The organism is Pseudomonas sp. RIT411 (genome assembly GCF_003057735.2).
In the GTDB taxonomy this organism is placed as follows: Bacteria; Pseudomonadota; Gammaproteobacteria; order Pseudomonadales; family Pseudomonadaceae; genus Chryseomonas; species Chryseomonas oryzihabitans.
Map to the genome: position 1 here is coordinate 395,867 of NZ_QBIZ02000003.1, position 56,167 is coordinate 452,033.

The window sequence follows — 56,167 nt, forward strand, 5'->3', positions numbered from 1 at the left end:
CCGCTCGCGCCGGCTGCTGGAAGGCGCCGGGCTGATCGCCTTGGCAGTGGGTTTCCTGACGCTCGCCGAAGGCGATGTCTGGCCGGGCTATCTGGCGCTGATCCCGGTGCTTGGCACTGCCGCCATCATCCTGGCCGCCCGCCAGGATTCGCTGGTCACCGGCAACGGTTTCTCCCAGTGGACCGGCACCCTCTCCTACTCGCTCTACCTCTGGCACTGGCCGGTGGTGGTGTTCATGAGCTATGCCGGCCTGCTCGACAAGACGCCGCACCTGCTGCTGGGCATCGCCGCCTCCTTCGCCCTGGGTTGGGCTTCCTACACCCTGGTGGAGACCCGTGCCTCGCGCCGCAAGGGCCAGAGCGGTGCAGCGCTGGCCACCGGCACCGGCCTGCTCGCCACCCTGTTCCTCAGTGCGGGCGCGGTGAACGCCACCGACGGTGCCATCACGCCGCTGCGCAGCATCAGCCAGTCGGACCGCGCGCAATTCGTGCAGGAATACCTGGATCGCCAGAAGAATCTCCACGACCTCTACTGGCTCAAGTGCGACGCCTATTCGGCCTTTACCCAACGCCACCAGGACGCCATCGACCCCAGCTGCACCCACGGCCAGGGCAAGGGTGGTCTCTTCGTCTGGGGCGATTCCCATGCCCAGGCCCTGTCCTTCGGCTTGCGCAGCCTGCTGCCGGCCGGCCTGCCCTACTACCAGGTGGCCTCGGCGAGCTGCAAGCCGCGCCTCACCGACGACATGGGTCGGCAAACCGAGACGCGAGTGACCTGCAACTACTCCAATCGCACCGCCCTGGAAGCCATTCAGCGCCTGCGTCCGGAGGTGGTGGTCATGGCGCAGAAGGCCGACCACGAAAAGACCGACTGGAACGCCATCACCGAGCGTCTGCACAGCTATGGCGTCAAGCGCATCGTGCTGCTCGGCCCCGTTCCCCAGTGGAGTCCGTCGCTGCCCAGCGTCATCGCCATCCGCCACTGGGGCAGCACCGATGACCACATCGCCGACTCCGCCCTGGATCGCCACGTCCTCGCCACCGACCAGGCCATGCGCCAGGCTAAACTCCCGGCAGGATTGGAGTACATCTCCCTGGTGCAACGACTCTGCGTCGAGGATGCCTGCCGGGTACGGGCTGCGGATGGCCGCACCCTGCTGCAGATCGACGATGGTCACCTGAGCGACAAGGGCTCGCTGTTCATCGTCGGCCATTACCTGCTGCCCAGTCTGCAACTGACGGCGGCCACTGCCCAGCGCTAGGGCGCCGACCGCACGCCAGCTTCCTGGCTCCATGAAAAAAGGCCGACCCCATCGGGGTCGGCCTTTTTTATTGCCGTGGCAGGATCAGGTCACCGGCGCCGGATTGAACAGCGCCAGGTCGTTGTGCAGGCGATGGCGCTCGGCCCAGGTCTGGCGGCGGCCGCTGGCCACGTCCAGGTAGCACTGGAAGATCTCCCAGCCCATCTCCTCCAGCGACAGCCGCCCGCTCACCACCCGACCGGCATCGATGTCGATCAGGTCCGGCCAGCGCTCGGCCAGCTGGGTGCGGGTCGAGACCTTGATCACCGGCACCATGGACAGTCCGTAGGGGGTGCCGCGACCGGTGGTGAAGATATGCAGGTTCATGCCCGCGGCCAGTTGCAGGGTGCCGCAGATGAAGTCGCTGGCCGGGGTGGCAGCGAAGTACAGGCCCTTGCCACGGATCTTCTCGCCGGGCGCGATGACCCCGGCGATGGGGCTGGTACCCGACTTGGCGATCGACCCCATGGCCTTTTCGACGATGTTGTTCAGCCCGCCCTTCTTGTTGCCAGGGGTGGTATTAGCGCTGCGATCGGCCATGCCCTGCTCCAGGTAGCGGTCGTACCAGTCCATCTCGCGGATCAGGGCGTCGGCCACCTCCGGGGTGGCGGCGCGCGGGGTCAGCAGGTGGATGCCGTCGCGCACCTCAGTGTTCTCGGAAAACATCACGGTGGCGCCGGCCCGCACCAGCAGATCGGCGGCCACGCCCAGGGCCGGATTGGCGGTGATGCCGGAGAAGGCGTCGCTGCCGCCGCACTGCATGCCCACCACCAGTTCGGACGCTGGTACCGTTTCACGGCGGCGCTGATCGAGCACCTCCAGACGCGCTTCGATCAGCCCCATGATCTGCTCGACCATGCCGGCGAAGCCATTGGCCGAGTCCTGCAGGCGGAACAGCCAGTCTTCTTCGTTCTGTCCGGCGGTGAGGTCGTCGCCCGGCATCAGCTGGCTGGCCTGCAGCTTCTCGCAACCCAGGCCGATGACCAGCGCCTGGCCACCGAAGTTGGGGTTGCGGCTGATGTTGTGCAGGGTACGGATGGGGATCACCGCATCCGGGGCGTTGATGGCCACCCCGCAGCCGTAGCTGTGGGACAGCGGCACCACGTCGTCGACATTGGGGTAGCGCGGCAGGATCTCCTTGCGTACCCGCTCCACGCAGTGGTCCAGCACCCCCACCACACACTGCACGGTGGTGGTCACCGCCAGGATGTTGCGGGTGCCGACGCTGCCGTCCGGATTGCGAAAGCCCTCGAAGGTGTAGCCTTCCAGGGCTTCGCCGACCTGACCGGGCGCGGTGGCCTTGGGCAGGTTGTCCAGCGCCGGCGGCTCCGGCATGCGCAGCAGGGCTTCGGTGATCCAGCTGCCGGCGGGAACGTCCTGCAGGGCGTAGCCGATGACCTCACCATAGCGCACCACCGCGGCACCTTCCCTGAGGTCCACCAGGGAGACCTTGTGACTCTGGGGAATGGCCTCGACCGTGGTCAGGCCATCGGCGAAGGCGGTGCCGGCGGCCACGCCGGGTTCGTTGACCACCACCCCGACGTTGTCCTGGGGGTGGAGCTTGATGTAGCGCGGCGAATCACGGTGATCGATCAGGTTCATGTTCTTATCCTCTGCCGGGGCTCAGGCCCGGGCCGGGTCAGGCTGGGTCGCGCCCAGGATCTCGCCATCGGCGGTACGCAGCTCGACGCGCTGGATGCGACCGACGATGAACAGGTAGCTGAACACCGCCACCAGGGCATTGGCCCCGACATAGACCAGCGCCCACTTGAAGGAGCCGGTGGCGGCGATGAGATAGCCGATGACGATGGGGGTGGTGATGGAGGCCAGGTTGCCGAAGGTGTTGAACAGGCCGCCGGAGAGCCCGGCGATCTGCTTGGGCGAGGTGTCCGCCACCACCGCCCAGCCCAGGGCGCCGATGCCCTTGCCGAAGAAGGCCAGGGTCATGAAGCCCACCACCATCCAGTCGGCGTCGACGTAATTGCAGAAGATCATGCTGGTGGAGAGCAGCAGGCCGCAGACGATGGGCAGCTTGCGGGCGAAGGTCAGGGAATGGCCGCGCCGCAGCAGGTAGTCGGAGATCACCCCGCCGAGCACCCCACCGATGAAGCCGCAGATGGCCGGCAGCGAGGCGATGAAACCGGCCTTGAGAATGGTCATGCCGCGCTCCTGCACCAGGTACACCGGGAACCAGGTCAGGAAGAAATAGGTGATGGCGTTGATGCAGTACTGGCCGAGGTAGACACCGAGCATCATGCGATTGGTCAGCAGCTGAGTGATGTAGTGCCACTTGGGACCGCCGCCCTGCTGGCGGGCGCCGTTGTCCATGTCCACCAGACCGCCGTTATCGCGGATGTGCGCCAGCTCAGCGGCGTTGATGCGCGGATGCTCCTTGGGGTTGTGGATGTACTTCAGCCAGACCCCGGAGAAGAGGATGCCCAGGGCCCCCATGATGACGAAGACGTGCTCCCAGCCGAAGTGGAAGACGATGCCGCCCATGATCGGCGCGAACAGCGCGGTGGCGAAATACTGCGCCGAGTTGAAGATCGCCGAGGCGGTGCCGCGTTCGGCGGTGGGGAACCAGGCGGCGACGATGCGCGCGTTGCCTGGGAAGGACGGTGCCTCGGCCAGGCCGACCAGGAATCTCAGCATGAACAGGGTGGTCACCGCCCAGGCCACCGGCAGGCCGCCGACCAGCCCCTGCAGCAGGGTGAACAGCGACCAGAAGAAGATGCTGCCGGCATAGACCTTCTTCGAACCGAAGCGATCCAGCAGCCAGCCGCCGGGAATCTGCCCGGCCACGTAGGCCCAGCCGAAGGCGGAGAAGATATAGCCGAGGGTGACGGCGCTGATGCCGAGGTCCTTCTGCAGGCTGGAGCCGGCGATGGCGATGGTGGCGCGGTCGGCGTAGTTGATGGTGGTCACCACGAACAGCATCAACAGGATCAGGTAGCGCACCCGGGTGGGTCTTGTGGCATCCATGGGGATCCCTCTTGCGTGATTGTTTTTATTGAAGGTGCGAGTCACCGGATGATTGCGCAATCATATCCTGATGCGACAATCTGACTCAGCCCTGGCGTTTGCCCAAGACTAAGCCATGATTGCGCAACCATACAAGTATGACGTCTAACAACTTAAGCGCCGATGGTCAGGTCGTGGCGCGGTCGATGATATGGAAACCGGTGTCGATGCGCACCGCCTCCCGGACACCATCGCCTTCGTCGAACCGTTGCAGCAACGCCTCTGCCGCCAGGGTGCCCATGCGATCGCCTTCGACGCTGACCGAGGACAGCGCCGGGTGCATCTGGGCGGCGCTGGAGAGATTGCCGAAGCCCAGCACCGCCAGGTCTTCGGGCAGGCGCAGACCGCGGCTGGCGGCTTCCGCCATGACGCCCTGGGCGACGGTGTCCGAGCTGCACACCACCACATCGAAGGCCTCGTCACGGGCCAGCAGCTGGCGCAGGCCCGCCCGTCCGGACTCCACCAGCGCCGGCGCCGGCAGGATCTCCAGCGGCGGTTCCGCCACGCCCAGCTCGGCCAGCCGCGCGACCAGGCTGCGACAGCGCCGCAGAGCGCGGGGGTCGTCCACCGAGACCACGGCGAAGCGCCGATAGCCACGGGCGTGCAGATGCTCGGCCTGGGCGCGCCCCACGGCTTCATGGGAAAAACCCACCTGCATGTCTAGCGGGTCTTCACCGAGGTCCCAGGACTCCACCACCGGGATGCCGGCCTGGGCCAGGCGCTGCCGACTGGCGGCGGTGTGCAGGGTACCGGTCAGCACGATGCCATCGGGCTTGCGCCCCAGCACCGCGGCCAGCAGCTGCTCCTCCTGTTCGGCGCTGTAGCCGGTCAGGCCCAGCAGGGTCTGGTAGCCGGCCTGGGACAGGCGCGCCATCAATGCCTGGACGGTCTCGGCGAAGATGGAGTGAACGATGGTCGGCACGAACAGCGCCACCAGGCGACTGCGATTGGAGGCCAGGCCGCCGGCCAGCAGATTGGGCACGTAGCCGGTGGCCTGCACCGCCGCCAGCACCTTCTCCCGCGCCGCCTCGCTGACGATCTCCGGTCGATTCAGCGCCCGCGAGACGGTGATCGGCGACACCCCGGCGACCCGGGCCACGTCGATGAGCGTGGGGGCAGCGGAATTGACCGCGGTAGAGAAGGCTTTGCTGGACTTCTTGGCCATGAATCGCTGGAGACGAGGAAGAGATCGGCCATGGTAACGGTTGGTGCGGGCGGCGTCCCCGGAGAACACCGGAGCGTGGAAAACGGCGCAGCGTTTTCCACCTGGGAATGGGCAGCGATGGATGAGAGAGCATCGAATCCCGTAGGAGCGGTCCATGGCCGCGATAAAGCCAGCGCCAGGTCTGATCGCGGCCATGGCGGTCCGCCGATGCGGCCGCTCCTACAGTTTAAGCAGCCATCGCACGGCCACGGCCGCGCTGCGCCCTACCCGCCCATCGCCGTCCGAATGTCCGCCGCCAGCTCCAGCACGCGCGCCTCTTCGGTATCCCAGGAGCACATGAAACGCGCCCCGCCGCTGCCGATGAAGGTGTAGAAGCGCCAGCCGCGGGCGCGCAGGTATTCCAGCGCCGGTTCGGAGAGCTGCAGGAACACCGAGTTGGCTTCCACCGGGAACATGAAGTCCACGCCGGGCACCCCGCGCACCCGCTCGGCGAGCAGCTGGGCCATGGCGTTGGCGTGGCGAGCGTGGCGCAGCCAGGTGTCGTTTTCCAGCACGCCAAGCCAGGGCGCGGAGAGGAATCTCATCTTGGACGCCAGCTGGCCGGCCTGCTTGCAGCGGTATTCGAAGTCCTCGGCCAGCTCGCGGTTGAAGAAGAGGATCGCCTCCCCCACCGCCATGCCGCTCTTGGTGCCACCAAAGCAGAGCACGTCGACGCCGGCCTTCCAGGTCACCTCGGCCGGGGTGCAGCCCAGGCCGGCCACGGCATTGGAAAAGCGCGAGCCGTCCATGTGCAGGTGCAGGCCGAGGTCGCGGCAGGTGGCGCTGATGGCCTGCAATTCGTTGAGGCCATAGAGGGTACCCACCTCGGTGGCCTGGGTGACGGTCACTGCCCGCGGCTTGGGAAAGTGGATGTCGGCGCGCTTGGTGGCGATCTGCTGGATGGCGCCCGGGGTCAGCTTGCCCTGGTGGGCCGGTGCCAGCAGCAGCTTGGAGCCGTTGGAAAAGAATTCCGGCGCGCCGCATTCGTCGGTCTCGACGTGGGCGGTGTCGGCGCAGATCACGCTGTGGTAGCTCTGGCACAGCGCCGCCAGGGCCAGGGAGTTGGCCGCGGTGCCGTTGAAGGCGAAGAACACCTCGCAGTCGGTCTCGAACAGCTGGCGAAAGCGATCGGCGGCGCGCGCCGTCCAGGTGTCGTTGCCGTAGGCGGTCTCGTGGCCGACGTTGGCCGCGGCCATGGCGGCCCAGGCTTCCGGGCAGATACCGGAATAGTTGTCACTGGCGAATTGCTGGGCGTTGCTGCTCATCGGGCAGTCCTCGCGACGGGTTCGGTGCGGGCCAGCAGCCAGTCGCGCGCGGCGCCCTCGACCAGCGGCAGTACGCGGCGGCGGACCTCGGCGTGATAGCCATCCAGCCAGTCCAGCTCATCGCTGCGCAGCAGGGCCAGATCCAGGCAGCGGGTGTCCAGCGGACAGAGGGTCAGGGTCTCGAAGGCCAGGAAATCACCGAATTCGGTGGTTTCCGCGCGGGTGCACAGGAGCAGGTTCTCCAGCCGCACGCCCCACTGGCCGGGGCGATAGATACCCGGTTCGTTGGAGGTGATCATGCCCTCGCGCAGGACATGGTGCGGGGTGACCGTGGCATAGAAGGAAATCGACTGCGGCCCCTCGTGCACATTGAGGAAGTAGCCCACGCCATGGCCGGTGCCGTGGCCGTAGTCGATGCCGGCGGCCCAGATCGGCTCGCGCGCCAGGGCGTCGAGCATGGGCGCGGCGACGCCGGCCGGAAAGCGTGCCCGCGACAGCGCCAGCATGCCCTTGAGCACCAGGGTGAAATCGCGCTTCTGGGCGGCGCTGGGGGTGCCGATGGGCACCACCCGGGTGATGTCGGTGGTGCCGCCCAGGTACTGGCCGCCACTGTCGATCAGCAGCAGGCCGTCGCCCTGGAGTTCGGCATGGGCTTCTTCGGTCGCCCGGTAGTGCGGCAGGGCGCCACCGGCGTTGAAGCCGGCGATGGTGGCGAAGCTCAGAGAGACGAAGTTGGGGCGCGCCGCGCGGGCCTCGCTCAGCCAGTCGTCCACGGTCAGCTCGGTGAGGCGCTCGCCACGGGCCAGGGCTGCCTCGAAACGGGCGAAGAAGACGCACAGCGCGGCGCCGTCCTCTTCCATGGCCATGCGCACCTGGGCCACCTCCTCGGCGGTCTTGCAGGCCTTGAGCAGGGTCGAGGGATTGATCTGCTCGTGCCGCTCGACCCCTTGGGGCGCGGCCTCGGCCAGCCCGAGGGTGACCCGCGCCGGGTCCACCAGCAGGCGACTGCCGGCCGGCAGCCGGGCCAGCTCGGCGGCCGCCTGGTGGTAGTCGGCCAGGGTCACGCCGTCCTCCACCAGGGCCGTGCGGATCTCGGCCGGCACCTTGGCCGGGTCGATGAACAGCTGGCAGCTGTCGCTACCCAGCAGCACATGGGCGAGGAACACCGGGTTGTAGGGCACGTCGGCGCCGCGCAGGTTGAGCAGCCAGGCGATGTCGTCCAGCGAGGAGATGAAATGCCAGTCGGCCTTGGCGTCCTTCAGCTTCTCGCGCACCTGGGCGAGCTTGGCGCTGCGCGGATGGGGGGCCTGGGGGGCGGCATGGGCATAGACCGGTGCCGCCGGCAGCGCGGGGCGCTCGCGCCAGATCGCCGCCAGCGGGTCGAGATCGGTCCGCAGCCGGATACCCTTGGGCTCCAGCGCGCGGCGCAGGGCCGCCGCTGCGCCGAGCGACAGCACCTGGCCGTCCACCAGTACCGTGCCGCCCGCGGGCACCTGGTCGGCCAGCCACTGCAGGTGGGCCTGGGGCTGGCTGGCGACCTGCTTCATCAGGTCGATGCCGCTGCCCGCCAGCTCCTGGGTGGCCTGCTCCCAGTAGCGGCTGTCGGTCCAGACGCCGGCGGCCTCGCGGGTCACCAGCAGCAACCCGGCGGAGCCGGTGAAACCGGACAGCCAGGCACGGCCCTGCCAGTGTTCCGGCAGGTATTCGGACAGATGGGGATCGGCGCTGGGGATCAGGCAGGCATCGGCGCCCTGCTCGGCCAGGAAGGCGCGCAGGGCGGCAAGTCGTTGAGCGGAAGTGGCGGTCATGAGCACCTCGACAAGGTCAGGGGCTCAGTGTGCCGCAGATATAAAAAAGCCGCACCCAAAGGGTGCGGCGGAGAAAGACCAAAGGAGCAAGGAGGGGTGGTCTTTCGAAAGCGGAGCGGCTCAGCGACGCGCGTCGGCGGCGGGAGCGGCCTGATCGCCGTAGTGCTGCATGGCGGCATGATTCTGATCGACCAGCTTGTATCTCAGGCTGGGATTGTCGTCGGCAGCGGCGAACTGGGTGGCGGTCAAGGCGGCAAGGGTCAGCAACAGGGCAGACAGAGAACGTTTCATGGCGAACTCCTCAAAGGTCGTGTTCATCGGGGTACAGGACCATTCTAGGGAAAGAACGCCGCCTAATAAATAGCTTGCTAATTAAATGACTGTTGCAAGGATTGCAACAAGCCCTGGCCTAGTCCTTGGCCCAGTAGCGCTGGTCCTCAAGCACCCGATTCTCCAGCTGCAGCCGTTCGGGCAATTCTTCCTTGAGGAAGTCTATCCAGGTCTTGATCTTGGCGTCGAGAAAGCGCCGCGAGGGATAGAGCGCATGGATATTGCGTTCGCGCAGGCGGAAGTTGGGCAGCAGGCGCACCAGGCTGCCATCGCGCAGGTAGTTGACCGCGATGTAGCTGGGCAGCAGGCAGATGCCCATGCCCTGGCGGGCCACGCTGGCCAGAGCCTCGGCGACATTGACCTGGAAGACGTAGCGCGGCGCCACCTGCTGCTCGCCGTCTTCACCGGCGAAGACCCAGCGTTCGGAGAAATTCGGATCCAGCAGGCGCAGGCAGTCGTGCGCGGCGAGATCGGCCGGCACCTTGGGCGCCGGGCGCTGCGCCAGATAGCTGGGCGCCGCGCAGACCACGCTGTAGACGCCACCGAGACGCTGGGCGACGAAATCCGAGTCGGCCAGTTCGGTGTCCAGGGTAATGGCGATGTCGTGCCCATCCTCCAGCAGCGCCGGGTGGTTCTGCGAGAGATTCATGACGATCTCGACATGGGGATAGCGCGCGCAGAAGCGCGACACCAGCGGCGCCAGCAACTGGGTGCCCAGACCAGTCATGGAATGCAGGCGCAGATGGCCATGGGGCTTGAGATGGGCGCCGCTGGCCTCGGCTTCGGCCTCGCCAACGTCCTGCAGGATGCGCCGGCAGCGTTCGAGATAGCGCTCGCCCGCCTCGGTCAGCGCCAGCCGCCGGGTGGTGCGGTGCAGCAGGCGGGTCTGCAGATGGCTTTCCAGTTCCGCCAGCAGGCGCGACACCTGGGCGGTGGACAGGTCGAGGGTGTGGGCAGCAGCCGTGAGACTGCCCAGATCCACCACCCGGACGAAGATGCGCATGCCTTGGAAAATATCCATTATTGCCTTTTTCGCAATGGAGTTTCGTCAAGTCGTCACTTTATTGAAAAAGTCGGACGCCCGATAGTGGTGCAGTGAGCTGCTGTGGATTCGACTTGCTGACCGCGCGAATCCTTCCCTCCGGCAGTGGCTCCTTGGATAGCTCCTTGCGGCCTTCCGGCAGACGTCTCCCCTGGAGACCTCAGCCGGAGGGCCGTTTTTTTTGCCTGGCGTTCCGACCAGGCCCCGGCCATCAGTCCCGCCGCTCCGGCTCGCGAATGCGATAGCTGGCGATGTACAGCGCCGGCAGGAACAGCAGCGTCAGCAGCGTCGCCGCGACGATGCCGCCGATCATGGCGTAGGCCATGGGGCCCCAGAACACCTCGCGGGCGATGGGAATCATGCCCAGGCTGGCCGCGGCGGCGGTCAGCAGGATCGGCCGGCGGCGGTGTTGGGTGGCTTCCACCACGGCGTCCCAGGGCGAGCGACCGGCCTGCTCGAAGGCATCGATCTGGGTCACCAGGATCACCGAGTTGCGGATGATGATGCCGATCAGCGCCAGCACCCCGAGGATGGCGACGAAACCCAGCGGCTGGCCGAAGGGGATCAGCCCCAGCACCACCCCGATCAGGCCCAGGGGCGCCACGCTCGCCACCAGGAACAGCTTGCGGATGCTGTGCAGCTGGATCATCAGGAAGGTGGCCATGAGAAACAGCATCAGCGGCACCACCTCGGCGATCGGGCCCTGGGCCTTGCTGCTCTCCTCCACCGTGCCGCCCACCGCCACCTGGTAGCGCGGCGGCAGCTTGGCGATGAAGGCATCCACGTCCGGCTGCAGCTGCTTGACCAGATCCGGCGCCTGGATCTCGCTGAGGATCGAGGCCTTGAGGGTGATGGTGGGCAGGCGATCGCGACGCCACACCAGCGGCTGCTCCAGGGCGTAGTCGATACGGGCGAAGGCCTTGAGCGGCACCGCGACGCCCTGGGGCGTCATGATCTGCAGATTCTCCAGGGTCTCCACCGAGCGCCGTTCGGCCTCGCTGGCGCGGGCCACCACGTTGACCAGGTAGATGTCGTCGCGCACCTGGGTCACCGGGGTACCGGTCACCACGCCATTGAGGATCTGCGCCACGTCCTGGGACGAGAAGCCCAGCTGCCGCGCCTTGTCCTGGTTGACCTCGACCTTGAGCATCCGCGCCGGCTCGTTCCAGTCGTAGAGGAAGTCACCCAGTTGCGGACTCTTGCCCAGCACGCTGGCCAGCGCCAGCGCCTGGCGGCGTACCTCGGCGACGTCCGGACCGCTGATGCGGTACTGGATCGGCCGGCCCACCGGCGGCCCCATCTCGAGCGGCTGGACGTAGCCGGACAGCCCGACGAAGTCCTGGCGCAGCCGCTGCTTGAGCTTGGGCAGGAGGCGATTGCGCGCTTCCAGGTCCTTGGCCACCAGGATTACCTGGCCATAGAAGGGATTCTCCAGCTGCTGGTCCAGCGGCAGGTAGAAGCGCACCGCGCCCTGGCCGACATAGGAACTCCAGTGGGCCACGTCAGGATCGTCGGCCAGGGTCTTCTCGAATCTGTCCATCTGCGCCCGGGTGGCGTCGAGCGAGGCGTTCTGCGGCAGGTTGAAGTCGATCAGCAGTTCGGGTCGATCCGAGGACGGGAAGAACTGGTTCTGCACGAACTTCATCGAGAACAGCGCCGCGGCGAACAGCAGCACCGTGAGGAGGATGGTCAGCCAGCGGTGGCGCATGGCGCCCAGCAGGAGGCCGTCGGACCAGCGCGCCAGGCGGCCGGGCTGGTCATGATCCTTGGGCTTCACCTTCTTCGGCAGGATGTGCACGCCGATCACCGGCGAAAAGAACACCGCGACGATCCAGGACAGCAGCAGGGCCACGGCGATCACCGCGAACAGGGTGAAGGTGTACTGGCCGGCGCTGCTGGAGTTGAGGCCGATGGGCACGAAGCCGGCCACCGTCACCAGGGTGCCGGTGAGCATGGGAAAGGCGGTCGACTCGTAGGCATAGGTCGCCGAGCGGTGCAGCGACTCGCCCTCCTCGCGCTTGGTCACCATCATCTCCACGGTGATCATGGCGTCGTCCACCAGCAGGCCGAGGGCGATAATCAGGGCGCCCAGGGAGATCCGCTGCATGGTGATGCCGCTGTATTCCATGAAGACGAACACCAGCGCCAGGGTCAGGGGAATCGACAGCGCCACCACCAGGCCGGCGCGCACGCCGAGGCTGATGAAGCTCACCACCAGCACGATGATGACTGCCTCGAACAGCGCCCGGGTAAAGCCGCCGACAGCCTTTTCCACCACCTGCGCCTGGTTGGAGACCACGTGCACGCCGATGCCCACCGGCAGGGCGCCGGTCAGCTCCTGCATCTTCTCGGTGAGGGCCGCGCCAAAGGTCTGGATGTTGCCGCCGCTGCTCATGGCGATGGCCAGGCCGATCGCCGGCTGGCCGTTGTAGCGGAACAGCGAACTGGGTGGATCGGCGTAGCCGCTGCGGATGTCGGCCAGGTCGGTGAGGCGGTAGAAGCGATCGTCGATGCGCAGATTGACCGCGGCCAGATCGGCGGTGGAGCGGAATTCGCCACTGGTGCGCACGCTGATGCGCTCGGCGCCGGATTCGATGGTGCCCGAGGGGGTCACCGCATTCTGCTGTTGCAGGCTCTGCATCACCTGGCGCTGGTCCAGCCCCAGGGCGGCCAGCTTGCGGGTGGAGAAGTCCAGGTAGATGACCTCGTTCTCCGCGCCGATCAGCTGCACCTTGCCGATGCCCGGCACGCTGCGGATCTCGCGGCGCACCTGCTCCACCTGGTCGCGCAGCTGGCGCATGCTGAAGCCGTCGCCGGTGAAGGCATAGATGCTGCCGAAGACGTCGCCGAATTCGTCGTTGAAGGCCGGGCCCTGGATGCCCTGGGGGAATTCGCCCTGGATGTCCGAGACCTTCTTGCGCACCTGGTACCAGATGTCGGGAATCGCCTTGGCCGGCGTGGTGTCGCGCAGGTAGACGAATACCGTGGACTGCCCCGGCCGGGTAAAGCTCTTGGTGTAGTCGAGGGAATCCAGCTCTTCGAGCTTCTTTTCCACCCGCTCGGTGACCTGGCGCAGGGTCTCCTCGGTGGTCGCCCCCGGCCAGCGGGTCTGGATGACCATGGTCTTGATGGCAAAGGACGGATCTTCCTCGCGCCCCAGCTTCATGTAGGAGAAGACGCCCATCAGCAGGGCGACGAACATCAGGTACCAGACGAAGGATTGGTGGCGCAGCGCCCAGTCCGACAGGTTGAAGCCTTTCATGGCCGAGCGCCCTCCTGATCCTTCACCCGCTGTCCCTCCTCGAGACTGTTGACCCCGGCTATCACCACCCGCTCTCCCGCCTTCAGGCCGTTGCCGATCCAGGCCAGGCCATCGGCCTCGCGCAGCACCTCAACCGGCCGCTGGCGCACCTGCACCTGCTCGCCCTGGCCTTCCACCACCCAGACCGAGCTCTGGCCATTCTGGCGCCGCAGCGCCTGCGCTGGCAGGGCCAGGCCGGCCGCCGGCGGCGACTCCAGCTCGCCCTGCACCAGGCTGCCGATGCGCAGCGCGGCCGGGGGCTCGTCCAGGGTCAGGCGTACCCGCCGGGTGCGCGTGGTGGCATCGGCCTGGGGCTCGATCTCGCGCACCCGGCCGGCGACCGCCACCTCGGGATCCAGGGCCATGCGCACGGTCAGGACGCGTCCCGGGGTCAGCTGGCCGATGGCCTGGGCCGGCAGGTCCAGCACCGCCTCGCGGACGTCCGGACGGGCGACCCGCACCACCGGCTGACCGGCGGACACCACCTGGCCGACCTCGGCCTGCCAGGCGGTGATCACCCCGTCGAAATCGCTGTAGAGCTCGGCATAGTCGCGCTGATCGCGGGCCTGGCGCTCGGCGCTCTGGGCCTGTTCGCGGGCGGCTTCCAGGGTGTGCAGGCGGGTCAGCGCCTGATCCAGCTGGGAGCGCGAGCCAACGCCCTGGTCGAACAGCTGCTGCTGGCGCCGGGCATCGTTGCGCGCATCGCGCCACTGGGCTTCGGCATCGGCGGTCTGGCCCTGCCGACTGCGCAGGGCATTGTCCTGATCGGTGGGGTCCAGCGCCGCCAGCAACTGGCCACGGCGCACCGGCTGACCCACGTCCAGCAGCCGCCGGGTCATGCGACCGCCGACGCGAAAGCCCAACACGCTCTCGTAGCGCGCCTGGATGCTGCCGGCAAAGACTTCGCGCCCGGGCGGCGGGGCACTCAAGGTCAGGGTCGCCACCGGCCGGATCGGCGGCGGCGGCGCCTCGTCATCCGAGCAGCCCGCCAGGACCAGCAGCAGACATAGCGGCAGCAGCGGCTTCATGGGCGCACCTCGTTGAAGGCCGAGCGCTCGGCGACTTCGACCCTCTGCCCGGGACTCAGCGCCTGGCCGCCGGCGACCACGATGCGGTCGCCAGCCGCGAGGCCCTCGTTGACGATGATGCTGTCGCGGGTGAAGCGCTCGATGCGCAGCGGCTGCAGGCTGACCCGCCCGTCTTCGCCGAGGCGCCAGGCGGCGGGCTGCTCGGTGGTGCCGTTCAGCGCCGTCCAGGGCAAGGCGAAGCCCTGCTCCGTCGCGCCCTCGAGCTGGGCATTGACCACCGCCCCCAGGGTCATGGCCGCCGGGGGTCTATCGAGTTGTACCTTGACGCGCACCGTGCCACTGCTCGCCACGGTCGGGGCGATCTCGCGCAGGGTACCCCGGGTCGTGACGGCCGGTTGCGCCTGCAGGGCGACGGGTAGGGTCTGGCCGACCTTGAGTTCGCGGGCCAGGGATTCGTAGAGATCGAAGACGGCGTCGAGGTCGCCACTCACCGCCAGGTCGAAGATCGCCGTGCCGGCCTGCACCACCTGCCCGGCTTCGGCGTGGCGGGCGGTTAGCACCCCGGCGGCGCTGGCGCGCAATTCGGTATAGCCCAGTTGCTTGCGCGCATCGTCGCGCTGGGCGACGGCGGTCTGCAGGGCGCTGCGGGCGCCGTCGAGGGTGGCCTGGGCCTGGTCGTACTGGCTGCGACTGGTGTAGCCCTTGGGCAGCAGGGCGGCCTGGCGCTCGAAATCGACCCGCGCCAGCCGGGTGCGGGCTTCCTGGGCTTCCACCTGGGCCTGGGCGGCGGCCAGGTTATTGCGCAGATCCTGGGGATCCAGCCGGGCCAGGACCTGACCCTCGCGCACGCGATCGCCGACATCCGCCAGCCGCTCGCTGATCTTGCCACTCACGCGAAAACCGAGCGGCGCCTGCACCCGCGCCTGGATATCCCCGGTGAAGGGGATGTGCTGACTGTCCTTTATCGGACTCAGCTGCACCACCACCACCCGCGCCAGTTCCTCGGTGGGCGGTTGCTCCTGGGAGCAGCCCGGTAACAGCGTTACCAGGGTCAGAGCAGCCGTTACCTGGCAGAGGCGAGCAAGGCGGAGAGCCCTCATGATTGTCCTTATCGGTGGAAGAGGCGCGATCTGCGAACTGACCACAGGCGGCGCAGGGGGTTCGTCTGACGAATTGTCAGGCGCCTGGCGATGCTTGGGAAGCGCTACGACGAGGGCGTTGGGCAAATGCCCGGCAACGGAGCGGCCATTCGCCCACAAATGTTCACAAATGCCCTGGAACCCGGCATTCCAGGCCGCAGTCAACTGAGACGTGCGCTGTGGACCTGCCCGTCCGCAGCTGATGCCCGCCACCGCTCCGGCGCGGGCCCCATCAGATTCACAGGTTTATTTCGACGAGGCCGAACTCATGAAAAAGCTGCTGATCACCTCTACCGCTGCTGTGATGCTGTCGATGGCCACGGGTGTCTTCGCGGCCGAAACCTCCAAGAGCGCCACGGCCGTCAACGGATCCGCCACCACCGAGGTGCCGGGCAAGACTACCGTGAAGGGCGGTGCCGATGGCGCTGCCGAAGTGCCCTTCAAGAGCGACAAGCCCAACAAGGTCGACGCTCGCAACCAGAACAACATGCAGTAATCACCGTACCTGGCGGTAACAGAAAGCCCCGGCATGCCGGGGCTTTTTGCTGTCTGCCGTTCAGGCTGCAGACAAGACAAACCCCGCCGAAGCGGGGTCTGTGGAAAGGATGCAGCAGCCGGGCTTAGCGCCAGAACGGCTTGTGCATTTCCTGGTAGCGCTGGGCCTCGGTGATACCGGCGTCAGCCAGCATACGGGCGTCCAGGCGGGCCAGTTCGTTGCGGCTGGCGATGCGACGCTGCCAGGTGGACAGGGTGGAGATAACGCGCAGGGCAGCGGGCACACGGTTGCTGGGCTTGGCGTTGTACAGCGAGGAACTGAAGGTGCGTTCCATGGTGGCTTTCCTTCCCGCTTGTGACGGGTACTGGTCATCGAATGGCGCCATTGTCTCGCCAGGCGAGTGCTACCACCAGTAACAGTCCAGGGAAAGGTTCGCGGATCACTCGGCACACAATTGCAACTGTACTGCTGCAATTTGGGTCATTCTGTAACGCATTGCACCATTGCAGTGCAAAATTTGGTTACCAGAGGGAACATCGCGGGAATTTGAGCTGTACAGTTGGCCGGAAGGCCAGGAAACAGGAGTGCTGTTCTACCTGTTACCGCGGCCGCTGTCCAGCCTGGAAGGAACTCCGTGCTCCAGAAAGGAGCGCTTCCGACGCCCGGTGGCGCCGGAAGCCTCTGGTCATCAGCGCGCGGCAGCGGCCAGGCTCGGGGTGGCGGGCTGACGCCGGCCTACCCAGGTGCCGATGGCCACGACCAGCAGCGCCAGCAGACCGGTCGCCAGGATCTCGAAGCGATGGGCTTCGCTGAACAGCATCACGGTCAGGGCGCCGACGATGAAGACGATCACCGCCCAGGTCAGCCAGGGGAACAGCCACATGCGGAACTCCAGGGTTTCGCCGCGGGCGATCAGCTTGCGTCTCAGGCGCAGCTGGGTCACGGCGATCACCAGATAGACCAGCAGAGCCACGGCGCCGGAGGTGGACAGCAGGAAGCTGAACACCGCCTCGGGCATGGTGTAGTTGGCGATGGTGGTCAGGAAGCCCACGGCGGTACTGGCCAGCACGGCCGCGCGCGGCACGCCGCTGCTGGAGGCACGACCCATCTTGGCCGGGGCATCGCCACGGCGGGCCAGCGAATAGAGCATGCGCGAAGCGGTGTAGAGCGCCGAGTTCAGGCAACTGGCCACGGCGACCAGCACCACGCAGTCGACGATCAGCTTGGCATTGGGGATCGACAGCACCTCGAGGGCGCGCTGGTAGGAACCCACGATCGGCAGCTGGGCATCGTTCCAGGGCACCATGGACACCACCAGGAAGATGGAGACCAGGTAGAACAGCGCGATCCGCCAGATCACCGAATTGGTGGCCTTGCTGATCTGCCGCGACGGGTCCTTGGACTCGGCGGCGGCGATGGTGACGATCTCGGTCCCCATGAAGCTGAACATGGTGGTCAGCAGGGCGCCGAGCACCGCGCCGAAGCCATTGGGCATGAAGCCGCCGGTATGGGCCATCAGATTGCTCAGGCCGCTGACCTCGCGACCCGGCAGGGCGCCGACCAGGGCGGCCGCGCCCAGGGCGATGAAGGCGACGATGGCGATGACCTTGAGCAGGGCGAACCAGAATTCGAACTCGCCGTATTTGGCGACGCTGAACAGGTTGGTCACGGTCAGGATGCCGGTGATGATCAGGGCGAATTGCCAGGTGGCGATCGCCGGGAACCAGGCATTGAGGATGGCGGCGGCGGCCACGGCCTCCAGCGGGATCACCAGCACCCAGAACCACCAGTACAGCCAGCCGATGGTGAAGCCGGCCCAGCGGCCGATCCCCTGCTGCGCATAGGACGAGAAGGAACCGGTATCGGGCGAGGCGACGGCCATTTCACCCAGCATGCGCATGACCAGCACCACCAGGGTACCGGCCAGGGCGTAGGCCAGCAGCACGGCCGGGCCGGCCGCGGCGATGGCATGACCGGAGCCGACGAACAGACCGGCACCGATCACCCCGGCGATGGACAACATGGTCACATGGCGCGGTTTGAGCGCCGGAGAGAGGTTGCATTCTACGTTGGACATAAGGTGTTACCTGACAACGGAAAGCCTCCCAAGTGCAACTTGCGCGCCACCCGAGCTGAAATCGGCACAAAATGAACGCAAAGGGTGCAACGCCTCGCGGAAAGCGGCGAAAAAGCGGCGTTCCGTCGAGCTATCGCGCTAACCATCTGATGTGAAAAGCGATTTCTTTCAGGTATGCGCGCCCCATCGGCTTGCTTCGTTAGGTATCACCTTGTGCAACTTGCACTCTTATGGTGCTTGTACAGGTGGAACCTTAGGTAACCCCGGGCCCGGAGCTGGCCGCCACGCCCTTCGCTACCTGACCGCAGAACCAGGACACGACGGAAGCGACCGCCTTGCCTGGCATCCGCTGTTGGCTCGCCTGGGTGGCAGGGACCGCCCAGGACCGCGGCTTGAGCGCTTTTCTATGCCAATGCAGCAGCAGTGGGAACTTGCCGAGCCGCCAGGGCTCTGCACACCTGCGACAAAATGTAACCGCGGCCGGCAGATGTTGGTAATATTCCAACATATTAGCTAGCTAACCATAAGCCCTGCGGTTCCACGTCGGGCACCTGATGAGACCCTGACCATGTCCGCAGACGATTCCGTCCCGGCCCGCCGCGACTTCCTGCGCAAGTCCCTGAGCCTGATTCCCGTGGTCGCCCTGGCGAGCGGTGCCCCCTCGGGCCTGGCCCTCGCCGCGCCCACCCCGGAAAGCAAGCCGGGCAGCAGTCCGCGCGCCGACCACTATCAACCGGTGTTCTTTACCGCCGAGGAATGGGCCTTCGTGCAGGCCGCGGTGGCCCGGCTGATTCCGGCGGACGACCTGGGCCCGGGCGCGCTGGAAGCCGGTGCGCCGGAATTCATCGACCGGCAGATGCAGACCCCCTACGCCCGTGGCGGCCTCTGGTACATGCAGGGCCCCTTCGCCGCCGATGCCGCACCGGAGATGGGTTACCAGAGTCGCCTGGTACCCCAGGACCTCTATCGCCTGGGCATCGCCGCGGTGGATCGCTGGACCCGCCAGCAGCACGACAAGGTCTTCGCCGAGCTGGCACCCGCCGCGCAGGACGCGGCCCTCAAGGCGCTGGAAAGCGGTGACGCCAGCCTGGACGGCGTACCGGCCAAGCTGTTCTTCGCCCAGCTGCTGCAAAACACCCGGGAAGGCTTCTATTGCGACCCGCTGCATGGCGGCAACAAGGAACTGGTCGGCTGGAAGCTGGTGAATTTCCCCGGCGCCCGCGCCGACTTCATGGACTGGGTGGAGCGCGACGAGCGCTATCCGCTGCCCCCGGTCTCCATTCGCGGGGAGCGCGGTTGATGGCCAAGGTATTGCCCAGCAAGCAGGTAGTGATCGTCGGCTTCGGCTGGACGGGGGCCATCATGGCCAAGGAACTGACCGAGGCCGGCCTGGACGTGGTGGCCCTGGAACGTGGCAGCTACCGCGACACCTATCCCGACGGCTCCTACCCGCAGGTGATCGACGAACTCACCTACAGCATCCGCAAGAAGCTGTTCGTCGATGTCTCCAAGGAAACCGTCACCATCCGCCACAGCGTCAACGACGTCGCCCTGCCCAACCGCCAGCTCGGTGTCTTCCTGCCTGGCGATGGCGTAGGCGGCGCCGGCCTGCACTGGTCGGGGGTGCACTTCCGCGTCGACCCGGTGGAGTTGCGCCTGCGCAGTCATTATGAAGAGCGCTACGGCAAGAAATTCATCCCCGACGGCATGACCATCCAGGATTTCGGCGTCAGCTACGCCGAGCTGGAGCCCTACTTCGATTTCGCGGAAAAGGTCTTTGGCACCTCGGGTACCGCCTGGAGTATCAAGGGCCAGGTGGTGGGCGACGGCAAGGGTGGCAATCCCTATGCGCCGGATCGCTCCAGCGATTTCCCGCTGCCGGCGCAAAAGAACACCGTCTCGGCGCAGCTGTTCGAGAAGGCCGCGCGGGAGGTGGGCTATCACCCCTACAACCTGCCCTCGGCCAACACCTCGGGGCCCTACACCAACCCCTACGGTTGCCAGATGGGCCCCTGCAACTTCTGCGGCTACTGCAGCGGCTACGTCTGCTACATGTATTCCAAGGCCTCGCCGAATCTCAACATCCTGCCGGCGCTCAAGCAGGAGCCGCGCTTCGAGTTGCGCAGCCAGGCCCATGTGCTCAGGGTCAATCTCGACAGCACCGGCAAGAAGGCCACCGGGGTGACCTACCTGGACGCCCAGGGCCAGGAGCTGGAGCAGCCGGCCGACATCGTCATCCTCGCCGCCTTCCAGTTCAACAACGTGCGCCTCATGCTGCTGTCGGGCATCGGCCAGCCCTATGACCCCAGGACCGGCGAAGGCGTGGTCGGGCGCAACTTCGCCTACCAGAACATGGCCACCATCAAGGCCTTCTTCCGCCAGGATCAGCACCACACCAACCCCTTCATCGGCGCCGGTGGCAATGGCGTGGCGGTGGACGACTTCAACGCCGACAACTTCGACCACGGCCCCCACGGCTTCGTCGGCGGCTCGCCCATGTGGGTCAACCAGGCCGGCACCCGGCCCATCGCCGGCGCGGCCAATCCGCCCGGCACGCCCCAGTGGGGCAGTGCCTGGAAAAAGGCCCAGGCCGGCTACTACAACCACCAGCTGTCGATGGACGCCCACGGGGCGCACCAGTCCTATCGCGACAACTACCTGGACCTGGACCCCACCTACCGCGACGCCTATGGGCAGCCGCTGCTGCGCATGACCTTCGACTGGAAGGACAACGACATCCGCATGACGCGCTTCATGGCCGCCAAGATGAAGAAGATCGCCGAGGCCATGAATCCCGAGCACATCAGCGTGTCGGTCAAGGATTTCGGCGGTCACTTCAACACCGCCAGCTACCAGACCACCCACCTGAACGGTGGCGCCATCATGGGCACCGACCCCAAGACCAGCGCGGTCAATCGCTACCTGCAGAGCTGGGACGTGCACAACGTCTTCGTACCGGGCGCCTCGGCCTTTCCCCAGGGCCTGGGCTACAACCCCACCGGCCTGGTGGCGGCCCTGACCTACTGGTCGGCGCGGGCCATCCGCGAGCAGTACCTGAAAAATCCCGGCCCGCTGGTGCAGGCATGAGAGGCGCGCCCATGATCCTTCGTACCCTCGCGACCCTGCTGCTGGGCAGCGGCCTGGCGCTGGCGGCCCAGGCCGCCGAAGACACCGACCCGGCGCTGGTCAAGCAAGGCGAATACCTGGCCCGCGCCGGCGACTGCGTGGCCTGCCACACGGCGCCGGGTGGCCAGCCCTTCGCCGGCGGCCTGCCCATGCAGACGCCCATCGGCACCCTCTATTCCACCAACATCACCCCGGATCGGCAGACCGGCATCGGCGACTACAGCTATGCCGACTTCGACGCCGCCATCCGCCAGGGTATCGCCAAGGAGGGCCATACCCTCTATCCGGCCATGCCCTACCCCTCCTATGCCCGGGTCAGCGAGGGCGACATGCGCGCCCTATATGCCTACTTCATGCACGGGGTCACGCCAGTCGCCCAGGCCAATCGCGACAGCGACATCCCCTGGCCGCTGTCCATGCGCTGGCCGCTGGCGATCTGGCGCCAGCTGTTCGCTCCCGAAGTGGTGCAATTCCAGCCCGCGCCGGACCAGGATCCGGTGGTGGCCCGCGGCGCCTATCTGGTGGAAGGCCTCGGCCACTGCGGCGCCTGCCACACCCCGCGTGCCTTCACCATGCAGGAGAAGGCGCTCTCCCCCGCCGACGGCAAGGACTTCCTGGCCGGCAGCGCGCCCCTGGAAGGCTGGATCGCCAAGAATCTGCGCGGTGATCACCGCGACGGCCTGGGCAGCTGGAGCGAGGAACAGCTGGTGCAATTCCTCAAGACCGGGCGCTCCGCCGACAGCGCGGTGTTCGGCGGCATGACCGAGGTGGTGCAGCACAGCCTGCAGTACCTGAGCGACGCCGATCTGCAGGCCATCGCCCGCTACCTCAAGACCCTGCCGGCCAAGGATCCGCACGACGCGCCCTTCCAGGCCGACGGACGGGCCGCCGCGGCGCTCTGGCGCGGCGACGACAGCGCCCGTGGCGCCCAGGTCTATGTGGACAACTGCGCTGCCTGTCACCGCACCGACGGCCAGGGCTACGACCGGGTGTTCCCGGCGCTGGCTGGCAATCCGGTGCTGCGCACCGCCGACGCCAGTTCGCTGATCAACATCGTGCTCAAGGGCGGCACCCTGCCCGGCCTGCACACGGCGCCGTCGACCATCGTCATGCCGCCCTTCGGCTGGCGGCTGAACGATGCCCAGGTGGCCGACGTGGTCAGCTTCATCCGCGCCAGCTGGGGCAACGCCGCCGCCCCGGTCAGCGCCGCCGACGTCGCCAAGTGGCGCACCGATGACAACCGCACCACATCCGGTGATGACCTGGGCCAGGCCTTCGGTCACCAGCGACCCGCTCCGTCGCCCGCTGGCGGCGACACCCCGGCAGGGGCGCACTGAGTCCCTGCCAGACTGACGCTCGGTCAGTCTGGCAGCAGCTCGTCGAGTGCCAACGACCATCAAGCCCGGCGCCGACCGACGGGCTTGCGCGGTTAGCATCGATCCTGCTAGCTTGATTGGGTTAGTACCAAGCTGACCCCAATCGCTGGACGCCTTTCCGCTCGTTGTAGCAGCGCGAAATCAGCGTCATCCGGATCGACTGATCCCTCGATTGCTCAGGATCTGCCGCCGCGGCCTCTGAATCTCGTGCCCGGCCGGTTGCCTGCCTTCCCAAGTACTTACCTGCATGCCTGGGCGTTTCGCCCACACGCTGCCTTCCTCCAGCCAGAGATTCAGCCGTCGGCCGTTATGGGTACGAGGTTGCTGGAGTTATTTCACCGCGCCGACTGAGCGTGGATCCCAAGGATAGTCATATGAACATTCAAAACCAGGCCATCGCGGCCATGCAACACCTCCGGGCGGCCTTTGCGCCGTTCCACTGCATCACCACCCCGGCTTCGCGCAAGGGCGGCTTCAGCTTCACCGTGGTCGACGAGCGCGGCGTGGCCTGTCGCAGCGAGCGCCTCTACCCCGAGCAGTACAGCGCTGCCGACGGACTGGAGCGCGTCATCGCCCGTACCCGCCGCGCCCTGGCCGCCTGAGACGCGCTACGAGTGCCGGACGCATCACGGATTCCGTGATGCCCATGCCGGCCGCCTCCATCTGCGGTATGTTTGGCACAGCTTCGCGTAGGCGTGAGCCAAACAATGAATCCCAAGATGGAGGTCGCATGTCGCAAGTCGTATTCATCCGCCATGGCCAGTCGGCGTGGAACCTGGAAAACCGCTTCAGTGGCTGGGCGGATGTGGATCTGACCGAACAGGGGATCCGCGAGGCCCACGAGGGCGGTCAGGCACTCAAGGACGCCGGCTTCCTCTTCGACGTGGCCCACGTCTCGGTGCTCAAGCGCGCCGTGCGCACCCTCTGGCACGTGCAGGAAGGCATGGACCAGATGTGGTTGCCAGTGGTGAGCGACTGGCGCCTCAACGAGCGTCACTATGGCGGCCTGACCGGACTGAACAAATCCGAGACCGCCGCCAAGTACGGCGAGGAACAGGTGCTGGTCTGGCGCCGCAGTTACGACGTGCCGCCGCCCGAGCAGAGCGTCGAGGAGCAGCAGGCGCTGGCCGCCGATCCGCGCTATGCCGGTCTGTCGCTGGATCAGGTACCGCGCACCGAATGCCTCAAGGATTGCGTCGAACGCGTCCTGCCCTACTGGAACGAAGTCCTGGCGCCGGCCATTCGCAGCGGCCAGCGCGTGCTGGTGGTCGCCCATGGCAACTCCATGCGCGCCCTGATCAAGTACCTGGACAACATCTCCGACAGCGACATCGTCAGCCTCAACATCCCCAACGGCGTGCCGCTGGTATACGAGTTCGACGAAGACCTGAAGCCTACCAAGCACTACTACCTGGCCGACCCGGACGAGGTCGCCGCCAAGATGGCCGCGGTGGCCAATCAGGGCAAGGCGAAGTAAGGCGTTTCATCGCGGCCATGGCGGTCCGCCGATGCGGCCGCTCCTACGGTTACCTAGGAGTCTGTAGGAGCGGCCCATGGCCGCGATTTTCTTAGCGAGAAAACCGGATCGTTTTCAAGACGAGACCTGTAGCGTGGAAAACCGCTTAGCGTTTTCCACAACCAAGGTCGTGGGTGAACAGTGGATAAGGCTGCGCCGTTATCCACCCTACCTCACGCCTGGCCGTTCTGGCGCCCTACCACGCGCGCCTCGCCCAGCACGCCCTCTTCTTCCGCCTGGGCCGCCTGGATTTCCTCGTCACCTTCCACCCCGCCATCGCCCGGGGTCTTCTCGCCTTTTTCCTTGCCGTCGTCGCTGTGGTGCTCGATCACCGCATTGATCTCCGCGCCGAACAGCAGCACCGCGGACGACAGATAGAAGTACAGCAACAGCACGATGATGGCGCCGATGCTGCCGTAGGTAGCGTTGTAGTTGGCGAAGTTCTGCACGTAGTAGCCAAAGCCCAGGGACGCCAGGATCCAGACCACCACCGCCAGCACCGAGCCGGGGGTGATGAAGCGGAAGTCCTGCTTCACGTCCGGGGTGACGTAGTAGAGCGCCGCCACGGCGATCATCAGCAGGGCCACCGCCAGCGGCCAGCGGATCAGTGCCCAGAGGGTCACCATGTAGTCTTCCAGCCCCACGTAGGCAGCCAGCCAGTTCATCACCTGAGGCCCCAGCACCATGAGCGCGGCGGCGCTGAGCAGGATTCCGGCGAGGCCGATGGTATGCAGCACCGACAGCGGAATGCGCTTCCAGGCCGGACGGCTTTCCACCACGTCATAGGCGCTGTTCATGGCGGTCATCAGCGAGCGGAAGCCACCGGAGGCGGACCAGAGCGCGACGATGATACTGAAGGACAGCAGCCCGCCCTTCTGCGTCTGCAACTGGTCGATGATGGGATTGACGGTGTCCAGCGCCGTGACCGGCAGCAGGTAGGCGGCCTGTTCGCGCAGGAAGGTAAAGAAGTCCGGCAAGTGCAGGAAGCCGATCAGGGCGATCAGGAACAGCAGGAAGGGAAACAGCGAGAACAGCATCTGATAGGCCAGCGCTGCGGCATAGGTGGGCATGTCGTCGGCCACGAATTCCTGGACGGCACGCTTGATGAGGGTGAACGGCGAAACGCCGCGCAGGCTGAAGGCAAACAAGGACATAACGGCTCCTGACGAACGTTCCTCACGAAGGATTCCTGGGGCCGGCCTGCACGGCCTGCGCCCGGCGGCTTTGCAGGTCCGCCCTACCTTCAGAGTGGCAGCGGCCGGGTTGGTTGCGCCCTGACGTCAGAAGCCGGACCCCGAGGCATCCCGGCAGGCAGCGACTTCGGCGGCGGTAGGCGGGCGGATTTCCTCTATCCCGCGGCTTTCGTCGAATTCGATGTAGCCGGCGGCGGCGAATTCGCGCAGCCAGCCATCCATGGGCCAGAGTCCCCAGCGCGCCTGGAAGCGCCGGGCGTTCTCCAGGATGCTGGCGAAATGGTTGAGCGGTGGGTGATAGGTCGGATGGTACTGGTGGAAGGCCCGCGCCTCGGCCTGGTAGACCGGCACCCCCGCCGCGCGGGCGCGAAAGGCGAAGTCGGTGTCCTCGCCGCCATAGCCACGATAACCCTCATCGAAACCGCCGATGCGGCCGAAGGTGGCGCGGGTACAGGCGAAGTTGAGCGACCAGAACAGCGGGTGGGGAATCGCCTCGCCAGGCGGACGATCCCGGTGCAGGGGATGGACGACGCCGCTGGCGCGCAGCTCTTCCGGCGTCCAGTCACCTTCCGCGACGCCCGCCGGCAGGTAGTGGACGAAGCCCTGGTGCAGGGCTTCGGGGTGGGCCGTTAGCGCCTCTTGGTAGGCGTCGAGCAATTCCGGCGCGGGGATGCAGTCCACGTCGAGAAACACCAGCTCCTCGCCTGGCGCGGCGGCTACGGCAGCATTGCGCGCAGCGGCCAGGGGCAGGATGCCGTCGCCCTCGACTCCGTGCACCTGGATCGGAAAGTGTGGGCTGTGCCAGGCGCGCGGTGCCTCGTTCATCTGCACCACCACCAGGGCCGCAGGGGGGGTCGGCGCCCGCTCCAGGCCACGGATGAGATTGGCCAGTTGCCGCTCGCGGCCATGGACCAGGGTCAGGACGATCATGCCAGCACCTCGTGGGCGACCTGTCGAATACAGGCAGCGGCGCGCCGGGCGCCCTCGCCATCGCTTACCGCCGCCCAGCGCTCGGGATCGAGTTCGCGCGCCCTGGCCAGCAGCCCCGGCCAGTCCTCGTCGGCGGGCCAGCTTTCGCAGGTGATCGCCAGGTCCTGGGCGGCCAGCAGGCGCCCGGTGGACAGTTGCTCGTCGAAGGGCCGGGCATCCGGCAGGCAGAGGAAGCGGCAGCGCAGGTCGGCCAGTTCCGCCACCAGGCTGTCACCCGCCGAGCCGACCACCAGCTCGGCGCGGGTCAGCCAGGGTGCGGGATCGGCCACGCTGCCCAGAAAAGTCAGATTGGCCGGTGCCTCGATGGCGTCCTCCAGCACCGGCCCCAGCACCGTCCAGTGCCAGGCGGGACAGGCGCGGGCGGCCGCCACCAGGCGCGCGCGGCTGAAGGCGGTGCCGCCATGGCCGGCGATGACGGTGATCGTGCCGGGCTCGCGCCCGCGGTCGGGCCCTTGCCCGGCATAGCGCGACAGGCTGCCGGCATAGCAGGTCTTGGCCCGCCAGGCGGCCGGGGTACCCGGCTCTTCCAGGCAGTCCGGATAGGGTGCCAGCAGGCGACTGGCACTGGCGTAGGCCAGTTCGTGGGCGGCATCGAAGCGACTGCCGCGCTGGCGCAGATAGATCGTCGGCACGCCGCACAACCGGGCCAGCAGCGCCACCTCCACCGAGACGTCGACCACCAGCAGGCAGGGCCAGGCGCGGCGAAACCAGTCCACCAGCAGGCCCATGCGTTCGCGCAGCCCTGCCACCCCCAGCGGCGCATAGTGCAGGCAGGCGAAGGCTTCGCCTTCGACGCCCGCGGCCACGTCGGGCGGCAGCGGGCAGAGCTGGACGTTGGGCAGCGCCACCCGTTCGGGCAGGCGACTGCCGAACAGGGTCAGGGGGCCATCGAAGGCCGCGGCGATGGCCAGGGCGCGGGTCACGTGGCCGGCGCCATGGTGGTGGGCGTAGTAACCAATGTTCAGCTCAGTCACGGGCAGTCTAGCCACGGGCGACTCGGCCAGCAGCGACATCGGCGAGCAGGCGCTCGTAGCGGTCGATCATCAGCTGGTGGCTCCACTGGGCCTCGGCCCGCGCCCGGCAGGCCTCGCGGGACAGCGACAGGGCTTCGCGCAGGGCCGCCGCCAGCGCCGGCACGTCGCCCGGCGGGGCCAGGGCGCCGGTCTCGGCGGTGAGCAGTTCCGGCAGGGCGCCGCGGGCGAAGGCGGCGACCGGTGTGCCACAGGCCAGGGCCTCGGCGACGATCAGGCCGAAGGGTTCGTCCCAGCAGGGCGTGACCAGACAGGCACGGGCCTGGGCGACCTCGGCCGCCAGGGCGGTACGGTCCAGGTGACCGAGGTAGACGGCGCCGTCTCCCAGGCGGGGTTCGATCTCCTGACGGAAATAGCGCTCGTCGGTGGCCTGGCCGGCCAGGCGCAGGGCCACACCGGCCTCGCGTGCGGCATCCAGCGCCAGGTGCGGTCCCTTGTCCGGCACCAGGCGGCCGAACCAGAGGGCATGGTCGCCGATCGGCGTATCGCGCGGACGCCAGGCGTCGAGGTCGATGCCATTGGGAATCACGTGGCAGGCCGGCGCGAGGTGCGCCCAGTTGTCGGCATTGGCCTGGGACACCGTGCAGTAATGGCCGCCACCGCGCTTGTGCAATTCGCCGAGGGCGTTGATCAGTTCGAAGAACGGCGGGGTGTGCAGCACCGTGAGCATGGGGGTGCGGATCAGCCCGGACATGGTCACCGGCACATAGTGCAGGGCGTTGTTGAAGATGACGTCGAAGCCGTAGCCATCGATGCGCTGCATGCAGTCCAGATAGCCATGGTGCTCGTCGAGGTATTCGGAGCTGAGCACGTTGCGCTTGCGCCGGCAGCCGTCCGCGCCGTAGTTGCCGTCGTCGAGGATGGGCACCACCTCCAGCTCCGGCGCCGAGGCCGAACTGGCGAACAGCGTCACCGCATGGCCACGCTCGCGCAGCCGCAGGGTGATGTCGTAGGTGAAGGCTTCGAGACCGCCGGCGAACGGCTGGCGTACCGGGTGTTTCACGTGGGTAAGAATGCCTATGCGCATGGAACCGTCCGCCTGCTGTTGCCTGTCATCCCACCGTCCTTATCGCGAGCCGCTGGTTGATAGGAGTCTCAGCGACGGGAATTGGTTGTGCGCTTCGTCGTGAAAGCCGCACGGCGGGCAAACCGCGGAACCCTGCCGGGGGTCAGCCTTCCTGGACCCGTATTCCCAGCAGACGACGGAGGTTTCCATGCGTTATGAACTGCACTACTGGCCCAGCATCCAGGGCCGCGGCGAATTCGTCCGCCTGGCGCTCGAAGAAGCCGGCGCACCCTATCTGGATGTCGGCAACGCCCCGGAAGGCGAAGGCCTGGGTGTACCCGCCCTGGAAGACTATCTGCAAGGCAGGAAGACCCGCCGCCCGCCCTTCGCCCCGCCCTTTCTCAAGGCCGGTGACGAGGTCGTCTCCCATGTCGCCAACATCCTCCAGTTCCTGGGGCCGCGGCTGGACCTGGTACCGGCCGACGAGGAAGCCCGCTTCTGGGTGCACGGCCTGCAGCTGACCATCACCGACCTCACCGCCGAGGCCCATGACGTCCATCATCCGGTGGCCATCTCCCTGACCTACGAAGAACAGCAGGACGAAGCCCGGCGCCGCGCCAAGGCCTTTGCCGGCGAACGGATCCGTACCTACCTGAGCTACTTCGAGCGGGTGCTGGGCTACAACCCGGCGGGTGACCATTGGCTGGTGGGCGACCAGCGCTCCTATGTCGACCTGTCGCTGTTCCAGGTGGTGGCCGGCCTGACCTATGCCTTCCCCAACGCCATGCGCCGCCTGGCACCGGAGATCCCGCGGGTGCTGGCCCTGGCCGAGCGAGTGGCCGCGCGACCCAACATCGCCGCCTACCTGGCCTCGCCCCGCCGCCTGCCGTTCAGCGAGAACGGCATCTTCCGTCACTATCCGGAGCTGGATCCGGCCTGACGGGCAAAAGAAAAGGCCGCCCGGGGGCGGCCTTTTCGTCACGACTGGACTCAGGCGCGGTCGATGGTGTTCTTGACCGCTTCCTTGCCCTTGCCGACGTTCTTCTGCAGCTTGCCTTCGGCTTCCTGGGCACGACCCTCGCCTTTCATGCGCGAGTTGTCGGTGGCTTCGCCGATACCTTGCTTGACCTTGCCGGCCACTTCTTTGGCGGTACCCTTGATCTTGTCGCTGGTGCTGCTCATATCAGTCTCCTTGGGATCGCACAGGCAGTGCGCTTGTAAAATCCGACTGCGGCTCTAGCCGGGTGGTTTCGACCATTCGTCGCACAGCGCAGCGGCAAGCCGCGCCAGGAAGCTTTGGGCAGCGGCGCTGGAAGCCTTTAGACTTCCCGCCCTTTTTCGTGAGCGACCGCCCAGGCGCCACCCCTCGCGGGAACGTTGCGCAGGGGCCGTCTCTCCAATTGCCACACCCTACACAGGAGAATCCTGATGTCGCTGAGCCAATTCGACAACCTGCCGGGCGTGACCGCCCAGCCCGACGCCGCCACCCGCGAGTTCGTCTTCAACCACACCATGCTGCGGGTCAAGAACCTCGAGACCTCGCTGGACTTCTATACCCGCGTGCTGGGTTTCACCGTGGTCGATCACAAGGACTTCCCGGACGCCAAGTTCAGCCTGACCTTTCTCGCCCTGGTCGATCGCAACCAGGTGCCGGAAGAGCCGGAGGCCCGCCAGCGCTGGCGCAAGTCGACCCCGGGCATCCTCGAGCTGACCCATAACCACGGTACCGAGAACGACGCCGAATTCAGCTACCACAACGGCAACAGCGATCCGCGCGGCTTCGGCCACACCTGCGTGGCGGTCCCGGACATCCGCGCCGCCTGTGAGCGATTCGAGCAACTGGGCGTCGCCTTCCAGAAGCGCCTGACCGACGGCAGCATGAAGGAAATCGCCTTCATCAAGGATCCCGACGGCTACTGGGTCGAAGTCATCCAGTTCACCCCCCTGTCCTGATCCCCGCGGGCCCGGCGTCCGCCGGGCCCCGTCCTGCTGAAGACATCCGACGACTTTTCAGCGCTTAACTGATACCGACCGGCTCCAGGCCATCGACGCCTGCCCGGGCCTTTGGCGTACTGCTGGCGAAAAGCCTTACCAAAGTCGTATTGCGCACCCCAGCCAGCGACGCCGCCAGAGAGCCCACCATGAAAAAAACAACAAGAATCCGTACCGGGATGTACAGCGTCCTCAGCCTGTTCGTCGCCTGCCTGCTGCTCGCCTGCCTGTACGGCTGGATCAGCGCCCGGACCAGTGCCCAACAGATCCGCGACCTGGATAGCCTGACGATGGAGCAGCTGGACCGGGTCAACAACGCCGCCACCTGGATCAGTCGCGCCAGCGCCAACTCCCATACCGCCATGCTCGACCGCGTCAACGGCGATGCGGCCAAGGCCGAGAAAGGCGTGAAGCTGGCCCTGGAGCGGCTGGACATCGCCCGCAAGCTGATCACCGACATGCAGGCCAACGTCAGCGATCCCAAACTGGTCGGCCAGATCGAAGCCATGCTCAAGGCCTTCGACGCCTACAAGGCCATCGTCGAAGGGCAGATCGCCGCCTGCCGCGCCGGCGACCTGCCTGGCTACATCCGGATCAGCGACGGTGCCAAAGGGGCCAGTACGGCCTTCGCCGACACCCGCCAGGCCTTTACCGACGAGATCACCAGCCGTATCGACGCCACGCTGGCCGCCTCCGACAGCCGCGTGTCCCAGGCCCAGGTCGGCAGTCTGCTGCTGGTCGGCCTGACCCTGCTGCTGGCCGTGCTCTCCGGCTGGTTCATCGCCCGCCGCGTGCTGGCCCCGCTCAACGAAGCCGGCGAGCACTTCGCCGCCATGAGCGAAGGCGATCTGACCCGCCGCATCGAGGTGCGCAGCCATGACGAGATCGGCCAGCTGTTCGCCGGTCTCGCCACCCTGCAGAGTCGCCAGCGCGACACCCTGGCCCAGCTCAATCGCACCGCCGAACGACTCGACGGCGCCGCCCAGGAACTGGGTCAGGTCACCGCCCAGAGCAATCGCACCCTCAATCAGCAGCAACAGGAACTGGAACAGGCCGTGACCGCGGTGACCGAGATGACCGCCGCCGTGGAAGAGGTGGCGCGCAATGCCGCGTCCACCTCGGATACCGCTCGCGAATCCGATCGCCTGGCCGCCGGCAGTCGCGGCCAGGTGGCCCAGGTGCTCAGCGAATTGCAGAGCATGCAGAGCACGGTCAAGGAAAGCGAAACCGTCATCGCCAGCCTGGCGCAGCAGGCCAACCAGATCGGCAAGGTGCTGGACGTGATCCGCGCCGTCTCCGAGCAGACCAACCTGCTGGCGCTCAACGCGGCCATCGAAGCCGCCCGCGCCGGCGATGCCGGTCGTGGCTTCGCCGTGGTGGCCGACGAGGTGCGCAGCCTGGCGCAGCGTACCCGCCAGTCGACCCTGGAGATCGAGCAGATGATCGGCAACATCCAGACCGGCACCGGTCAGGCGGTGACCGCCATCCAGCGCAGCAATACCCTCGCCGGCACCACCCTGGAAACCACCGAGCGCACCGGCCAGAGCCTGGAGCACATCTTTGTCGCCATCGGCGACATCAACGAGCGCAACCTGGTCATCGCCAGCGCCGCCGAGGAACAGGCCCAGGTGGCGCGCGAGGTGGATCGCAACCTGATCAACATCCGCGAGCTGGCGGGCGTGTCCAAGCGCGGCGCCGACCAGATCGAGACCTCCAGTCGCCAACTCGCCGCGCTGACTCACGAGATCCACGGCCTGGCCGCGCGCTTCCGCGTCTGACCCGGCGCGCCCCTCCCCCCGGATACAGGCGCCCCGGGGGGAGGGGCGGCTTTACCCATCTTTACGTTTTCTTGGCATGACGTTGCTGCCGGGACAGGCGAAAATTGGCTCCGGGCGCCAGGCGTGGCGCCGCTTTTCGCTACGGAGCTGCCTGACGTCATGACGACCTGCCCTACCCCGCGCGGCCCGCGCCTGCGCTGCCTGCTGCTGTCCTTTCTCGCCTCGCCCCTGGGCCTGCTGGTGCTGCTGACCGGCGTGCTGCAACTGCTCGGCCCCGGCTAGGGCCGCAGCGTCCGCTCACCGAAGCGAACGGACGCCACGGGATCACAGGCGGAAGCGCGCCACCAGGCCATTGAGGTCCACGGCCAGGCGCGACAGCTCGGCGCTGGCGGCGCTGGACTGCTCGGCACCCGCGGCGGTCTGGACCGACAACTCGCGGATGTTGACCAGGTTGCGATCCACTTCGCGAGCCACCTGGGCCTGCTCTTCCGCCGCGCTGGCGATGACCAGGTTGCGCTCGTTGATGCCGCCGATGGCGCCATGGATGCGCTCCAGGGCATGGCCGGCGCCGCGGGCCACCTCCAGGGTGGACTGGGCACGCTCGGTGCTGCTGCGCATGGCCGCCACCGCCTGATCGGTGCCCTGCTGGATGGTGCCGATGGAGGTCTCGATCTCGCGGGTCGATTCCTGGGTGCGATGGGCCAGGGCGCGCACCTCGTCGGCCACCACGGCGAAGCCGCGACCGGCCTCACCGGCGCGCGCCGCCTCGATGGCGGCATTGAGCGCCAGCAGATTGGTCTGCTCGGCCACGCTGCGGATCACGTCCAGCACCTTGCCGATGTCGTTGACCTGGACCGCCAGATCGCCCACCAGGGTGGCACCGTGCTGAACGTCTTCGCTCATGGTGGCGATGGCACCCACGGTTTCCTGCACCAGATCGCGGCCATCACGGGCCACGCCGGCGGATTCCTGGGACGCCTGGGAGGTGTTGACGGCGTTGCGCGCCACCTCGTCCACGGCCGACGACATCTGGTTCACCGCGGTGGCGGCCTGTTCGATCTCGGCGTTCTGGCGCTGCAGACCACGACTGGATTCATCGGTCACGGCATTGAGTTCTTCCGCCGCCGAGGCGAGCTGGGTGGCCGAACCCAGGATGCCCTGCAGGGTATGCCGCAGCTGGCCCTGCATGGTCTTCATGGCCTGCAGCAGGCGCGCGGCTTCGTCGCGGCCTTCACTGTGGATTTCCTGACTGAGGTCACCGGTGGCGATCACCTCGGCGGCCTGCACGGCGCGGGCGATGGGCTGGGTGATGCTGCGGATCAGCAGCCAGGCGAAGACCACGGTCAGCAGCGCGGTGGCCGCCAGCAGCAGCACCAGCCACTGGATGGCGTGGCTGTAGTCGGCAGCGGACTGCTCGTTGGCCGCAGCGGTCTGCTGGTCGACCAGGTCGGTGAGTTGCTTGAGCACGCCGTTGACCGCATCGGAGTTGGCCAGCAGGTCTTCGTTGAGCAGGCGGCGCAGGGGCTCCAGCTGATCGGCGGCGGAAAACGCCAGCATGCGCTGCTGCAGACCGTCGTACTGGGTGATCAGCTGGCCGTAGCGGCGGTAGGCGGTGCGTTCTTCATCGGACTGGATCAGCGCCTCGTAGCGCTGCTGGGCGGCGCGCATCTGGCCGTTGCGCTGCTGGAACAGCGCCTGGGTCTTGGCGATGATCTCCGGCTCGCGATTGAGCAGCAGCCGATAGGAGAGCACCCGCAGGCGCAGGGTCAGGGCGGTCAGCTCGTCGAGCGCGGCCACCCGCGGCATGGCACGGTCTTCGATGGCCAGGCCCGAGGCGCGGATGTCGTTCATCTTGACCAGGGCGGTGCCGCCGAGCAGCAGCAGGAGCAGACCGATAAAGGCGAAGCCGAGCGTGGCACGCCGCGCGATGGAGAGATTGCGAAAGGACATGGGGAGTTTCCGTTGAGCCTGGAAAGCCCCCGCTATCGACCGCGCGATGCAAATCCTGAGGTCCGTTGTCGGACCGGATTTTTGGGCGGCTATCGAGCAAAGCCAGCAAACCCTTGTCCTATAGGGCATTGGACCTATTGAAAGCCTGGCGAAAGCTCTAGGCTGCGGCACTGTGCCGCAGATCACAGGCCGGACGCAAAGTGGGCGAAAGACGCTCGATGTCTGCCAGCGGCATTGCGTTCACATTTTTGCACATCTCTCGCAAGCCACTGATCGCCAAGGAAAACTCTTCGGCTATCGCGATTCACGTTTTCTTCACGGAGAAAAGCGCGATTCGGCGCCTATATTCCGGCTTCGTGCCGATAAAAGGGCTAAAAGCGCTGATCGTGCAGCGATAATGGCGGGATGATCTCAGTATAAGTTTGAAATATCTTCTGCGTTGTCTGTCACGAGCTATTGTTTCAGCGTGGATTAAGGTTGTGGTCACCAGACTGAGTGACCGGGTGCCAGGACGCTGCCCGACGACGCGATGGACCGCCAGACAATGAAGCCACCGGAGCTCGAGAGAGTCGGGGCGTATCGAGGCGATGCCAGGGGGCGTCTAGCCACTAACCAGCGCTTGCCGCTGCCATTGCGTACTTGAGAAGAGGTCAGAAACAGATGAGCGACAACACGGATACCTTCGGCGCACCCGACGAGGCCCTCCTGCAACTGGTCGATGGTTTCAAGCGTTTCCGCCAGGATGTCTTTCCCGAACAGGAAGCGCTGTTCAAGAAGCTCGCCAGTGCGCAGTCGCCCAAAGCCATGTTCATCACCTGCGCCGACTCGCGCATCGTCCCGGAGCTCATCACCCAGAGTTCGCCGGGCGATCTGTTCGTGACCCGTAACGTCGGCAACGTGGTGCCCCCCTACGGCCAGATGAACGGTGGCGTCTCCACCGCCATCGAATACGCGGTCGTGGCCCTCGGCGTGAAGCACATCATCATTTGCGGCCACTCCGACTGCGGCGCCATGAAGGCGGTGCTCAATCCCGATCCGCTGGAAAAGATGCCGACGGTAAAGGTCTGGCTGCGCCACGCCGAGGTCGCCCGCACCGTGGTCGAAGACCATGGTCATTGCGACTGCGGCCACGGCGGCACCCTGGGCTTTTTGACCGAGGAAAACGTGGTGGCCCAGCTGGTCCACCTGCGCACCCACCCCTCGGTGGCCTCGCGCCTGGCCAGCGGTCAGCTGCAGATCCATGGCTGGGTCTATTCCATCGAGACCAGCGAGATCAAGGCGTACGACGCCCAGCAGGAGCGCTTCCTGCCCCTGGATGGCGAGAACATGCCGGTCGCCACCCCGCGTCCGCGTCTGCAGCAGGCCTGATCCACGGTGGCCATCCGGTTCGCCGGATGGCCATTGCAAGACGGGTCAGCCGATCCGTCGCCATAACAGCGCACCGCGCCGGGCGATCCCCACTTGGGGCTCCATCGGGACCGTCCACCCTTTCCGCTAGCTGCCTGAATCCCGAACCGTGTCATACGACGTGATATGACGCGCGGGCACCCCTTTACCTAGTCGCTGGAGGACCAGGACCATGCTTGGCAATCAACAGACCCCGGGGCGCAGCCTGTCGCGCGATGCCCTGGCCTCACTCGTGGTGTTTCTGGTCGCCCTGCCGCTGTGCATGGGGATCGCCATCGCCTCCGGCATGCCGCCGGCCAAGGGCATCATCACCGGCATCATCGGTGGCCTGGTGGTCGGCTTTCTCGCCGGCTCGCCGCTGCAGGTCAGCGGTCCGGCCGCCGGTCTGGTGGTGCTGGTGTTCGACCTGATCAACCGCCACGGCATCGAGGCCCTGGGCCCGGTGCTGCTGCTGGCCGGCCTGCTGCAGCTCATCGCCGGCTTCACCCGCCTGGGCGCCTGGTTCCGCGTCACCTCGCCCGCCGTCGTCTACGGCATGCTCGCCGGCATCGGCATCCTCATCGTGCTCTCTCAGCTGCACGTGATGCTGGATGCCAAGCCGGCGGCCTCGGGCCTGTCCAACCTGCTGGCCTTCCCCGGCGCCGCCCTCACCGCGGCAAGCCAGTGGAACGGCAGTGGCAGCGGCGCCCAGGCGGCGCTGATCGGTCTGCTGACCATCGCCAGCATGTGGCTGTGGGAGAAATTCCGCCCGCAGACCCTGCGCTTCCTGCCCGGCGCCCTGATCGGCGTGACCCTGGCGACCCTGGCCAGTCTCTGGCTGGCGCTGGACATCCGCCGCGTGGAAGTGCCCAACAACCTGGCCGACGCCATCGACTGGGTGACCTTTGCCGACCTGGGCATGCTGGCCAATGCCGAACTGGTGGTGGCCGCCCTCGCCCTGGCCTTCATCGCCAGCGCCGAGACCCTGCTTTCGGCCGCCGCGGTGGACCGCATGCACACCGGGCCGCGCTCGCACTTCGACCGAGAGCTGGGCGCCCAGGGTGTCGGCAACCTGCTCTGCGGTGCCGTTGGCGCCCTGCCCATGACCGGGGTCATCGTGCGCAGCTCGGCCAATGTCCAGGCCGGCGCCACCAGTCGCGCCTCCACCATCTTCCACGGCCTCTGGCTACTGGCTTTCGTCGCCGCCCTGCCCTTCGTGCTCAAGCTGGTGCCGGTGGCGAGCCTGGCCGGCGTGCTGGTGTTCACCGGCGTCAAGCTGGCCGATCCCAAGTCGCTGACCGGGCTCAAGCGCTATGGCCGGACACCCATGATCATCTATGCCCTGACCGCCCTGATGATCGTCGCCACCGATCTGCTGACCGGGGTGCTGGTGGGCTTCGGCCTGTCCATCGCCTTCCTGGCGGTCAAGGCGGCGCAACTCAAGGTCAGCCTGACCTATCGCGAAGACCAGCCGGACCAGGCCGACCTGCGCCTGGTGGGCGCCGCGACCTTCCTGCGCGTGCCCCAGCTGACCAAGGTGCTGGAGCAGGTCAAGCCCGGCACCACCCTGCACGTCCCCCTGGAGCGCGTCTCCTATATCGATCACGCCTGCATGGAGCTGCTCGAGGACTGGGGGCGCACCCAGGCCAGCAATGGCATGCGCCTGGTGATCGAGCCCAAGGCCCTGGAGCGCCGCCTGGAAGGCCAGGCACCGGCGGGTCAACCGGTCATGCCGACCCAGGCACCGGCCTGATCCGGAGGGTGGAGCGGCCAGCGGCCGCTTCACCCCCTTCCCTCACCTCAGCGGCGCTGCCGGATCAGAAGTCCGCAGCGCCGTCGCTGATCGCGATACCGGCTTGCCAGAGCCCCTCATCGTCGCTCCGCCTCCTTTCTCCCCGGCCATAAAGTGGACAGAATGTCCACATAGATGGCCAAAATTGGTCGATAAATGTCCAAGTCGGCATCAGTCATCCTACCAACGGCTAATAGTCTGCTAATTAACTTTCGCTCTTCTCGGCTTTGCCTTATAACGCTATCTGGTTCGACTTTTGTCGCACCAACGATCTTTGTGTCGGGCCACCCTCTATCTCGGGGGTAATCGCTTTGCCAGGAAAGCCATGCGACGCCCACACGGCTAAAAATGACTCCAAGAGAGGTAGGTATGCGCAAGCCTGAATTGGCGACTGTGATCGCTGAAAAAGTCGGACTTCCAAAGGAACAAGCCAACGTCGTGCTCAACACGCTGCTGGATGAGATCGCGAATGCGCTGCACCGCAAGGACAGCGTTACCCTGGTCGGCTTCGGTACCTTCCTGCCGCGTCACCGCGGTGCCCGCATGGGGAAGAATCCCCAGACCGGCGAGCCGGTCAAGATTCGTGCGAGCAACACGGTGGCGTTCAAGCCGGGCAAGGCGCTGAAGGACAGCATCGAAGGCTGAGCATGAGGCGGCACGGATCGCCGCTGCAGCCAAAAGGCATCGCCCGTGCGATGCCTTTTTTGTGTCCGCGCAGAAGACGCGGAGCGGGGTGATCAGCCGATGGCGATCATCTCGAAGTCGCCCTTGCCCACGCCGCAGTCCGGGCACAGCCAATCCTCGGGCACATCCTCCCAGCGCGTTCCCGGCGCGATGCCGTCGTCCGGCCAGCCCAGGGCTTCGTCATAGATATAGCCGCACACGATGCATTGCCATTTCCGCATGTTCTGTTATCTCTCAACCGGCTTCAGGTAGCGCGCACGCTACGCGAAAGCCCGGCAAAGGCCAACCGTGCCGGAACCCCGGCGGACGCCCAGGGCTCCATAGGCTGCGCGTGGCAGCTACCCGTCTTCCACCCCGATCAGCTAGGCTGAGTCCATGAATTCCTCGCCATCGCCCATGCCCTGGGCCATCTATTTCGCCGTGCTGGGCAGTGTCATCAGCGTGGGCCTGGCCAGCGGCCTGTCGATGCCGCTGGTCTCGCTGCGCCTGGAAGGCTGGGGCTATGGCAGCTTCGCCATCGGCGTCATGGCCGCTTCGCCAGCCCTCGGCATCCTCACCGGCGCCAGTCTGGCCGGACGCCTGGCCGCGCGCATCGGCACGCCGCGGCTGATGCGACTGTGCCTGATCAGTGGCGCCGCCTCGCTGATCGTGCTCTCGCTGCTGCCCAGCTACCCCTTGTGGCTGCTCCTGCGCCTGGCCCTGGGCGCCATCCTCACCCTGGTCTTCGTGCTTGGCGAAAGCTGGATGAACCAGGTCATCACCGATCGTTGGCGCGGCCGCCTGGTGGCCCTCTATGGCAGCAGCTACGCCCTGAGCCAGCTGGCCGGTCCGCTGCTGCTGGGGGTGCTGGGCACCGAGGGCGACCAGGGCTTCTGGCTTGGCGGCCTGCTCATGCTCGGCGGCGCTGCCCTGCTGCTCGGCCGTCAGGGCGCGCCGGCCGCCGGCGGCCACACCGCGGCCTGGCGAGCGCTGCTGGACTTCTGCCGCGGCGCTCCAGCCATCGCCTGGGCGGTGGCGCTGTTCGCCTGCTTCGAGGCGATGATCCTCACCCTGCTGCCGGTCTATGCGCTCAACCAGGGCTTCGGCCAGCAACTGGCGCTGTACATGGTCAGCGCCGTGGTGGTGGGCGATGCCCTGCTGCAACTTCCCCTGGGTCTGCTCGCCGATCGCCTCTCGCGCCAGGGCCTGTTCCTTGGCTGCGCCCTGGGGCTGCTGGCGGTCAGTCTGGCCCTGCCGCTGCTGCTGCACACCGCGGGCGTCTGGCCACTGCTGGTGCTGTTCGGCGCAACCGCCGGCGGCCTCTTCACCCTGGCGCTGATCCTGGTGGGCGAGCGCTATCGCGACGCCGAACTGGTCAGCGCCAACGCCTGCATTGCCCAGCTCTGGGGTGTCGGCTGCCTGGTCGGCCCGCTGGTCACCGGCGCCGCCAGCCAGTGGCTCACCGGCCACGCCCTGCCGCTGCTGATGGCGGCCGGCGCCGCGGTATTGCTGGTGATCGTCGGCCGTAGGGGCAGCGCGCCGACCATGCAAACGGCAATTTAATACCCAATATCGCGCTATATAAGCTTGTTTCAGGCACTATATTGCCGATAATACGTATAGCACCCATAATTATCGGCAGTATATTGCCGGAGGTCTGCCGTGAGTACGCTCGTGGTTCAAGCCTATCTGAGCGGGCATTGGCACGATGCCCTGCGCCTGGTTTTCGATGACCCTGGGCAAGGCCCCCAACAAGGCGCCTGCACCCTCAGCTATCTGGCCGCCTACCTGAGCGATCATCTCGACGATTTCGGCAAGCCGACGGCTGCAGCCGTGAGCGCCAACCTGCCTTTGAGTTGGGAGGTCGAGCGCCTGCCCCATTGGCCAGCGTTTCTCCAGGACATTCTCCCGGCTGGCGCCGCTCGCCGCTTTCTGCTGCCTCGCCTCGGGCTGACCGCAGCGGAAGCTGCGCAGACCGACTTTCAATTGTTATCGCGCTGCACGCCAGCGCCCATCGGCCATCTGCGAATTCGTGAGTCGCTGGACGGGCTGGCGCAGACACCCTCCGTGGGCTTTACCCGTGAACAGGTCATCGCTCGCGATCAGGACTTTTTGGAGTATGCCTATGAGCAAGGTGCCGCCATCGGCGGTGCAACCGGGGCAGGTGGCGATGCACCCAAGCTACTGCTGGCCGAAGATGCTCAGGGCTTGCTCCATCCAGATGCCACCCTAACCGATGACTTGGCCTGTCGACACTGGCTGGTGAAGTTTCCGCGCAACAAAGGCAACGCCACGGACCAGGATATCCTGCGTAGCGAGCACGGCTACTATCGGGCCTTGAATACCCTTGGGCTGGAGACCGTCGCTGAAAACGGACTCGCCCTGGAAGAGGGTCGCCGACCCAGTCTCTGGCTGCCACGCTTCGACCGCTGCACCGGCCCGCAACACGTAGAGCGTCTGGCCGTTGAATCCCTCTATTCGCTGACTCACACCCTGGTGCCCGGCAGCTATCTGAATCATCTCGACGCCATCGGCGCCCTGATCAGGGTCTGGCGCGCAGCGGGTCAGGACCGTGAGATTCCGGCGCTGCTGGACGACTACCTGCGCCGTGATCTGCTCAATCAGCTGCTGGGCAACAGTGACAACCACGGCCGCAATACCGCCATTCTGCGGAATGAGCATCGCGTGCGCCTGGCGCCTCTCTACGACCTTGCCCCCATGGTCATGGATGAGCAGGGCATCACCCGAACCAGCAAATGGCCAACGCCCGTCGAGCAGGCGGGCGCTGTCGATTGGTACGCGACCTGTCGGCTGCTGGCCGAGTGGGACGATCCCGAACGGCTGTGGGAAGCACTCAAGCAGAACGCCGAGCAGCTCCGCGCCCTGCCGGACCTGTTGCAGCCGATGCTGCCCCGGGCCACCTGGGAACATCCGCGGATTCCGTTACGGCGTCTGGATAGCCATTTGCGCGAGGCAGGGCTGCTATGAACCTCGATGATCCGGAACTGCGGCAACACAAGCTGGATGATATCCGTGAAGGATTACAGACCGGGCGCCTGAGTCTGGGCACCGGTGTCCGGCGTCTGCGTCGCGACATAACCGGCCTGACCCAGGCTGACTTCGCACGCATGGCCCGTATCTCGCTGCGTACCTTGCGACAATTGGAGCAGGATGAAGGCAATCCCACCCTGGCGACGCTGCAAGCGGTCTTTCGACCCTTCGGCCTGGGAATGGGCGTCGTCCCCCTGAAACGCCATTGATCCCTACGAAAAACGCCGGCACGGGGCCGGCGTCTGTTGTCTCGGGCAGCGCTTAGAACGCCGGCACCACGGCGCCCTTGTACTTCTCTTCGATGAATTGCTTCACCGCCGGGGTGTTCAGCGCCTTGGCCAGCTTCTGCACGGCATCGCTGTCCTTGTTGTCCGGACGGGCGACCAGGATGTTGGCATAGGGCGATTCCTTGCCTTCCAGCAGCAGGGCGTCCTGGGTCGGGTTGAGCTTGGCTTCCAGGGCGTAGTTGGTGTTGATCAGCGCCAGGTCGACCTGATTCAGCACGCGTGGCAGGGTCGCGGCTTCCAGCTCCTTGAACTTGAGCTTCTTGGGATTCTCGGCGATGTCCTTGGGCGTGGCGAGGATGTTGGCGCTGTCCTTGAGCTTGATCAGCCCGGCCTTTTCCAGCAGCAGCAGGGCACGGCCGCCATTGGTGGCGTCACTGGGGATGGCCACGACGGCGCCTTCGCGGACTTCGTCGAGCTTCTTGATCTTTTGCGAGTAGATGCCGAAGGGCTCGACATGCACCTGGGCGACGGTCACCAGGTCGGTACCGCGGCTCTTGTTGAATTCATCCAGGTAGGGCTGGTGCTGGAAGAAATTGGCGTCCAGACGCTTCTGGGCCACCTGCAGGTTGGGCTGCACGTAGTCGGTGAAGACCTTGATCTGCAGGTCCACCCCTTCCTTGGCCAGCTGGGGTTTGACGAATTCGAGGATCTCGGCGTGGGGCACCGGGGTGGCGGCGACGCTGAGGGTCTCGGCGGCGTGGGCGGCCAGGCTGGCGGCCAGCAGGGCGGCGGTGGCGAGCAATTTCTTCATGGCAGTTTCCTAGAACGGGGTGGAACCGTCGACGCTTCTGCGAGCGTCGACGGCGATGGAGCCGAGGCTCAGAACGCGGGAACGACGGCGCCCTGGTACTTCTTCTCGATGAATTGCTTCACCTCGGGGGTGGTCAGGGCCTTGGCCAGCTTCTGGATGGCCGGGTCGTTGGCCTTGTCGGCACGGGTGTAGAGCAGGTTGGCATAGGGCGACTCGCCGCTCTCGATGAAGATGGCGTCCTTGGTCGGCACCAGCTTGGCTTCCAGGGCGTAGTTGGCGTTGATCAGCGCCAGGTCGACCTGGTTCAGCACGCGCGGCAGGGTCGCGGCTTCCAGCTCCTTGAACTTCAGGTGCTTGGGATTCTCGACGATGTCACGCGGGGTGGCGGTGACGTTGCTCGGATCCTTGAGGGTGATCAGGCCCTGCTTGGCGATCAGCAGCAGCGCGCGACCGGAGTTGCTCGGGTCGTTGGGGATGGCCACGGTGGCGCCGTCCTTGAGGTCCTTGATGTCCTTGATCTTCTGCGAATAGGCACCGAAGGGCTCGACGTGCACCGCCACCACCGGCACCTGGTCGCTGCTCGGGTTGCTCTTCTTGTAGCTGGCGTAATAGGGCTTGGTCTGGAAGTAGTTGGCATCCACCTGCTTCTGATCGGTCTGACGATCAGGCTGGATGTAGTCGGTGAAGACCTTGATCTTGAGGTCCACGCCTTCCTTGGCCAGCTGCGGCTTGATGAATTCCAGGATCTCCGCGTGGGGAACCGGATTGACCGCGACGGTCAGGGTCTCGGCGGCCTGGGCGGCGGTGGCGACACCCAGGCCGAAGGCCAGGGACAGCAGGGTACGTTTCAGCGACATCTGGATTTTCCTTGTGCAAAACCTTCGAGTGGATGAAGCCTGGATCAACGACGACTGAAATGGGCGACGAGGCGATCGCCGACCATCTGCAGTACCTGGACCAGCACCAGCAGCAAGAGCACCGTGACCACCATGACGTCGGTCTGGAAGCGCTGGTAGCCGAAACGGATGGCCAGATCGCCCAGGCCGCCGCCGCCGATCACCCCGGCCATGGCGGTGTAGGACACCAGGGCGATGGCGGTGACGGTGGTGGCCGCGATCAGCCCGGGCAGGGCCTCGGGCAACAGGGTGCGGGTGACGATCTGCCAGAGGCTGGCGCCCATGGCCTGGGTCGCCTCGATGATGCCGCGGTCGACCTCGCGCAGGGCGGTCTCCACCAGCCGGGCGAAGAAGGGCGCGGCGCCCACCACCAGCGGCGGAATGGCGCCCTCGACGCCCAGGGAGGTGCCGATCAGCCAGACCGTGATGGGGATCATCAGGATCAGGAGGATGATGAAGGGCACCGAGCGCAGCACGTTGACCACGAAGGAGAGGATGCCGTAGACCAGCGGCTGCTCCAGCAGCTGACGGCGGCTGGTGAGAAACAGCAGCACGCCCAGCGGCAGCCCGAGGATCAGGGTGAAGAGCATGGACCAGCCAAGCATGGCCAGGGTGTCCTGGGTCGCCTGCCAGATCTCGGCCCAGTCGATGTTGGTGAAGAGTTCGTCCATCAGCGCAGGACCTCCACGGTGACGTCGGCGGCCTGGAAGCGAGCCAGGGCGGCGTCCAGGTCACCGCCCACCAGGGCGATGGTGAGCTGGCCATAGGGCTCGTCCCGGATGCGGTCGATGCGACCGCCGAGAATGCTGTAGTCGACACCGGTCTCCCGGGCGACGTGGCCCAAGAGCGGTGCATAGGTGGCTTCGCCGCGGAAGGTCAGGCGCAGGATGCGGCCTTCGACATGGGCATAGGCGTCGGCCAGCTCGGCCTCGTCCTGGTGCTCGGCCTCGAACACGAAGCGGCGGGTGGTGGGGTGCTGCGGGTGCAGGAAGACATCGGCGACGGTGCCCTGCTCCACCACGGCGCCGCCGTCGAGCACGGCGACGCGATCACAGACGCGGCGGATCACGTCCATCTCGTGGGTGATCAGCACGATGGTCAGGCCCAGCTCGCGATTGAGTTCGGCGAGCAGTTGCAGCACCTGGGCGGTGGTCTGGGGATCGAGGGCGCTGGTGGCCTCGTCGCAGAGCAGGATCTTCGGCTCGGTGGCCAGGGCGCGGGCGATGCCGACGCGCTGCTTCTGACCGCCGGAGAGCTGCGCCGGATACTTGCGCGCCTGGTCGGACAGGCCGACCCGCGCCAGCAGCTCCTCGACGCGCTGGGCGATCTGCGCCCGCGAACGGCCGCCGGCCAGTTCCAATGGCAGGGCCACGTTGGCCGCCACGGTCTTCGAGGAGAGCAGATTGAAGTGCTGGAAGATCATGCCGATGCGGCGGCGGAAATCGCGCAGCTCGGTCGAGCCCAGGGTAGTGACCTCGGCGCCGTCGACCTGCAGGCGACCGCCGCTGGGGGCTTCGAGGCGGTTGATCAGGCGCAGCAGGGTGCTCTTGCCGGCACCGGAATGGCCGATCAGGCCGAAGATCTCGCCGGCTTCGATCCTCAGGTCGACCGGCTGGAGCGCCGCGACCTCGCGACCGCGCGTGCGGTACGTCTTGTGGACAGCGTGGAATTCGATCAATGGAAAAACCTTGTGGGTATCGTCAGACAACTGGAGGGTGATCCAGCCGCGCAGTTTAACGCGCGCGCTTATATCTGCTTAGCACTTGTTGTCGGGTATTAAGCCAATAAAGGCATATGGCCAGTTCGTGCGCCGGGACTTCACCCGCGGGAACAGCCCGTCGCTTCGCATCAGCCAAGCGGAACACCAGCTCCAGCCCATGAGTCACTACAGGACTGCCTGAATTCGCCCCACATTCCGTAGGGGACGCAAAGAGCGCCTGACAGGCGCCTGATGAGGACTTTCCATGGCTACGCCCCCCAAGAGTGAACTCGCCGGTACCGACACCCTGGATCGCCAGAACACCTCGAAGAAAATCGAGCAACTGGAGCAATTCCGCTCCGATGCCACCGGCCAGGCACTGCGCACCAACCATGGCGTGAAGATCGCCGACAACCAGAATTCGCTGCGCGCCGGCACCCGCGGGCCTTCCCTGCTCGAAGACTTCATCATGCGGGAGAAGATCACCCACTTCGACCACGAGCGCATCCCGGAGCGCATCGTCCATGCCCGCGGCACCGGTGCCTATGGCTATTTCCAGCCCTACCAGGACTGGTCCGACCTGACCAAGGCCGCGCTCTTCCGCGACCCCAACCACCAGACCCCGGTGTTCGTGCGCTTCTCCACCGTGCAGGGCCCGCGCGGCTCCGGCGACAGCGTGCGCGACGTGCGTGGCTTCGCCATCAAGTTCTACACCGAGGAAGGCAACTGGGACATGGTCGGCAACAACATGCCGGTCTTCTTCATCCAGGACGCCATCAAGTTCCCCGACTTCGTCCATGCGGTGAAGCCCGAGCCGCACAACGAGATCCCCACCGGCGGCAGCGCCCACGACACCTTCTGGGACTTCGTTTCCCTGGTGCCCGAGTCGGCGCACATGGTGCTCTGGACCATGACCGACCGCGCCATCCCGGTGAACCTGCGCAGCATGCAGGGCTTCGGCATCCACACCTTCCGCATGATCAACACCGCCGGCAAGGGCGTCTTCGTCAAGATCCACCTGAAGCCCGCCGGCGGCGTGCGCTCCCTGGTGTGGGACGAGGCCCAGAAGCTGGCCGGCAAGGACACCGATGCCCACCGTCGCGACCTCTGGGAAGCCATCGAAGCCGGTGACTACCCCGAGTGGGAATTCGGCGTGCAGATCATTCCCGAGGAAGACGAGCACAAGTTCGACTGGGACATCCTCGACGCCACCAAGATCATCCCCGAGGAGCTGGTGCCCATCACCCCGCTGGGCAAGCTGGTGCTCAACCGCAACCCGGACAACTACTTCGCCGAGACCGAGCAGGTGGCCTTCTGCCCCGGCCATGTCGTGCCCGGTATCGACTTCAGCAATGATCCCCTGCTGCAGGGTCGGCTGTTCTCCTACACCGATACCCAGATCAGCCGTCTCGGTGGGCCGAACTTCCACGAGCTGCCGGTCAACCGCCCGGTGGTGCCGAATCACAACGGCCAGCGTGACGCCAAGTACCGCATGACCATCGACAAGGGTCGCGCCTCCTACGAGCCCAACTCCATCGACGGTGGCTGGCCCAAGGAAACCCCACCGGCACCCCAGGACGGCGGCTTCGAGAGCTACTACGAGCGCATAGACGGCCACAAGGTGCGTGAGCGCAGCGAGACCTTCGGCGACCACTTCTCCCAGGCCACGCTGTTCTACAACAGCCTGTCGGAAGCCGAGCAGGCGCACGTCGCCGATGCCTACAGCTTCGAGCTGGGCAAGGTCGAGCGCATGTGGATTCGCGAGCGCCAGGTCAACGAGATCCTCGCCAACATCGATCTGGAGCTGGCGCAGAAGGTGGCCAAGAAGGTCGGCGTGACCCCGCCCACCGCCCCCACCGTGCAGCCGCGCAAGGTCTCCATCGACAAGTCGCCGGCGCTGAGCCAGCTCAATCTGCTGTCCGGCAATATCAAGGGCTTCAAGGTGGCGGTGCTGGTAGGTGACGGCGTCATCGCCAGCGAGGTGGACGCCATCAAGCAGGCGCTCAAGGCCGAAGGTGCTCATGTGAAGGTGCTCGGCCCCACCGCCGGCCCGGTCAAGGCCGCCGACGGCAGCGAAGTGGCCGTGGACGGTTCGGCCGAAGGCATGCCTTCGGTGGCGCTGGACGCGGTCTATGTGCCGGGCGGCGCCGAGAGCGTCAAGGCCATGCTCGACGACGGCGTGATCAAGCACTACCTGCTGGAAGCCTACAAGCACCTCAAGGCCATCGCCCTCACCGGCGAAGCCGAGCAGTTGCTCAAGGCGGTCTACCTGGACACCGACGAGGCGCTGCTGACCGGCAGTGATTTCAAGGCGGTGCAGCAGGACTTCTTCGCTGCCATCGCCAAGCACCGTTGCTGGGCGCGGATGCCGAAGATCAAGTCCATCCCGGCCTAAGCAGGCAGACATGAAAAAGCCGACCGTCGCGAGACGGTCGGCTTTTTTTTGGGGGTCATCGCGGCCATGGGCCGCTCCTACAGGTGCATCAACTACTGTAGGAGCGGCCCATGGCCGCGATCAAAGGCTTTAACTCAGTACCAAGACCCCATCCATTTCCACCTGGGAGCCCTTCGGCAGCGCGGCCACGCCGATGGCGGCGCGTGCGGGATAGGGCTGCTGGAAATAGCGACCCATGATCTCGTTGACGGTGGCGAAGTGGGCGAGGTCGATCAGGAAGATGTTCAGCTTGACGATGTCGGCCAGCGAACCACCGGCGGCTTCGGCGACGGACTTGAGGTTCTCGAAGACCTGGACCACCTGGGCTTCGAAGCCGTCCACCAGCTCCATGCTGGTCGGATTGAGCGGGATCTGCCCGGAGAGATAGATGGTGTCACCGACCTTGATCGCCTGGGAATAGGTGCCAATGGCGGCGGGCGCCTTGTCGGTGTGGATCACTTGCTTGCTCATGGGTCGCTCCTGTGCGGGAAAGGCCCGATTCTGCAAGCCGGTGGTGACACCCTGCAACCTCAGCTGCGAACCCGAGTGATACCGGCCACGCCCTTGAGCGTCCGCAGCTTCTTGATCACCCGCGCTAGGTGCACGCGATCACGCACGCTGACCACCAGCTGGACCACGCTGACCCGGCCGTCACGCTCGTTCATGCCGATCTTCTCGACGTTGGCGTCCGCGGCGGTGACGTTGTTGGCCAGCATGGCGATCAGGCCGCGCTGGTGTTCCAGCTGGACGCGCAACTCGACGCTGAATTCGCCGGTGACGTCCTTGGCCCAGTTGAGCACGATGCACTTTTCGCTGTTATGCCGGAATTCAGCGATGTTCCGGCAATTTTCCAGGTGGATCACCATGCCCTTGCCGGCCGACAGGTGTCCGACGATGGGATCGCCCGGAATCGGCGTGCAGCACTTGGCGTAGCTGATCACCAGGCCTTCGGTACCGCGGATCGCCAGCGGGCCCTGGGGCGTGGTGCTGGCCTGGGGTTCCAGTGGCTCTTCCTGCTCGCTGCCGGACACCAGGCGCCGCGCCACCACATAGGCCATGCGGTTGCCCAGGCCGATCTCTTCGAGCAGGTCTTCCAGCACCACGCCCTTGTATTCGCCGAGCACCGAGAGGATGCGCATCGGCGAGATCTTCGACAGCTGGGTGCCGAAGCCGGACAGCGCCTTGTTCAGCAGCCGCTCGCCGAGGCTGATGGACTCGGAGCGACGCTGCTGCTTGAGCGCATGGCGGATGTTGGTGCGCGCCTTGCCGGTGACCACGAAGTTGAGCCAGGCCGGATTGGGCCGGGCGCCGGGGGCGGTGACGATCTCCACCGTCTCGCCGCTGCCCAGCGGCTGCGACAGCGGCGCCAGGCGGCGGTTGATGCGGCAGGCGATGCAGCTGTTGCCGACGTCGGTGTGCACCGCGTAGGCGAAGTCCACGGCCGTGGAGCCCTTGGGCAGCTCCATGATGCGGCCCTTGGGGGTGAAGACGTAGACCTCGTCGGGAAAGAGGTCGATCTTCACGTTCTCGATGAATTCCAGGGAGTTGCCCGCGCGCTGCTGCAACTCGAGGATGCCCTTCACCCACTGGCGGGCGCGCAGGTGACTGGCGCGCGGCTCGTCGCCGCCGGCCTTGTACAGGCCATGGGCGGCGATGCCGTTGTTGGCCATCTCTTCCATCTCGCGGGTGCGGATCTGGATCTCGATGGGCACCCCGTGCATGCCGAACAGGGTGGTGTGCAGGGACTGGTAGCCGTTGGCCTTGGGGATGGCGATGTAGTCCTTGAAGCGCCCCGGGAACGGCTTGTAGAGATTGTGCACCGCGCCGAGCACGCGGTAGCAGGTATCGACCTTGTCGACGATGATGCGGAAGCCGTAGACGTCCATGATCTCGTTGAACGACTTACGCTTGCCGCGCATCTTCTGATAGATGCTGTGCAGGTGCTTTTCGCGCCCGACCACCTCGCCGTCCAGGCCGTCACGGGCCAGGCAGTTGGCCAGGGATTCCTGGATCTTGCCGAGGATCTCGCGGCGATTGCCCCGCGCGGTCTTGACCGCCCGCTGGATGCGTTCGGCGCGCATCGGGTGCATGGCGCGAAAACCCAGGTCCTCGAATTCCACGTAGAAATCGTGCATGCCCAGCCGGTTGGCGATGGGCGCGTAGATTTCCAGGGTTTCCTTGGCGATGCGCCGGCTCTTGTCCGGCGGCATGGCGTCCAGGGTGCGCATGTTGTGCAGCCGGTCGGCCAGCTTGACCAGGATGACGCGGATGTCCTTGGACATCGCCATGGTCATCTTCTGGAAGTTCTCCGCCTGGGCCTCGGCCTTGGTCTCGAACTTCATCTGGGTCAGCTTGCTGACCCCGTCCACCAGCTCCGCCACCGTCTCGCCGAACTGGCCGGCCAGGGCTTCCTTGGCGATGCCGGTGTCCTCGATCACGTCGTGCAGCATGGCGGCCATCAGGCTCTGATGGTCCATGTGCATGTCGGCGAGGATGTTGGCGACGGCCAGCGGATGGGTGACATAGGGCTCGCCGCTGCGGCGGCGCTGCCCGTCGTGAGCCTGCTCGGCGTAGTAGTAGGCCCGCCGTACCAGATTGACCTGGTCAGGGGTCAGGTAGTCCGCCAGACGCTCGGCCAGCAGGTCGATGCCGGTCGGGTGGACGTCACCATACGCAGGCTCGGCGGCCATGGCTTAGAGGGCCTCGCCGTCCGCTTCTTCGTTGACTTCGAAGGCGGCGAACAGCGGCTCTTCTTCGACGATGTCGTCCAGACGGATGACTTCTTCGTCGACCAGGCCTTCGGCGATCTCGCGCAGGGCGACGACGGTGGGCTTGTCGTTGTCCCACGGTACCTTGGGCTCCTTGCCGCCGGTGGCCAGCTGGCGCGAGCGCTTGGTGGCGAGCATGACCAGCTCGAATCGGTTGTCTACGTTGTCCAGGCAGTCTTCGACAGTAACGCGGGCCATGGTCTTCCTCGTGGCGATGATGATCCCGGGAACGGGGGACCCGATAGTATAAAAATTCGCCAGTGGCAAGGGAAGGGGCGGTGGTCGGAGGGTCAGCGGTCGTTGGTGGTGCTCCAATAGAGGATCCACCACCCGAAGGCCTTTTGCCTGAGCTACTGGATCGCTAACGTACTACACGCTTTTCCTTCATTTACAGAAAACGCCTTTTTGAGTTCCTTCGAGAAGGCCCGATGGATCGTACGGCCCGGGCGATAGGCTATTAACCAAGCCGCTGAATAGCTTTCTGATCAAAAGGAATGGATCAATGTCGGGATACGCCAAGCCATGGATGAGCGTGGATGATCAGCTGGATCAATTGACTCGACGCGGCCTGGCCGTCACTGATAGAACGTTGGCGCTCAACTACCTGAGCCGAATCGGCTATTACCGCCTGAGCGGCTATTGGTATGCGTTTCGAGAGCGAAGCGGTGCCCTGTTATTGCTGGATAGAGGTAAGAAGCCGCGAAAGCTCAAGGTCACCACCGTGACACTGGACGAATTCAAAGTCGGTGCCACCTTTCAGAATGCCGTCGACCTCTATGTGTTCGACAAGAAGTTACGACTGCTGACGCTGGACGCCCTGGAGCGCATTGAAGTCGGCTTGAGAGTCGACATCGCCTACTGCCTCGGTGCCAGAGATGCCTTTGCCTACCTGCGCCCCGAACTATTGCACGGCGACTTCAGCAGCAAACTGGATCCTCGAACCGGACTCAGCCGCCACCACGACTGGATGGGACGTCAGGCAAAATTGATCGCCCGCTCCAAGGAAGACTTCATTCGGCATTGCAAGGATAAGTACGGGCTGCCTTTGCCAATCTGGATAGCGGCGGAAGTGTGGGATTTCGGCACGATGTCCACGCTGTACAGTGGCTTGCAAGAGACCGACCAGGACGCCATTGCAGCCAAGTATGGGCTATCGAACGGTCGTGTCTTTTCGTCCTGGTTACGTAGCCTCAACTATCTGCGCAATGTTTGCGCGCACCACAGCCGACTGTGGAATCGCAACATCGTCGATCAGCCAAAACTGCCCTACCTGGCCGAGGCACCTTGGGTACAGCCTTTCATAGGCAACGCCCATGCTCTGGCACGGTGCTATCTACTGCTGCGCATGACACGCCATCTGCTGGACGTCGTGAATCCTCGATCAACCTGGTCACAGCGAATCAAGGCGCATCTACTGAGCTTCCCTGAGCTATCGCACCTGGGCCTGAACATCGCGGGCATGGGCGCCCAGCCTGGCTGGGAAGCCGACTGGTAAAAACGCAGGCAATAAAAAACCCCTCAGCAGCTTCATCACCTAAGTGAGTCAGCCGAGAGGGGCCGTGTTGGGATCCATACTAGGGAGCGACCTGAAGTCCGTCAAGCCTGCGCATGCGGAGGCTCTGGACCAAGGCCAGTATCACTCAACGCTCGATCCGCAAGACACGTCCGAGCGTTGAGCATCAATCCTCTCAGGCCCCCGCTTTCTTCTTCAACCGCCAGGCGTGCAGCAGCGGCTCGGTGTAGCCGCTGGGCTGCTCGCGGCCCTTGAAGATCAGGTCGCGGGCGGCGCGATAGGCGTAGGACGTGTCGAAGTGACCGGCCATGGGCTCGTAGAGGGCGTCGCCGGCGTTCTGGCCGTCGACCACCTTGGCCATGCGTTGCAGCGTCTCGTCCACCTGTTCGGCGCTGACCACGCCGTGGTGCAGCCAGTTGGCGATGTGCTGGCTGGAGATGCGCAGGGTGGCGCGGTCTTCCATCAGGCCGACGTCATGGATGTCGGGCACCTTGGAGCAGCCGACGCCCTGGTCGACCCAACGCACCACGTAGCCGAGGATGCCCTGGCAGTTGTTGTCCAGCTCCTGCTGGATGGCCTCGGCGGACCAGTCCGGCGACTCGGCCACCGGCACGCTGAGCAGCCCGGCGAGCAATTCGCCGCGGGCGGCGTCGACATCGCTGCGCTCCAGCTCCTGCTGCACCTGCTGGACGTTGACCTGGTGGTAATGCAGGGCGTGCAGCACGGCGGCGGTGGGCGACGGTACCCAGGCGGTGTTGGCGCCGGCCTTGGGATGGCCGATCTTCTGCTCCAGCATGGCGGCCATCAGATCGGGCATGGCCCACATGCCCTTGCCGATCTGCGCCTTGCCGCGCAGGCCGCAGGCCAGGCCGACCAGCACGTTGTTGCGCTCGTAGGCGGTGATCCACTTGGAGGTCTTCATGTCGCCCTTGCGCAGCATGGGGCCGGCCAGCATGGCGGTGTGCATCTCGTCGCCGGTGCGGTCGAGGAAGCCGGTATTGATGAAGGCCACCCGCGCCGCGGCGGCGGCGATGCAGGCCTTGAGGTTGACGCTGGTGCGCCGCTCCTCGTCCATGATGCCCAGCTTGACGGTGTTGGCCGGCAGCCCCAGCAGGGCCTCGACACGGTCGAACAGCTGGACGGCGAAGGCCACCTCGGCCGGGCCGTGCATCTTGGGTTTGACGATGTACACCGAGCCGCTGCGGGAATTGCCCTGGCGCTTGAGGTCGTGCATGGCGATGGTCACGGTGACCACGGCATCGAGGATGCCCTCGGGGATCTCGCGGCCGTCTTCCAGCAGCACCGCCGGATTGGTCATCAGGTGACCAACGTTGCGGATGAACAGTAGCGAGCGCCCGTGCAGGCTCAGCGGCTGGCCGTCGGCGCCCTGGTACTCGCGATCGGGGTTGAGGCGGCGGGTGAAGGTCTCGCCGCCCTTGCTGACCTCTTCGGCCAGGTCGCCCTTCATCAGGCCCAGCCAGTTGCGATAGGCCAGCACCTTGTCGGCGGCATCCACCGCGGCGATGGAGTCTTCCAGGTCCATGATGGTGCTGACCGCAGCCTCCATCAGCAGGTCCTTGACCCCGGCGGCGTCGGTCTTGCCGATGGCGCTGTCGCGGTCGATCTGGATTTCCAGGTGCAGGCCGTTATGGCGCAGCAGGACCGCGGACGGTGCCGCGGCATCGCCCTGGTAACCGACGAAGGCGGCCGGATCGGCCAGTTCGCTGGTACCGCTCCTGAGGTCCACCACCAGGCGGCCATCCTGGATGCGGTAGGCGGTGGCGTCCCGGTGCGAGCCGCTGGCCAGGGGGGCCACGCCATCCAGCACCTGGCGGGCGAAGGCCACCACCTTGGCGCCACGGGCGGGGTTGTAGCCCTTGCCGCGCTCGGCGCCATCGGTTTCGGGCAGGGCGTCGGTGCCATAGAGGGCATCGTACAGCGACCCCCAGCGGGCGTTGGCGGCGTTCAGGGCGTAGCGGGCGTTGAGCACCGGCACCACCAGCTGCGGACCGGCCTGTTCGGCGATCTCGCGGTCGACCCCGGCCGTCGAGGCCTGCACCTGGCCGGGGACCGGTTGCAGATAGCCGATGCCCTCCAGAAAGCGCTGGTAGGCGGGCAGATCGGTGACCGGGCCGGGATGGGCGCTGTGCCAGTTGTCCAGCTCCACCTGCAGGCGATCCCGCTCGGCCAGCAGTTCGCGATTGCGCGGCGCCAGCTCGTGCACCAGCTGGTCCACGCCCGACCAGAAGGTGGCGGTATCGAGTCCGGTGCCGGGCAGCACCTCCTCGTCGATGAAGCGCTGCAGCTCGGTGGCCACCTGCAGGCGGCCCAGGGTAGTGCGGTCGGTCATGATGGCTTTCCTTGATATGAAGCTATGAATTCAGTTGAGCGCGGCGATGGCGGCTTTCGCGACCTGCGCATCTTCCGGCGCCTTGACACCCGAGACGCCGACAGCGCCCACCACCTGGCCGTCCACCAGGATGGGCACCCCGCCTTCGAGCATGCCCTGCATCAGCGGGGCGCTGAGAAAGGCGGTGCGGCCGTTGTTGATCATCTCTTCCAGCACCTTGGACTCCTTGCGCGCCAGGGCGGCGCTGCGGGCCTTTTCCGGGGCGATGTAGGCGCTGTTGGGCGCGGCGCCGTCGAGGCGCAGCAGGGCCAGCGGATGGCCGCCGTCATCGGCCACGGCGATGCACACGGCCCAGCCCTGGCGCTCGGCTTCGGCGCGACCGGCGGCCAGCAGGGTGTCGATCTCGGCAAGGGTGAGCACGGCTTTGGTCTTCATGGGGCCTCCAGGGTTCAGGGTTGGGTCGGAGCGGCCAGGGCCGCGTCGAGGATTTCGATCCAGTGGCGCACGGGAGTCCGCCCGGCGCCGTCGAGATGGCTCTGGCAGCCGACGTTGGCGGTGGCGATCACCTCGGGGTGACCGCTCTCCAGGGCGTCGAGCTTGGCGTCGCGCAACCGCCGCGACAAGTCCGGCTGGGTCAGCGAATAGGTGCCGGCCGAGCCACAGCAGAGGTGGCCGTCGGGCACCGGCGCCAGCGGGAAGCCGAGGCGCTGCAAGACGCCCTCCACGGCGCCGCCCAGGCGCTGGGCGTGCTGCAGGGTGCAAGGGCAATGGAAGGCCAGCCGCGGGGTGTTGGCCAGGCGCAGCTCTTCCAGCGGCAGCTCGCGCAGCACCTCCACCAGGTCGCGGGTACGCGCCGAGACTTCCCGCGCCTTGGCCGCATAGGCCGGATCGTCCTTGAGCAGGCTGGCGTATTCCTTGACGAAGGCGCCGCAGCCGCTGGCGGTCTGGATGATGGCTTCAGCGCCGCTCTGCAGGGCCGGCCACCAGGCGTCGATGTTGCGCCGGGCGCGGTCGAGTCCGGCCTCCTGGGCGTTGAGATGGTAGTCCACCGCGCCGCAGCAGCCGGCGCGGGGCGCGGCCTCCAGGCTGATGCCGAGGCGATCCAGCACCCGCGCGGTGGCGGCATTGGTGTTGGGCGAAAGCCCCGGCTGCACGCAGCCTTCGAGGATCAGCATGCGCCGGGCATGGCGTGGCGCGGGTCGCAAGCCCGGAGCGGCAATGCGCGCCGGCAGCTTGGCCTGGACGCCTGCCGGCAGCAGCGGCTTCAGCGCCTGGCCGCTTTTCAGCAGCGCGCCGAACAGGCGCGGCTGCGGCAGCACCTGGCGCAGGCCGGCGCGCAGCAGGCGCTGGCCCAGCGGGCGCGGTACCCGGCGCTCCACCTCGGCGCGGCCGATGTCGAGCAATTCGTGATAGGAGACGCCCGAGGGACAGGTGGTCTCGCAATTGCGGCAGGTCAGGCAGCGGTCGAGATGCTCGCGGGTCTTTTCGCTGACCTCGCCGCCTTCGAGCATGCCCTTGATCAGGTAGATGCGCCCGCGTGGACCGTCCAGCTCGTCGCCGAGCAGCTGGTAGGTCGGGCAGGTGGCATTGCAGAAGCCGCAGTGCACGCAGCTGCGCAGCACCCGCTCGGCATCGGCGGCGCGGGGCAGTTCGCGGGCGGCGGGACTCAGATTGGTTTGCATGACGTCTTTCCCCTACAGCCCGGCGTACAGCCGACCCGGATTGAAGATCCCCTGGGGGTCCAGGCGCGCCTTGAGGCGGCGGTGATAGTCCAGCAGCGCGGCGGGCAGCGGATGCTGGGCCTCGCGCTCGGTGTCCGGCGTGTAGCAGAGCGCATGGCCGCCAGCGCGCGCGGCGATCTCGCGCAGCACGGTGGCTGGGGCATCGCTCTTGAGCCAGTACTGGGCACCGCCCCAATCCAATAAGCGGCTGCCGGGCAGGTCCAGCAGCGGGGTGTTGACCGGCACCGACAGCCGCCACAGGGGCGCGGGCCCTTCGAAGAAGGCCAGCCGCTGTTCGTTGAGCTCGTCCCAGAAGCCTTCGCCCAGGGCTTCACCGCCCAGGCGATCGGCCGCCGAGCGTACCGAACCCTCGCCGCCTTCCAGGCGCAGGTGCAGCCGCTGGCCGTCATGGCAGGCCGCCGAGATCGGCAGGGCTTCGCGGCCCCAGACGGCCAGGCGTTGCAGGGCGCGTTCGGCATCCAGATCCAGACTCAGACTCTGGGTGCAGCGCGGCCTGGGCAGCACCTTGAAGGACACCTCGGTGATCACCCCCAGGCAACCCTGGCTGCCGGCCAGCAGGCGGGAGACGTCATAGCCGGCGACATTCTTCATCACCTCGCCGCCGAATCTCAGGTGTTCGCCGGTGCCGGTGATCAGCCGGGTACCCAGGACGAAATCCCTCAGGCTGCCGGCCCAGGGGCGGCGCGGACCGGAAAGACCGCAGGCCAGGGTGCCGCCGACGGTAGCGCCCTCCCCCAGCCGCGGCGGTTCGCAGGGCAGCATCTGCCCCTGTTCGGCCAGGGCGGCGTTGAGTTCGGCCAGCGGCGTACCGGTGCGCACCGTGGCCACCAGTTCGGTGGGATCGTAGTGCACCAGACCGCGATGGC

The 56,167-nt window shown here is 66.3% G+C and carries 50 protein-coding genes (2 of these 50 cut by a window edge); 20 read left to right on the plus strand and 30 right to left on the minus strand.

Annotated elements, in window-relative coordinates; translation table 11 throughout:
- Positions 1–1,261, plus strand: partial view of an acyltransferase family protein gene (locus tag DBY63_RS07165; protein WP_108581544.1) — the 3' portion only. 644 nt of this gene lie to the left of the window's left edge; 1,261 of the gene's 1,905 nt are visible here — the last part of the coding sequence; its start codon lies off the left edge, out of view; the stop codon is at positions 1,259–1,261.
- An 84-nt stretch (positions 1,262–1,345) separates the two neighbouring features.
- Here DBY63_RS07165 and garD read toward each other — a convergent pair whose 3' ends face one another.
- The 10 genes from garD to DBY63_RS07210 all read right to left on the minus strand — a co-directional run bounded on the left by garD (position 1,346) and on the right by DBY63_RS07210 (position 15,399).
- On the minus strand, positions 1,346–2,902 hold the full coding sequence (gene garD / locus DBY63_RS07170) for a galactarate dehydratase (protein ID WP_108581545.1): 1,557 nt from the start codon (positions 2,900–2,902) through the stop codon (positions 1,346–1,348).
- Between the two features lie 21 nt (positions 2,903–2,923).
- Positions 2,924–4,282 carry an MFS transporter gene (locus tag DBY63_RS07175; protein WP_007161423.1) on the minus strand — a complete coding sequence of 453 codons (1,359 nt, stop codon included), beginning with the start codon at positions 4,280–4,282 and terminating at the stop codon, positions 2,924–2,926.
- Positions 4,283–4,448: 166 nt separating this feature from the next.
- Positions 4,449–5,486 carry a LacI family DNA-binding transcriptional regulator gene (locus DBY63_RS07180; protein ID WP_074583484.1) on the minus strand — a complete coding sequence of 346 codons (1,038 nt, stop codon included), beginning with the start codon at positions 5,484–5,486 and terminating at the stop codon, positions 4,449–4,451.
- 263 nt (positions 5,487–5,749) lie between these two features.
- Positions 5,750–6,790 (minus strand): low specificity L-threonine aldolase, encoded by a 1,041-nt coding sequence (locus DBY63_RS07185; RefSeq protein ID WP_108581546.1) that lies wholly within the window; start codon positions 6,788–6,790, stop codon positions 5,750–5,752.
- Complete coding sequence (locus DBY63_RS07190; RefSeq protein ID WP_042135237.1) at positions 6,787–8,598, minus strand: aminopeptidase P family protein; 1,812 nt, start codon at positions 8,596–8,598, stop codon at positions 6,787–6,789. Before DBY63_RS07190 ends, DBY63_RS07185 begins: the two co-directional genes overlap by 4 nt.
- A 120-nt stretch (positions 8,599–8,718) precedes the next feature.
- Positions 8,719–8,889 (minus strand): hypothetical protein, encoded by a 171-nt coding sequence (locus DBY63_RS24980; RefSeq protein WP_007161427.1) that lies wholly within the window; start codon positions 8,887–8,889, stop codon positions 8,719–8,721.
- A 118-nt stretch (positions 8,890–9,007) separates the two neighbouring features.
- A complete protein-coding gene (locus DBY63_RS07195) occupies positions 9,008–9,949 on the minus strand; it encodes a LysR family transcriptional regulator (RefSeq protein WP_027598127.1) in 942 nt (313 codons plus the stop codon).
- 232 nt (positions 9,950–10,181) lie between these two features.
- Positions 10,182–13,232, minus strand: coding sequence for an efflux RND transporter permease subunit (locus DBY63_RS07200; protein ID WP_027600365.1), 3,051 nt, complete (start codon positions 13,230–13,232; stop codon positions 10,182–10,184).
- Positions 13,229–14,299 (minus strand): efflux RND transporter periplasmic adaptor subunit, encoded by a 1,071-nt coding sequence (locus tag DBY63_RS07205; RefSeq protein WP_108581547.1) that lies wholly within the window; start codon positions 14,297–14,299, stop codon positions 13,229–13,231. The genes DBY63_RS07200 and DBY63_RS07205 overlap by 4 nt, the downstream gene beginning before the upstream one ends.
- On the minus strand, positions 14,296–15,399 hold the full coding sequence (locus DBY63_RS07210; RefSeq protein WP_146750240.1) for an efflux RND transporter periplasmic adaptor subunit: 1,104 nt from the start codon (positions 15,397–15,399) through the stop codon (positions 14,296–14,298). Before DBY63_RS07210 ends, DBY63_RS07205 begins: the two co-directional genes overlap by 4 nt.
- A gap of 307 nt (positions 15,400–15,706) precedes the next feature.
- Here DBY63_RS07210 and DBY63_RS07215 point away from each other — a divergent pair, with 307 nt between their 5' ends.
- A complete protein-coding gene (locus tag DBY63_RS07215) occupies positions 15,707–15,934 on the plus strand; it encodes a hypothetical protein (RefSeq protein ID WP_027598123.1) in 228 nt (75 codons plus the stop codon).
- Between the two features lie 124 nt (positions 15,935–16,058).
- On the opposite strand, the gene DBY63_RS07220 is transcribed toward DBY63_RS07215, so the two are convergent.
- Together DBY63_RS07220 and gabP are read right to left on the minus strand one after the other, a co-directional pair.
- Positions 16,059–16,268, minus strand: a complete 210-nt coding sequence (locus DBY63_RS07220) for a DUF1127 domain-containing protein (RefSeq protein WP_007161433.1) — start codon at positions 16,266–16,268, stop codon at positions 16,059–16,061.
- A 354-nt stretch (positions 16,269–16,622) separates the two neighbouring features.
- Positions 16,623–18,011, minus strand: a complete 1,389-nt coding sequence (gene gabP / locus DBY63_RS07225; protein WP_007161434.1) for a GABA permease — start codon at positions 18,009–18,011, stop codon at positions 16,623–16,625.
- Positions 18,012–18,579: 568 nt separating this feature from the next.
- Between gabP and DBY63_RS07230 the strand changes: the two genes are divergently transcribed.
- The 5 genes from DBY63_RS07230 to gpmA all read left to right on the plus strand — a co-directional run bounded on the left by DBY63_RS07230 (position 18,580) and on the right by gpmA (position 23,990).
- Positions 18,580–19,311: a gluconate 2-dehydrogenase subunit 3 family protein gene (locus tag DBY63_RS07230; protein ID WP_108581549.1), complete on the plus strand. Its 732-nt coding sequence runs from the start codon at positions 18,580–18,582 to the stop codon at positions 19,309–19,311.
- Positions 19,311–21,098 (plus strand): GMC family oxidoreductase, encoded by a 1,788-nt coding sequence (locus DBY63_RS07235; RefSeq protein ID WP_027600369.1) that lies wholly within the window; start codon positions 19,311–19,313, stop codon positions 21,096–21,098. The genes DBY63_RS07230 and DBY63_RS07235 overlap by 1 nt, the downstream gene beginning before the upstream one ends.
- Before the next feature lie 11 nt (positions 21,099–21,109).
- Complete coding sequence (locus DBY63_RS07240) at positions 21,110–22,474, plus strand: cytochrome c (RefSeq protein WP_177411434.1); 1,365 nt, start codon at positions 21,110–21,112, stop codon at positions 22,472–22,474.
- Positions 22,475–22,887: 413 nt separating this feature from the next.
- Complete coding sequence (locus DBY63_RS07245) at positions 22,888–23,115, plus strand: hypothetical protein (protein ID WP_108581551.1); 228 nt, start codon at positions 22,888–22,890, stop codon at positions 23,113–23,115.
- A gap of 128 nt (positions 23,116–23,243) precedes the next feature.
- Entirely contained in the window at positions 23,244–23,990 is a 747-nt protein-coding gene (gene gpmA, locus DBY63_RS07250; protein WP_027598118.1) for a 2,3-diphosphoglycerate-dependent phosphoglycerate mutase, read from the plus strand.
- A gap of 212 nt (positions 23,991–24,202) precedes the next feature.
- Here the strand turns inward: gpmA and DBY63_RS07255 are convergent, their stop codons facing one another.
- The 4 genes from DBY63_RS07255 to DBY63_RS07270 all read right to left on the minus strand — a co-directional run bounded on the left by DBY63_RS07255 (position 24,203) and on the right by DBY63_RS07270 (position 28,270).
- Positions 24,203–25,183 carry a YihY/virulence factor BrkB family protein gene (locus tag DBY63_RS07255; RefSeq protein WP_108581552.1) on the minus strand — a complete coding sequence of 327 codons (981 nt, stop codon included), beginning with the start codon at positions 25,181–25,183 and terminating at the stop codon, positions 24,203–24,205.
- 126 nt (positions 25,184–25,309) lie between these two features.
- The gene (locus DBY63_RS07260; protein WP_108581553.1) at positions 25,310–26,152 is read right to left on the minus strand and encodes a galactosyltransferase-related protein; all 843 of its coding nucleotides are present in this window, start codon (positions 26,150–26,152) and stop codon (positions 25,310–25,312) included.
- On the minus strand, positions 26,149–27,186 hold the full coding sequence (locus DBY63_RS07265) for a hypothetical protein (protein WP_256594357.1): 1,038 nt from the start codon (positions 27,184–27,186) through the stop codon (positions 26,149–26,151). Before DBY63_RS07265 ends, DBY63_RS07260 begins: the two co-directional genes overlap by 4 nt.
- A 7-nt stretch (positions 27,187–27,193) precedes the next feature.
- Complete coding sequence (locus DBY63_RS07270) at positions 27,194–28,270, minus strand: glycosyltransferase (RefSeq protein ID WP_077171315.1); 1,077 nt, start codon at positions 28,268–28,270, stop codon at positions 27,194–27,196.
- 187 nt (positions 28,271–28,457) lie between these two features.
- Here DBY63_RS07270 and DBY63_RS07275 point away from each other — a divergent pair, with 187 nt between their 5' ends.
- A complete protein-coding gene (locus tag DBY63_RS07275; protein ID WP_027600373.1) occupies positions 28,458–29,189 on the plus strand; it encodes a glutathione S-transferase in 732 nt (243 codons plus the stop codon).
- Positions 29,190–29,239: 50 nt separating this feature from the next.
- On the opposite strand, the gene DBY63_RS07280 is transcribed toward DBY63_RS07275, so the two are convergent.
- Positions 29,240–29,431 (minus strand): CsbD family protein, encoded by a 192-nt coding sequence (locus DBY63_RS07280; protein ID WP_027598113.1) that lies wholly within the window; start codon positions 29,429–29,431, stop codon positions 29,240–29,242.
- Between the two features lie 246 nt (positions 29,432–29,677).
- Here DBY63_RS07280 and gloA point away from each other — a divergent pair, with 246 nt between their 5' ends.
- The 3 genes from gloA (at position 29,678) to DBY63_RS25175 (ending at position 32,301) form a co-directional block, all read left to right on the plus strand.
- Complete coding sequence (gene gloA, locus DBY63_RS07285) at positions 29,678–30,202, plus strand: lactoylglutathione lyase (RefSeq protein ID WP_027598112.1); 525 nt, start codon at positions 29,678–29,680, stop codon at positions 30,200–30,202.
- Between the two features lie 188 nt (positions 30,203–30,390).
- Positions 30,391–32,019 (plus strand): methyl-accepting chemotaxis protein, encoded by a 1,629-nt coding sequence (locus DBY63_RS07290; protein WP_074583473.1) that lies wholly within the window; start codon positions 30,391–30,393, stop codon positions 32,017–32,019.
- A 159-nt stretch (positions 32,020–32,178) separates the two neighbouring features.
- A complete protein-coding gene (locus DBY63_RS25175) occupies positions 32,179–32,301 on the plus strand; it encodes a hypothetical protein (protein ID WP_255211814.1) in 123 nt (40 codons plus the stop codon).
- Positions 32,302–32,343: 42 nt separating this feature from the next.
- On the opposite strand, the gene DBY63_RS07295 is transcribed toward DBY63_RS25175, so the two are convergent.
- The gene (locus DBY63_RS07295; RefSeq protein WP_108581555.1) at positions 32,344–33,969 is read right to left on the minus strand and encodes a methyl-accepting chemotaxis protein; all 1,626 of its coding nucleotides are present in this window, start codon (positions 33,967–33,969) and stop codon (positions 32,344–32,346) included.
- A gap of 218 nt (positions 33,970–34,187) precedes the next feature.
- On the opposite strand from DBY63_RS07295, the gene DBY63_RS24860 reads away from it, so the two are divergent.
- The 4 genes from DBY63_RS24860 to DBY63_RS07315 all read left to right on the plus strand — a co-directional run bounded on the left by DBY63_RS24860 (position 34,188) and on the right by DBY63_RS07315 (position 37,792).
- Positions 34,188–34,367, plus strand: a complete 180-nt coding sequence (locus DBY63_RS24860; RefSeq protein WP_027598109.1) for a hypothetical protein — start codon at positions 34,188–34,190, stop codon at positions 34,365–34,367.
- Between the two features lie 262 nt (positions 34,368–34,629).
- Complete coding sequence (locus tag DBY63_RS07305; protein WP_007161453.1) at positions 34,630–35,337, plus strand: carbonic anhydrase; 708 nt, start codon at positions 34,630–34,632, stop codon at positions 35,335–35,337.
- A gap of 211 nt (positions 35,338–35,548) precedes the next feature.
- Positions 35,549–37,108: a SulP family inorganic anion transporter gene (locus DBY63_RS07310; RefSeq protein ID WP_077171312.1), complete on the plus strand. Its 1,560-nt coding sequence runs from the start codon at positions 35,549–35,551 to the stop codon at positions 37,106–37,108.
- Between the two features lie 408 nt (positions 37,109–37,516).
- Positions 37,517–37,792 carry an HU family DNA-binding protein gene (locus DBY63_RS07315; protein ID WP_017639309.1) on the plus strand — a complete coding sequence of 92 codons (276 nt, stop codon included), beginning with the start codon at positions 37,517–37,519 and terminating at the stop codon, positions 37,790–37,792.
- Between the two features lie 92 nt (positions 37,793–37,884).
- On the opposite strand, the gene DBY63_RS07320 is transcribed toward DBY63_RS07315, so the two are convergent.
- On the minus strand, positions 37,885–38,052 hold the full coding sequence (locus tag DBY63_RS07320) for a rubredoxin (RefSeq protein ID WP_007161456.1): 168 nt from the start codon (positions 38,050–38,052) through the stop codon (positions 37,885–37,887).
- Between the two features lie 175 nt (positions 38,053–38,227).
- On the opposite strand from DBY63_RS07320, the gene DBY63_RS07325 reads away from it, so the two are divergent.
- The 3 genes from DBY63_RS07325 to DBY63_RS07335 all read left to right on the plus strand — a co-directional run bounded on the left by DBY63_RS07325 (position 38,228) and on the right by DBY63_RS07335 (position 41,070).
- The gene (locus DBY63_RS07325) at positions 38,228–39,373 is read left to right on the plus strand and encodes an MFS transporter (protein ID WP_108581556.1); all 1,146 of its coding nucleotides are present in this window, start codon (positions 38,228–38,230) and stop codon (positions 39,371–39,373) included.
- Positions 39,374–39,472: 99 nt separating this feature from the next.
- Entirely contained in the window at positions 39,473–40,798 is a 1,326-nt protein-coding gene (locus DBY63_RS07330) for a HipA domain-containing protein (protein WP_108581557.1), read from the plus strand.
- Positions 40,795–41,070 (plus strand): helix-turn-helix domain-containing protein, encoded by a 276-nt coding sequence (locus DBY63_RS07335; protein WP_042135209.1) that lies wholly within the window; start codon positions 40,795–40,797, stop codon positions 41,068–41,070. The genes DBY63_RS07330 and DBY63_RS07335 overlap by 4 nt, the downstream gene beginning before the upstream one ends.
- A gap of 52 nt (positions 41,071–41,122) precedes the next feature.
- On the opposite strand, the gene DBY63_RS07340 is transcribed toward DBY63_RS07335, so the two are convergent.
- From DBY63_RS07340 to DBY63_RS07355, 4 genes are all read right to left on the minus strand, one after another.
- Positions 41,123–41,899 (minus strand): MetQ/NlpA family ABC transporter substrate-binding protein, encoded by a 777-nt coding sequence (locus DBY63_RS07340; protein WP_027598104.1) that lies wholly within the window; start codon positions 41,897–41,899, stop codon positions 41,123–41,125.
- A gap of 68 nt (positions 41,900–41,967) precedes the next feature.
- Positions 41,968–42,756, minus strand: a complete 789-nt coding sequence (locus tag DBY63_RS07345; protein ID WP_177411435.1) for a MetQ/NlpA family ABC transporter substrate-binding protein — start codon at positions 42,754–42,756, stop codon at positions 41,968–41,970.
- A gap of 44 nt (positions 42,757–42,800) precedes the next feature.
- Entirely contained in the window at positions 42,801–43,466 is a 666-nt protein-coding gene (locus DBY63_RS07350; protein WP_007161460.1) for a methionine ABC transporter permease, read from the minus strand.
- Entirely contained in the window at positions 43,466–44,473 is a 1,008-nt protein-coding gene (locus DBY63_RS07355) for a methionine ABC transporter ATP-binding protein (protein WP_074583470.1), read from the minus strand. The genes DBY63_RS07350 and DBY63_RS07355 overlap by 1 nt, the downstream gene beginning before the upstream one ends.
- A 286-nt stretch (positions 44,474–44,759) precedes the next feature.
- On the opposite strand from DBY63_RS07355, the gene katE reads away from it, so the two are divergent.
- The gene (gene katE / locus DBY63_RS07360) at positions 44,760–46,889 is read left to right on the plus strand and encodes a catalase HPII (protein WP_027600380.1); all 2,130 of its coding nucleotides are present in this window, start codon (positions 44,760–44,762) and stop codon (positions 46,887–46,889) included.
- A gap of 129 nt (positions 46,890–47,018) precedes the next feature.
- Here katE and DBY63_RS07365 read toward each other — a convergent pair whose 3' ends face one another.
- From DBY63_RS07365 to rpoZ, 3 genes are read right to left on the minus strand one after another with little or no spacing between them, the layout of a single operon-like run.
- The gene (locus DBY63_RS07365) at positions 47,019–47,399 is read right to left on the minus strand and encodes a RidA family protein (protein WP_044341153.1); all 381 of its coding nucleotides are present in this window, start codon (positions 47,397–47,399) and stop codon (positions 47,019–47,021) included.
- Between the two features lie 59 nt (positions 47,400–47,458).
- Positions 47,459–49,618: a bifunctional GTP diphosphokinase/guanosine-3',5'-bis pyrophosphate 3'-pyrophosphohydrolase gene (spoT, locus tag DBY63_RS07370; RefSeq protein WP_042135202.1), complete on the minus strand. Its 2,160-nt coding sequence runs from the start codon at positions 49,616–49,618 to the stop codon at positions 47,459–47,461.
- 3 nt (positions 49,619–49,621) lie between these two features.
- A complete protein-coding gene (gene rpoZ, locus DBY63_RS07375; RefSeq protein ID WP_007161465.1) occupies positions 49,622–49,894 on the minus strand; it encodes a DNA-directed RNA polymerase subunit omega in 273 nt (90 codons plus the stop codon).
- Positions 49,895–50,198: 304 nt separating this feature from the next.
- On the opposite strand from rpoZ, the gene DBY63_RS07380 reads away from it, so the two are divergent.
- A complete protein-coding gene (locus DBY63_RS07380) occupies positions 50,199–51,191 on the plus strand; it encodes an Abi family protein (protein ID WP_027598099.1) in 993 nt (330 codons plus the stop codon).
- A gap of 193 nt (positions 51,192–51,384) precedes the next feature.
- On the opposite strand, the gene DBY63_RS07385 is transcribed toward DBY63_RS07380, so the two are convergent.
- The 4 genes in view from DBY63_RS07385 to glcE are tightly spaced (at most 30 nt apart) and all read right to left on the minus strand, a layout consistent with a single transcriptional unit that may run on beyond the window.
- On the minus strand, positions 51,385–53,559 hold the full coding sequence (locus DBY63_RS07385; protein ID WP_108581558.1) for a malate synthase G: 2,175 nt from the start codon (positions 53,557–53,559) through the stop codon (positions 51,385–51,387).
- A 30-nt stretch (positions 53,560–53,589) separates the two neighbouring features.
- Positions 53,590–53,994, minus strand: a complete 405-nt coding sequence (locus tag DBY63_RS07390) for a heme-binding protein (protein WP_027598097.1) — start codon at positions 53,992–53,994, stop codon at positions 53,590–53,592.
- A gap of 14 nt (positions 53,995–54,008) precedes the next feature.
- The gene (gene glcF, locus DBY63_RS07395; protein ID WP_108581559.1) at positions 54,009–55,241 is read right to left on the minus strand and encodes a glycolate oxidase subunit GlcF; all 1,233 of its coding nucleotides are present in this window, start codon (positions 55,239–55,241) and stop codon (positions 54,009–54,011) included.
- Positions 55,242–55,253: 12 nt separating this feature from the next.
- A protein-coding gene (glcE, locus tag DBY63_RS07400) for a glycolate oxidase subunit GlcE (protein ID WP_042135194.1) crosses the window boundary here: on the minus strand, positions 55,254–56,167 show its 3' portion. The gene runs 133 nt beyond the window's last position; only the last 914 of its 1,047 coding nucleotides appear in the window; its start codon lies off the right edge, out of view — the gene reads right to left on this strand; its stop codon occupies positions 55,254–55,256.

What these genes read in the sequence shown, in the direction of transcription:
- garD (WP_108581545.1), bottom strand. Translation starts at nt 2,902, where the DNA reads ATGAACCTGATCGATCACCGTGATTCGCCGCGCTACATCAAGCTCCAC.
- DBY63_RS07175 (WP_007161423.1), bottom strand. Translation starts at nt 4,282, where the DNA reads ATGGATGCCACAAGACCCACCCGGGTGCGCTACCTGATCCTGTTGATG.
- DBY63_RS07180 (WP_074583484.1), bottom strand. Translation starts at nt 5,486, where the DNA reads ATGGCCAAGAAGTCCAGCAAAGCCTTCTCTACCGCGGTCAATTCCGCT.
- DBY63_RS07185 (WP_108581546.1), bottom strand. Translation starts at nt 6,790, where the DNA reads ATGAGCAGCAACGCCCAGCAATTCGCCAGTGACAACTATTCCGGTATC.
- DBY63_RS07190 (WP_042135237.1), bottom strand. Translation starts at nt 8,598, where the DNA reads ATGACCGCCACTTCCGCTCAACGACTTGCCGCCCTGCGCGCCTTCCTG.
- DBY63_RS24980 (WP_007161427.1), bottom strand. Translation starts at nt 8,889, where the DNA reads ATGAAACGTTCTCTGTCTGCCCTGTTGCTGACCCTTGCCGCCTTGACC.
- DBY63_RS07195 (WP_027598127.1), bottom strand. Translation starts at nt 9,949, where the DNA reads ATGGATATTTTCCAAGGCATGCGCATCTTCGTCCGGGTGGTGGATCTG.
- DBY63_RS07200 (WP_027600365.1), bottom strand. Translation starts at nt 13,232, where the DNA reads ATGAAAGGCTTCAACCTGTCGGACTGGGCGCTGCGCCACCAATCCTTC.
- DBY63_RS07205 (WP_108581547.1), bottom strand. Translation starts at nt 14,299, where the DNA reads ATGAAGCCGCTGCTGCCGCTATGTCTGCTGCTGGTCCTGGCGGGCTGC.
- DBY63_RS07210 (WP_146750240.1), bottom strand. Translation starts at nt 15,399, where the DNA reads ATGAGGGCTCTCCGCCTTGCTCGCCTCTGCCAGGTAACGGCTGCTCTG.
- DBY63_RS07215 (WP_027598123.1), top strand. Translation starts at nt 15,707, where the DNA reads ATGAAAAAGCTGCTGATCACCTCTACCGCTGCTGTGATGCTGTCGATG.
- DBY63_RS07220 (WP_007161433.1), bottom strand. Translation starts at nt 16,268, where the DNA reads ATGGAACGCACCTTCAGTTCCTCGCTGTACAACGCCAAGCCCAGCAAC.
- gabP (WP_007161434.1), bottom strand. Translation starts at nt 18,011, where the DNA reads ATGTCCAACGTAGAATGCAACCTCTCTCCGGCGCTCAAACCGCGCCAT.
- DBY63_RS07230 (WP_108581549.1), top strand. Translation starts at nt 18,580, where the DNA reads ATGTCCGCAGACGATTCCGTCCCGGCCCGCCGCGACTTCCTGCGCAAG.
- DBY63_RS07235 (WP_027600369.1), top strand. Translation starts at nt 19,311, where the DNA reads ATGGCCAAGGTATTGCCCAGCAAGCAGGTAGTGATCGTCGGCTTCGGC.
- DBY63_RS07240 (WP_177411434.1), top strand. Translation starts at nt 21,110, where the DNA reads ATGATCCTTCGTACCCTCGCGACCCTGCTGCTGGGCAGCGGCCTGGCG.
- DBY63_RS07245 (WP_108581551.1), top strand. Translation starts at nt 22,888, where the DNA reads ATGAACATTCAAAACCAGGCCATCGCGGCCATGCAACACCTCCGGGCG.
- gpmA (WP_027598118.1), top strand. Translation starts at nt 23,244, where the DNA reads ATGTCGCAAGTCGTATTCATCCGCCATGGCCAGTCGGCGTGGAACCTG.
- DBY63_RS07255 (WP_108581552.1), bottom strand. Translation starts at nt 25,183, where the DNA reads ATGTCCTTGTTTGCCTTCAGCCTGCGCGGCGTTTCGCCGTTCACCCTC.
- DBY63_RS07260 (WP_108581553.1), bottom strand. Translation starts at nt 26,152, where the DNA reads ATGATCGTCCTGACCCTGGTCCATGGCCGCGAGCGGCAACTGGCCAAT.
- DBY63_RS07270 (WP_077171315.1), bottom strand. Translation starts at nt 28,270, where the DNA reads ATGCGCATAGGCATTCTTACCCACGTGAAACACCCGGTACGCCAGCCG.
- DBY63_RS07275 (WP_027600373.1), top strand. Translation starts at nt 28,458, where the DNA reads ATGCGTTATGAACTGCACTACTGGCCCAGCATCCAGGGCCGCGGCGAA.
- DBY63_RS07280 (WP_027598113.1), bottom strand. Translation starts at nt 29,431, where the DNA reads ATGAGCAGCACCAGCGACAAGATCAAGGGTACCGCCAAAGAAGTGGCC.
- gloA (WP_027598112.1), top strand. Translation starts at nt 29,678, where the DNA reads ATGTCGCTGAGCCAATTCGACAACCTGCCGGGCGTGACCGCCCAGCCC.
- DBY63_RS07290 (WP_074583473.1), top strand. Translation starts at nt 30,391, where the DNA reads ATGAAAAAAACAACAAGAATCCGTACCGGGATGTACAGCGTCCTCAGC.
- DBY63_RS25175 (WP_255211814.1), top strand. Translation starts at nt 32,179, where the DNA reads ATGACGACCTGCCCTACCCCGCGCGGCCCGCGCCTGCGCTGCCTGCTG.
- DBY63_RS07295 (WP_108581555.1), bottom strand. Translation starts at nt 33,969, where the DNA reads ATGTCCTTTCGCAATCTCTCCATCGCGCGGCGTGCCACGCTCGGCTTC.
- DBY63_RS24860 (WP_027598109.1), top strand. Translation starts at nt 34,188, where the DNA reads ATGTCTGCCAGCGGCATTGCGTTCACATTTTTGCACATCTCTCGCAAG.
- DBY63_RS07305 (WP_007161453.1), top strand. Translation starts at nt 34,630, where the DNA reads ATGAGCGACAACACGGATACCTTCGGCGCACCCGACGAGGCCCTCCTG.
- DBY63_RS07310 (WP_077171312.1), top strand. Translation starts at nt 35,549, where the DNA reads ATGCTTGGCAATCAACAGACCCCGGGGCGCAGCCTGTCGCGCGATGCC.
- DBY63_RS07315 (WP_017639309.1), top strand. Translation starts at nt 37,517, where the DNA reads ATGCGCAAGCCTGAATTGGCGACTGTGATCGCTGAAAAAGTCGGACTT.
- DBY63_RS07320 (WP_007161456.1), bottom strand. Translation starts at nt 38,052, where the DNA reads ATGCGGAAATGGCAATGCATCGTGTGCGGCTATATCTATGACGAAGCC.
- DBY63_RS07325 (WP_108581556.1), top strand. Translation starts at nt 38,228, where the DNA reads ATGCCCTGGGCCATCTATTTCGCCGTGCTGGGCAGTGTCATCAGCGTG.
- DBY63_RS07335 (WP_042135209.1), top strand. Translation starts at nt 40,795, where the DNA reads ATGAACCTCGATGATCCGGAACTGCGGCAACACAAGCTGGATGATATC.
- DBY63_RS07340 (WP_027598104.1), bottom strand. Translation starts at nt 41,899, where the DNA reads ATGAAGAAATTGCTCGCCACCGCCGCCCTGCTGGCCGCCAGCCTGGCC.
- DBY63_RS07345 (WP_177411435.1), bottom strand. Translation starts at nt 42,756, where the DNA reads ATGTCGCTGAAACGTACCCTGCTGTCCCTGGCCTTCGGCCTGGGTGTC.
- DBY63_RS07350 (WP_007161460.1), bottom strand. Translation starts at nt 43,466, where the DNA reads ATGGACGAACTCTTCACCAACATCGACTGGGCCGAGATCTGGCAGGCG.
- katE (WP_027600380.1), top strand. Translation starts at nt 44,760, where the DNA reads ATGGCTACGCCCCCCAAGAGTGAACTCGCCGGTACCGACACCCTGGAT.
- DBY63_RS07365 (WP_044341153.1), bottom strand. Translation starts at nt 47,399, where the DNA reads ATGAGCAAGCAAGTGATCCACACCGACAAGGCGCCCGCCGCCATTGGC.
- spoT (WP_042135202.1), bottom strand. Translation starts at nt 49,618, where the DNA reads ATGGCCGCCGAGCCTGCGTATGGTGACGTCCACCCGACCGGCATCGAC.
- rpoZ (WP_007161465.1), bottom strand. Translation starts at nt 49,894, where the DNA reads ATGGCCCGCGTTACTGTCGAAGACTGCCTGGACAACGTAGACAACCGA.
- DBY63_RS07380 (WP_027598099.1), top strand. Translation starts at nt 50,199, where the DNA reads ATGTCGGGATACGCCAAGCCATGGATGAGCGTGGATGATCAGCTGGAT.
- DBY63_RS07385 (WP_108581558.1), bottom strand. Translation starts at nt 53,559, where the DNA reads ATGACCGACCGCACTACCCTGGGCCGCCTGCAGGTGGCCACCGAGCTG.
- DBY63_RS07390 (WP_027598097.1), bottom strand. Translation starts at nt 53,994, where the DNA reads ATGAAGACCAAAGCCGTGCTCACCCTTGCCGAGATCGACACCCTGCTG.
- glcF (WP_108581559.1), bottom strand. Translation starts at nt 55,241, where the DNA reads ATGCAAACCAATCTGAGTCCCGCCGCCCGCGAACTGCCCCGCGCCGCC.